The organism is Candidatus Sysuiplasma acidicola (assembly GCA_019721035.1).
GTDB classification, from domain to species: Archaea; Thermoplasmatota; Thermoplasmata; order Sysuiplasmatales; family Sysuiplasmataceae; genus Sysuiplasma; species Sysuiplasma acidicola.
Genome location: JAHEAA010000010.1, coordinates 21667 through 72742, shown reverse-complemented (window position 1 = coordinate 72742; position 51076 = coordinate 21667). Strand labels below are relative to the sequence as shown.

Genomic DNA, 51076 nt, shown 5'->3' with positions numbered 1-51076 from the left:
CGATGTCACACAGGAGAACGCCGTCCATCTGGCGCAGGTGTACTGGCGGCGGTTCGGTATAGAGTCTGAGTACAGAACGGAGAAGCATGCGTTCACAGGAAAGACAACATCGGGCAATCATTCCATAATGCTCTTCTTCCTTCTCCTTGCCGTCATACTCCGCAACCTGTGGCTTCTCTGGCAGTGGCTCATTGCAATGAGAAACGGATGGAAGAGGGCTGCCAGCATACCGGCCGCAGACTTCTGCGACATGTTCTGGCACGGGGCACTCTTCCAGATGCTCTACACGTAAAGCGGGGGCATTCCATCCAGGTGTAAAATGAAACTGTTCATGACAGTCCTGTGAAACAGATATGCCGCATCGCAATGCTCAACTACGCAGCGAAGCTGCCGGACATGCAGGCAATTGGTCATTTTTCTTTACACATCAAAACAGGAACAAAGTTGAGAAATGTCAATGTCACGCTCATGTACTGATACATGAAAACTGGGTGCTCAATCCTGCTGGTTCCATCGAGCACATAACGGCACTGTACAATTCACACTGGAAGGATGCCGGGTACAGGACATGGGCATCCACTGGATACATGCTCACGTTCCTTTTCAACCAGGGCCGTTACGAGGAGGTCGGCGCCTACTTCAGGAACATCGAGATGCTCAGGTATGAGGCAGACCCGGCATCATACCTCAAGGACTATCATCTGCACTCCAGGAAGGAGGGCAATCACGGTTACTGGAAGGAACACCTCGCTCTCCAGAAAAGGCTGCGTGTCAGGGGCATTGAGTCTGTGGACAGGTACCTGACGCGCAATCTCTGCACAATACTCGCTGTTGCACTCAACAGATTGCAGCACGGTGTCAGGGCGCACCTTGCTTCTGTTGCCTATCTGAAGTAGCAGTTCAGGTGTGGCACCCCCACACCCGAATATGGGGATGATGAGAACGCATATTTACCGGATGGAGGCAGAGGCAATGTAAAAGTTTGTTTCTAATGGAGAACAGCCGTCGTTAGAAAGACCCTTATTATACTCATTCCGCGTCGTTCGACACGATTAAATATCCACTTCAGGGTATCGGGGGTGTAAACTGGGGTACCGGGATGCCTGCGAGAAAATTCATAACCGAACTGAAGGGTAAAACTGTAATGACCGAGGACGGTCAGATACTCGGCCTTATAGATAATTTCATCATCGAGACAGCTACTGGCAGTATAGAGAACGTCCTTGTCATACCTGCCGAGGAAATCGAACCGCGTCTTTTCAGAACAGACGATCAGGGAAGACTTGTCCTGCCGTTCAGCGAGATGAGGGCAGTCAAGGACGTGGTCGTCATGAACATGAAATAAGGCTCATTTTGCGTATGCGGAAACGAGAGTCTGCTCTCCCCGGAAGCCGTTAATCTTTTTGAAATCGGAGAGAGGCAGCGAACTCCCCGACTCCGCCAGCGGATTGTTGAAATGAATGCTCTCATCGTCGATCCCTGTAACAACAATCCAGTGCGGCGCTTCGTCATCCCCGAGGGGCCCTGCATCTGACAGCAGCACAGGCAGACCGTCGGCTGAAAGTGTTTCAGAAATGTCACTGAGCTTGACTTCTTCCTTCCTGTTCTCGACAAGCCCCAGCGCGATTGCCCGCTCCATCCTCTCCCTGTAAAGCTCATGGAACGTCTTCATGCGATCTGCTCCAAGCCTTTTCTTTATCCTTTCAAGGAATTCGGGCCCTTCCACGTTTGTCGATATCTCGACACTGTATCCGCGTCTCAGCAACGGCAGTGAAAGTCCATAACGCCCAATTCCGAGGACTTCAACGCTTGTCGCCTCACGCCAGAGATCTATCTCCTCATCCCTGCTCATCCTGAAGGTGCGATCAAAAAACGACAGAGCCATCACAAGGCACGCTGCACCACACGTGAAGTCAAGTGTCTGCCTGTAAAACGGAACGTCAAGTCTCATAACGGTCCTCTATACCAACATGTGATTTAACAGTACGTCAAGAAGAAGACCAATCGCATTCTGTCGCTATGCGCATCCTGCCTGCAATCACCTGTAATAGCCGTATCCTGCCTTTTCACCCTTGCGCACGAGCGATGTCTTTAGATCGTGCCCGAACTTCTCGTAATAGCGCATCGTTTCCTCATTTGTCGAGGGAAACACGGTTGTCAGCGCCTTTTCAAAGTCCTGCATCCTGACCTCGGTGGCATCCATTGACCCGCGCAGTGCATTGAATGCAGCTTCCCTGCACAGTGATTCGATGTCCGCACCCACGAAACCTTCCGTCCGTTCCGCAATATCCTCGATGTCCACGCCTTTCAGCGGCATTGCAGCCATGTGCACTTTCAGTATTTCCAGCCTGGAGTCCCGGTCAGGCACCGGTATGAGCATAATTTTGTCGAACCTGCCCGGTCTGAGCAGAGCCTTGTCTACAATATCCGGCCTGTTGGTGGCAGCCACTACAGTAACGGAACCCAAAGATTCGAGACCGTCAAGTGAAGTGAGTATCTGATCGACCACCCTCTCGCTGGCTCCCGAGTCATAATTCAACCCGCGCTGCGGTGCAATTGCATCAAGTTCGTCAAGGAATATGATGCTCGGCGATACCTGCTTGGCTTTCTTGAATATCTGCCTTATAGCCTTCTCGCTTTCGCCCACCCATTTGCTCATGACTTCCGGCCCTTTCACGGCAATGAAATTCGCCTTTGTTTCGTTTGCGATTGCCTTGGCAATGAGCGTCTTACCCGTTCCAGGCGGGCCGTAGAGCAATATGCCTCTCGGCGGATTGACACCCAGGCGCTTCAGTGAGTCGGGCGACTTGAGAGGAAGTTCGATTGCCTCCCAGAGTTCTTTCTTTATCTGTTCCAGACCGCCGACGTCCTTCCATGTTACATTTGGTATCTCGACCTGGACTTCCCTCATTGCGCTCGGCTCGACCTCCTTCAGCGCGTTGTAGAAATCAGCCTCGCATACTTTCATCTTCTCCAGTATATCGGCCGGAATCGGTTTGTCCAGATCTATTTCTGGTATGTAGCGTACCAGTGTCTTCATGGCGGCTTCCCTTGCAAGCGCCGCCAGATCTGCTCCGACAAAGCCATACGTCAGGTCAATGAATTTTTCGAGATTGAAACCCTCTTCCAGCGGCATCCTTCTGGTGTGAATGAGCATGATTTCCCTTCTGCCGTCGCGTGTAGGAACGCCAATCTCTATTTCACGATCAAATCTCCCCGGCCTCCTCAGCGCCGGATCTATGGCATCTTCCCTGTTCGTCGCCCCTATGACTATGACATGCCCCCTCTTGCTCAGTCCGTCCATGAGCGTGAGCAGCTGCGCTACAACCCTGCGCTCAACCTCTCCCTGCACTTCCTCTCTCTTCGGAGCTATCGAATCCAATTCATCTATGAAGATTATACTCGGTCCGCTTTTTTCCGCTTCCTCGAATTTCTCTCTGAGCTTCTCCTCGCTCTGGCCATAATACTTGCTCATGATCTCCGGACCCTGTATTGAGTAAAAGCTAGCTCCGGCCTCATTGGCAACGGCTTTTGCAATGAGCGTCTTACCTGTTCCCGGCGGGCCGTAGAGCAGTACGCCCTTTGGCGGATCTATTCCAAGCCGTTCAAAGAGTTCCGGGTGTTTGAGCGGAAGCTCGATCATCTCTCTAACCCGCTGCAGCTCGTTTTCGAGGCCGCCGACATCGTCGTAGGTGATCATCGGCGCGGCAACCTCGCTAATTTCGACAGCCTCATTCTTTACCATCAGTTCAGTAGTCTCGGCAACCGTGACCACTGCCGACGGCACCGTGGATATGACAACGAAAGGAAGAAAGTCCCCTATCAGTGCAATGTTTGGTATTATTATTTCGTCCCCTTTGACCAGAGGTCTGTTCATAAGGCCTTTTTTGAAAAGATCCTCAACTCCCTGGCCAAATTTGACTTTCTTCCCCTGCGGTATCTTCGGCGCGACAACCACCTTAGAGGCCCTCTGCGCCTCCGCCTTTTTCGCTACTATTTTCTCCCCTATGCTCACGCCGGCATTCCCACGTATCATTCCGTCAATGCGTATGATACCCTTGTTCTCGTCTTCGTGAGATGCCCTGAATACCTTTGCTGCAGTTTTTCTCTTTCCTATGATCTCAATAATGTCCCCTACTTCCACCTGCAGTTCAGTTCTCGTGGCTGTGTCTACCCTCGCCCTTCCCAGTCCAACTTCAGACTGGTGATGTGCACGGGCAACCTTGAGTGTTATTCCTTCGTTCATTTTGCAATCCTGCTTCCGGCCAGTAAGTTATCTAAAAGCTCTTACTTTAAGGTTTTTTGTTTTTGTGTTGCAGAATAGGACATTTTTGCCATTATCAATGCCTCAGGCTGGCATGTTCGCTGCTGACGGCTTTCTCTTCGTCACGTCAGTTATGGGTACCGCCGGAAAGGCGCTCCTGACATTAGTGACCGCTAATCTTTCAGGACCAACGGGTTTTCACACAACTTACAATGGTAAATCTGTCGGCCCTCTGAGTTTCCAGCAGGCATGCGACATCATATTACGCCTGTTTTCCGCAGAATTTTAATAAAATAAATACACACGCTGTAATTTGTAATTTTTATTTAATAATATTATACTTATGTTATAACATAAATTAAAATATAATCATTGCCAATGTGGACGCAGTTGCCCGTCAGCTGAATTCCAGTGATCGTCATACGAGCGTCAGACATTATTTATACTTGAAACGCATTGTATGTGCTGGAATTGGGAATCGACAGATTTCTGTATCCGCCTAAAAGGCAGAAATAGAAAGGATGGGAGAAAATGTTCGAAAGGTTGAAGAGTGTGTTTGGTCGGAGAACGAAAAACAGCGTTGCTGATGCAACAGTCGCCGATGCTGCAGTGCCTGTAGCGTCTACCCCGGAGCAGATACTTGCCGCCGAGGAAGAAATAGTGAGGGAACTTGCAAGCGCCGCGTCACTGCCTTCAGAAAACATAGAGGCACAGACCGATGAAACACTGGAAAGGATTGCCTCGCTGCTGGCAAACGAACCACCTAAGCTGAAACGCGGCAGTCCCGGCGGACAGGAGTATGTAGTGAAGCTGACATACAACCAGAAGGAGTGGATAGAGCACACGTATCCAAATTACGTGAAGTCAAACTCGCTTGCTCCGTTCCAGAGGGTTCTCCAGGCATTTGTTGAGAAGTATATCCAGTCGGTGGACAGTGTCGTGAACTCTGTCGCGACCGAGATAGAGACGGGATTCCAGGAATCCACAGGCCAGGAAGCATAAACACCATGCCCGGGCGGGCCGCATTCTTTTTTCTTCTGATGCGGCTTGCCTGAAATCTAAACGTGCACGGCTGACCGTTCTGTCGTTGCGCCAAAGCCAGCGGCGTGAGGTTTTGCCGCGATCGTTGTCAAAAATCACTTGTGTTTTTTACTTCTGGAGGTTGACATCGTCGTCTCCTTCTTCACAGGCCTGCTGCATATGGCGTACTCGTCGCCGTCAAAGAAGACGTCAAGATCAGGGTTTGCAGTCTGAATCTCTTTGATCTTTCTCAGTACGTCCTTGAGGGTCAACTTGCTGCCCCTGTCGATCTTTAAGTGTACCCTCTTTTCTCCTTTATTCAAAATTGCACCAGCCTGTGCCTGCTCCTCATCACAATAAACAGCGTGTGGCATTATTATCTTTTCCCGTGTCTTGAACAGTGTGCTGTCTGATGGTCCGGGCAGCTAACGCGTGGGCGGATCGTGCTCAAATCTAATGAATGCGCGCAATAAGCGTCACGGATTGTCCTCCTGCTGAAGCCGCCGGACACCGGCTCAATAAAGTGATGCCTCCACAATGCCTGACAGAATGTGTCCTATGAGTATGTGGCATTCCTGTATTCTCTGCGTGCTCTTTGACGGAACTTTGATACACAGTTCCGCAATGCCAGCCGGAAAACCCGATTCACCAGTCAATCCCACTGCTCTGCATCCGACAATTTTCGCTCTCTTCAATGCTTCAATCACATTCCTGGATCTGCCACTTGTGGATAAGCCAATCACGACATCTCCAGGGCGGCATATGGCTTCAACCTGTCTGGCAAATACTTCATCGAACGAATAGTCGTTCCCGATTGCAGTCAATATCGATGTATTCGTTGAAAGGGCAGTCGCATCAATCGCCTTTCGTTCCTTCTTGAATCTGCCGACAAGTTCTCCGGCAATGTGCTGCGCATCCGCCGCGCTTCCGCCGTTGCCGAATATCACCATCTTTCCCCCATGTTTGTATGCTTCTGCGAGCAAATTGCCTGCAGCTGCTATTTCATCGATTATCGAAAGAAGCAACTTGTGAACGCTTATGGCTTCTTCTATTTCTGTCTTAATATCCTTCACAATCTGCGCAGACATTGACTCACCAGTGCCCCGTAATCGCGGGCGCGACTATAAAAAGCACGATCTGTCGGTCACGGTGGTTCTGTTAGGGCTAACGCCTTCTATGGAGGTACAGACTCTTCCATCTGTCCTATATGTAGGGTTTTCGGACCCTTCCATCATTGAATTGCGATGTAATGAACTCAATCTGCTATGTGAATGCGTGCATATTTGAATTAGAAAGATTTATTACTCCTACTAATTTGTCAGCAACTATTCCGGTCTGGTGTTTATTATGGGCAGCACGGTGATATTTGGAGCGGACGGCTATATTGGATGGCCTTTGGCAATACATCTGGGAAATACAAGGAACGACAGGATCGTTCTCGTGGATAACCTCTGCACAAGACGGCTGGTCAAATCAGTGAAATCAGACACTCTTGTGCCTATAAAGTCTATGAAGGAACGACTCGCCGCATACGGCAAGGTCACAGGGAAAAGCAACCTCACATTCATTGAAGCCGATGCCCGTGATCCAAAGTCAGTGGACAAGGTAATTGCAAAATACAAACCAGAAACGGTTGTGCACCTGGCTCAGCAGAGATCTGCTCCTTTCAGCATGGTTGACCAGGAACACGTGCTTTACACGGAATTGAACAACATAGCGACAAACCTGAACATACTGTTTTCCATGGTCAGGCATGTGCCTGATGCGCACCTTCTGAAAATGGGCAGCATGGGGGAATACGGGACACCGGGCATAGAGATTGCCGAGGGAGATCTTGAAATTGAGCGAAAAGGCAAAAAGACCAGCGTCATGTTTCCGAGGACTGGCCAGAGCTGGTACCACCTGAGCAAGATTTTCGATACGTACAACGTCGCATTTGCAAACCGAATATATGACATGCGGGCCACGGATGTGATGCAGGGGGTCGTCTACGGAACAAGAATTGATGAAATCACAAACCCTGCACTGGCCACAAGATTTGACTTTGATTCTATATGGGGCACTGTCATCAACAAGTATGTCGTCCAGGCCGTCCTGCTAAACAAACTGCTCATTTACGGGAAAGGAAAACAGACACGCGGATTCCTTTCGCTGTATGACAGCATAAACTGTCTGACGTTGCTTCACGACAATCCTCCAGACAAGGGTGCCAATCGCGTTGTTAACCAGATTGACGAGATATTTGATACACTCCAGCTCGCAGAGAAAGTGCAGACAATTGGAAAGGAATTCGGGATAGATGCAGAGTTCGAGTATGTCGAAAACCCTAGAGTCGAGAGGGAGGAACACATATACGAGGTTGAGCACCGTGTATTGCCATCGCTCGGTTTCAGAAGGGAAAAGAGGATTGAAGATGTTATACGTGAGATATTCCAGGCAGTAATCGAGAACAAGAAGCGCGCGGCAACAATGAAGAGGCTCGTTTACCCGACTGTTTACTGGAGAACTGCAACGCAGTTGGCCGTCAAAGAATACTCACTGCCGAAAGATATAGTAAATCTGAAGACGAAGTAATGGCTCGAATGCTGCCATCATTGAAATTTTGCCGGCAACGGTTATATACGAACACAGCAAGTATAAAACCGTCGGGGCAACCGCTTGAATGGCGACGACAGGACGACGCAGCAGATGAAGTGCAGGCTCTGCGGAGGCAATCTTGACGATGAGGATAGATGTGTTATCTGTGGCCAGCTTTCGATGAATGACAGCAATTCCAATGGGGATGACGGCTCAGCATCGATGGACAACCCTGACGATATGGATTTTGATGTTACGGAGCAGTTCGGGCCACAGGAGGAAAGCAATCCAGAACTCAACTCGATAGTGAAATGGCTGTCCAATAATGATGACGAATTCACGAGCCCGTTCATTGAAACCGTCGAGGACGAGATACAGGAGGAAGCAGCCAGCGAAGGAGAGAGCAGACAACAGGCCACCGAACCAGGACCTCGGGAGCCCAGCGCGACAGAGGAGGAGCTTCGCAGGAAACTCGCCGAAGCCGAGGCAAAAATAAGCAGGCTCACCAGCGAGGTCAAAGCCATAGAGTCTGTGACAGTAATGGGCGCCGGCGAAGCGGAAAGGAAGGTAACGGAACTCGTCAAGTTGCAGGTCGAACTGGAAGCGAAGCTGAAGGAAAGGGAAAAGGCAATAGATGACTATCGTAACGAACTCAGATTCAAAGACGAAAGGATGAAGGAGTTCGAAGCAAAGCTGAAGTTCAAAGAAGAGGAGTTCAACAAGCATGAAGTGGATCTTCAGCACAGAGAGGAGATCATCAAGGAGGAGCTCAGGCAGATTGAGATGAAGAAGCAGCAGCTCGGCTCTGTCAAGGAGATCGAGCTCAAGAAGTCACTGGAGTCTCTGCAGGAACAGATAGCCCAGAAGGAAGAAAAACTGAGGGCTGCGGAGAAATATCTTGCCCAGAAAGAGAGTGACATGAAGCAGCGGGAGAATGCGCTCATCGGGAAGGAAATTGTGGCATTCGAGGAAATGGCAGTCGCCGAACTCAAACAGGATAAGGTGAAGACCGGCACGTCGAGACTGGACGATCTGCTGCTAGGAGGCATACCCGCGGGCTCGCAGGTTATCATTTACGGACCGTCGTTCGTGGGCAAGGAAGTTGCAATGAATGCATTTGCGGCGGAAGGACTTAAGAAAGGCGTCCCTCTCATCTGGGTTACTACAGACAAAACCATCCCCGAGATACGAGAGGAGATGAAGAATGTTCTCAACGGCTACGAAGAATATGAAAAACTCGGTCTTGTCTTCTACGTTGACGCGTATTCCAGGGGCATCGGCGATACAACTACGCTTGAAAATACTGCATATCTGGAGAACAGCTCGGACCTCGAGACAATAAACACGCTGGTCGAACAGAGGGTGCAATCTCTTCATGATATAGTGGAAAAGAAGAGTTACAGGCTGGTATTCAGATCGATTTCAAGTCTGAGTGCGAGCTACGACATAAGGAGCATATTCAGACTCCTCAGACCGTTCGTTGCAAAGAGGAAAAGGGACAAATGCGTCGCGATGTACAGCATCGAAAAGGGTATCATCGGTGATCAGGACGCCCAGATCATAAGTTCGGTCATGGACGGCGTAATGGAATTCATGACAGACGGCCAGAGCAATTTCCTGTCGATACAGGGCATATGCGAAACACAGACCAGGGACAAGATCAAGTATACGGCGAGCAAGCGTTCCCTGGTGATAGGATCCTTCACACTTGGTCATATAAAGTGAATGGATGCACAGTCACGCGACTTCCATTCCTTTTGCCGACTGATTTGGCGCGGGCTTCTGTTGCGTCACGTCAACGTGCGGCAGCGGGACTGGCGGGGGCAGTTGAAGATCGCGCGATACGAGCAGTGCAGTGGGAATACAGTTTGACATTACTGCATTGTGGACCATGTTTGCAAATTCCGGCGGCATGTTGCCTGTCTTCTTCCATTCTTTCACAATTACATCGGGCACAGAGGCATCGTCAGCAACAATGATTCTGCCGTCTATTTTTATGAATCCCAGTCCAGTGTAGTTTGCCGTGAACCGGAAGTCTATTGCTATGTCGCCAAGCGCTACAACTGCCATCGATGTCACGGTACTGTTGTGATCTATGCGTATGTTGGCAATCTTTTCCCCTACCTGGGAAAAGCGTTTGGCTTCCAGTGTGTTGACCTCCCATCCCTTTATCATTATCATAGTTCAGTGCACTTCCTGACATTGCAGCTTCTACAGTCCGTCCGGCCCGGCGGCTAATGGCAGCTGTTAAGACTGTTTGCAGTCTTTCAATAACAACTGTTGTACTTAAGCGTGGTGCAGAAGACAGAGCTTATCACCATGAGCAGGCACAGGGACAACGGGCGGCTGCACACTACATGCTGAGAGATTATTCCGCTTTAGAGCCACATCACAATTCAAATTAAATATCTGCAGCGATTACTTGAGCGGCGCGCCGCAGTAACTCAGACTGGGAGAGTGTGAGACTGAAGTGTTCCACACGGATATCTCAAAGTCGCCGGTTCAAATCCGGTCTGCGGCATATTCACTCCTGGGTGAATACTCTTTCACCGCAGTAACCGGCGGCCGATGCACCTCTTTCAAGGAGGTAATAGCTTCTGCCATCGGCGCCGGTAAACGATGTCACGGCATATCCTCTCATGAACATTGTTCTGAAGATTTGCCTTGTTTTTTCCCTCCATTCCGCAGCAAGCTCCAGACTGTGTTTCTTGACAGCTATGAAGTCCGCCGGTATTTCCACAACGACGCTGTTTTCATCCGGAAAACTGATTGACGTTATGCGCCTCATGCCCGAAGCAATTTCGACGGTCTCGTCGGCTCGTGCATATTGCTCGGGCTCAAACGCCGAAGGAACCCTGTTTCTGTGAATCCACCATTCCGCGACGAATCTGTCGGTCTCGACGCCGGTGTTGAGTCTGTCAGTCATGGTTCCGTAAAAATTGACGAGGTAAGTCCTGCCTATGGCACCGAGTTTCCTGATATTGAAATTGCCGTTCAGCGACATCAGCGGATCGAATGTCCACACCACTATGCTGTACCCTTTCTGCATGGCCCACTCCTTCTGTGCTGTCTTGAGCATGAAGCCGGTGCCTGCATACTTCTTCTCCTCAAGAACGCCGGTCATATGGGAATAGAGATAGAAGGTGCTGTTTTTCCTGCCTATAAAGCTGAACTGGAAGCCTATCAGCCGCTCACCGTCATATGCGCCTAGAACCAGCCCGCCATGAAATCGCATGGCATTCAGAACATCGCTTATTAAAGACTCCGGTTTTTCCATGCCCCAGGCGCTGCTGGCCACCGGAAATATTTTTTTCATCTCTTCCGGTTCCGATATTTCCTTTATGTCAGTCATGTCAGTTCACAGTTGTTGAATTTCACACTCGAGTTCTGTCAATCCTGTTTCATCGCGCCTTCTGCGATCGCTGTTTCAAGCATGATTCCATAATAAATCGCCTCCTCGTCAAGCCTGAATGCAGAGCTGTGCTTTGAGGCCCTCGTGCCCTCATCTTTCCCTGTGCCAAGGAATGCAAAGGCCCCCTTCACCTTCTGAAGGTAAAATGCGAAATCTTCGCTTCCCATAGTCCTGCTGCACTCGACGTTCTTCATGAATGATGATGCTATTGTTCTGCAGCCGGAGGCAAACGAGGCGTCATTGACGACCGGCGGGCTGCTGGACCGCCAGTCTATGGTCACGTTGACACCGAACAGTCCGGCCGTCCTGTCACACACTCGCCGGAGCCCGTCCATGAGCCTGTCACGAACCTCCCCGGAAAAAGTTCTAATTGTTCCGCTCATTGTTACATCAGAGGGTATGACATTTGCCGCTTTTCCTCCCTGTATGCTTCCGAATGAAAGAACCGCGCTCTGGACAGGATCAATAATTCTGGAAACGAGCCAGTTTGCGCTTGTCACAATCGACGAAGCTGCAAGAATCGTATCCTTTGCCAGGTGCGGATATGCACCGTGCCCCCCTCCGCCGGATATTTTTATTGAAAACTCATCGAATGCTGCCATTGCTGGGCCGTCGAGTATCGCTACGGTTCCGGTGTCCAGAGAGGGCCAGACATGGAGGCCAAATATCAGTTTTATGCCGTTCAGGACATTGGATCCAATCATCATGCTTGCCCCCTTTCCTATCTCTTCCGCGGGCTGAAAAATCAGTCTTGCCCTCGTCCTCCCTCTCTTCCTGATCAGGACGCCGGCACCTGTGAGTATTGCCGAATGCGCGTCGTGTCCGCACGCATGCATCACTCCCTCATTCCTGCTTGAAAACACCTCTCCTGAATTCTCTTTAACGGGCAGCGCGTCCATGTCTGCCCTGAGTGCAATCACAGGTTCCGGACCTGTGTCGCAAATAACGGACGGAAAGTCTGCGCTGACGGGAGAAAGGCCGTGCCTTTTCAGGAAGGCGGTAAGCGTCGCCACCGTCTCAGTTTCCGACAGCGACAGTTCAGGATGCATATGCAATGTCCTCCTGAGTTCAATGCACTCAGGCAGCAGCGCCCTCACCTGTTCGCCGAGCTCGCTGAAATAATCCACACTGTCATCCATGGCCCACGGCTAATGGGTGTTCTCTATTTATTCCCAGTGACATGGGCACATGCGGGTTCGGTGCTGTTTTTCAATCCCGTACGGGCCTGATCAGATACCTGCACATGTGCTGTCCGTCAGCCATCCAGTGCGTGCGCTCAACCTTCTCACCGAGCAGTGCCCTGAACAGCTCCAGCTCTACAGTGCATGCGGCGTTGTAACGCGTGGCAACCTGCATCAGAGGGCAATTGTGCTCTGCGAGAACTTCGGTGCCGTCAGAGAGCCTGTCGGATTCGGCAAGAAATCCCTCTTCCTCCCTGATTTTGGCTAGTTCCGTGACCTTGTCCTCAAGTGACAGTCCGGTGAGTCTCGACGAGTAACGCTCAATCAGCTCTCCCTTCCTGCGTTCGAAGAACTCGGATATGCCGATCTTCCCGACTTTCTCTTCAATGAAGGAGAGCGCAGACAACGCCATATATGGATAGGACGTGGGGAAGAGATAATGCGCATTTGGCGTCAGTGAATACCTGTATTCCGGCCTACCGACGCCGGATCTCACAACCTTCTTCTGAACCAGTCTGTCCCGCTCAAGATTTGAGAGATGTTTGCTCACAGCCATCTTGCTTATGCCAAGTGACGTGGCGATGCTCTTCATGTTTGTCTCCCCATTCTGCTTTACCAGTGCCACGATTGCGTTCCGCGTGGAGTGATTGGCCTTATCCATAATGTCTGTGCTGACAAGTTCATTCTCCGGATTGTAGTGCTTTCTTCCCGTCATGTTTTATTTCTTCCCTGTCCCTGATATGAGAGGTTATGTTTTAATAAGCTTAATAGTTTAACTATTTTCATTATCTCGAGAATCGTAGTTCGTTTCGCAGTTGTTAGAGTATGTAACCCACAAGGAAACTGATTGCCGGGGCAAGTATCCATCCGCCTACTATGACGGCGAACGGTTTGACTGAGATATAACGCTGTCTATAAGAAAGGCCGGAGCCGAAGACACCCGCGGACAGTGTCTGTGTGTTGGACAGCGGTATACCGAACAGCGTTGCCATTTCAACAAGAATTACTGAGTTTGCGAGCGTCACAAGTGCGTTTGAATATCTGAGCGAAAAGAGATCGTGCCCTACCCTCTTGAGTTCCCTGGAACTGAGCAGAGAACAACCTGCTATGACTGCAATTATTGCAACACCGATGTCAATCGTGTTGAATCCGGCAACAGCAACCATCAGTGCAACGGTGTTGGCTCCCAGGACATAAGCCGCGAGGAACGACATCACCAGCAGGAGTATTTTGAACACGGAAACGCGTCTCCAGATGTCTGCAGTGTCAGACCTGCTGAGGATCTTTGTGAGTGCGTATGATGATACAATGGCCAGAACGGGTGCTATGACCCACATCACGGCAACTTCGCTGAAATAAGCGCTGTCGACCGTCAGATGATGAGCCACTGAAATGCCTGTTATAAGGCCTACGAGCGACATAGTCAGCGACAGCGGCGCCTTCATCAGATGACCTATTATGAATATGGCAACGGTAACGGAAAGCGCTTCCGTCACGAGTAGCGCGGAGGGGGATGGAAGCAGCTTGTGCACGGCATAAATCATGGAACTCCCCTGAAGCAGCAGTCCGGCTATGTATCCAGCAATGCCGAGTGCAATGCCGGCCCTCCTGCTCAGTATCCCGGCGCCGATAGCGGTGCCCACACACGCACTCAGGTTATTTCCTGCAACAAGCGCAACAGCAGCCAGCAGAGCCGCTGCCAGTATTATTTCGAGCGTCTGCATCACTTCGATATGGATGTGGCAACAGCCAGCACCAGATCCGACACATCTTCACAGCCGTCGAGTATGTCATCCATTTTATGGACCATGTCGCTGACATGGTTGAACTGAAGGTAATGCATGTCAGCAGCCAGGCCGTAAAGCATGTCGAATGCAGTATCCTTTATGTTGTCTCCCTGCTCTTCCAGTTCTTCGATTCTTTTCCTCATATTCTTCATCTCAGAGAGGTTCCCGCTCATCAACATGCTAATGAGCGCTTCCATTGCGTTGTCTGCAAGCTTCAACATAGACAGAATCATGCTGTTGAACGGTCTGAGCCAATCACTCCCCTTGCTGCCGAATTTCGTCGAACGCAATCGGTTCATTTCCCTGCTTATGTAGTAAAAGTCATCCATTATGCTGTCTGCCATTTCAACACATTCGAGCAGATTGTCGATTATATTCGAACTGATTGCACCATTTGTAACTTCAGCTTTTATGCTGAAACTGAGATCGTCAGACTTCTTCTCAAGGAGCCTGATGTCCTCATTCTCGGATTGCCTGTCTTTGCCGTTGCCCTCTGTCAGCATGGAGGTCATTATCGCATCTGCCTTTCTGGATATGCTGATAATTTCGGCAATCTCGCCGAATACCTTCTTTTCGCCGATGACCATCAGTCCCTTGATATCACGCAGATTCATTTACTAGCCTCTGTTTGAGTGAAGCCCTTCGGCACCATACACAACAACACGCAATTAAACTAATCTGAACGGTTTGACCGTGTGCTTCGTGCTCACCAGGACTATCATGCCGTCACATTTACGACTTTCGTATAAGTCTCCACATGAGACCATGGCGTTGCGGTCCAGTCAATAATATCAAATCGTGACACTCACGTCGTGAGGTTTTATTATACGCTTGCAGGGTAGCTCTCATATTCCCGGGTAATGTTCATGATCAGCAACAGGCATAAGGCATCATTCAGGAAGCATAAGGATTCCGGTGTGTCTGAGATCATAGGCGACATACTGATACTAGCCATGACCGTTACCTTGTTTTCAACTGTTTTTGTCTTCGTGAATGCATTCCCGACTCCGAACGCCCAGACGTTTGCAAATTTCAACGCGACATTGTCGAGTCCTTCAACCAACTTTTTCGGGACAAACTCGGCTCTGTTGAACATAACACATGAGGGGGGGCAACAGCTCACATCGTCGCTGACTTCGGTGATTGTCCAGATCAATCAGACTACCAGTGTATATGCGCTCTCTTCGGGCTATGTGTTTGTTAACTCGACTTTAGCAATCCCTTGGTCCAGTTCAAAATGGACTACGAGCCAAACATGGATAATGAATCTCACTGGCGTTACCCCTTCGAGTGTTGTTGGTGTTTCTATAATAGATAAGGCCAACAATTACATTGTCTGGAGCACGGTGCTGAAAGGAAAATCTGGTAACGTTCAGCCCGTAGTACAGAGTGTATTTGCAAATCCGAATCCTGTTACTCCCGGAAATAACATCACCGTTTTTGCAAGCATCTATGGCCACAAAAACATAAACGTGAGTGCTAATGTCAGCTTGGTTTCATCAGTTCAAACAATTTATCTGACATATAATTCTTCGGCAGGCCTATACCAGAGCGGAAAAGTTCAGACAGAGGTATTTTTGGCAGTTGGTGCATCCTATCCAATCACAGTTGAAGTCAAAGGTCCGGGTAGTTTCTCAACGAATCAGACATTCAATCTATATGTTGAGAACACAGGACCAAGAATCGTTGTCTCCAGCATTAATCCTAATCCGGGCACGCCAGGAACAAATTTCAACATAACTGCATATGTTGTGGACAACAACCAGACGTCGTTCAATCCTCCCAATGCTGGGGCAATAACCGTCACTCCTCTCGCTCCGATCATAACTAATATAACGGCACAAGTTTCAATGAAGCCGAGTTCCTATCCAGGAATATTCACTTTGACTGGCCATATTAATGGCACAACACTAGGAAGCTTTGAGCCATTCATAGTCACCGCTACAGATATTAACGGGAACAAAGCCATTTACACCGTCGAGCTAGTTGTCGTTGACAGTTTAAACCCAAATCAGAACCAGTCGTTCCCATCAAAATATCTTGGACCTACAAGTATGAGTTTTTCAAATTTCAAGTGGGACCCAGCCAATAGCGTAAACACTTATTATCCCGGCAACAGTGTTTCCACATCAATAACTAACACCTATGGCATTTATTTTAATGTCGTTCTTCAGAACCACAACACTTCGCAAGACCTCTACCTCGACGATTTGAGTAACATATACCTCTTCTTTGGAGCACAAAAAGGCTTCGCTCAGGCACTTTCATTCATCGTGATAAACTCTACATCGGGATCTCAGCTTTGGAACGTTTCTACAAGTGGAGGTTACCAGCCGCTGAGTAAAGTTCCTACTGGTTATCCATCACTCGGTTGGAGTAGTTCTAGTAACTCACCATCTGGATCTCCTTGGAATACAGCATACGTTCTTCTGCCTGCTGCAATAGGTGGTGTAGCGGTTGATTCCCACGTAGTCTTTGGCTCAGCTGTGGCGAGCACAGGGAACGCCTACAGTGTTCCATCCACTAGCGGTGGCCCTTTCGGACCGTTTTCCGGCAGCAGTAAGTCGAGTCCAGGCACTATTTCAGCCGATTTCCTCGAGCTGTTCGGGTACACGCTGCCAGCTGGAACCTATCCGTGGCTTAAATCACCCCAGACCTACGGTGTCCCCTATGGCCAGACGCTTCCGTTCACCGCCATATTCTGGTATTGAACAGTCATGCACCGATTGTTAAATCAGGCTCTCTATGAGATAACTCCGATCGTATGGAAAGGTAAGAAAAGATACGGTCAGCTTCCATCTTTATCCACATAAGCAAATAGATTCTTGTCACCACTATTAATGAACTGCATTTAGTGCCTGGAAGGCGGCTTAACCTCAAGATTGTGACACGAATGCAGAAACTTGATTGCGATAGTGCATAATTGCATTATTCCTGCTGAATGGCTGTGGAATGCTTGCTGCTGGACTGCTTTAAGCTTTAGTATGTCTCAGGCAGGAGAGATGTTCCCTTGAATGATCCAAAATCCTTGGATTGGATCAACTTTTCAAACTATGATGTAACGTTTGGCTGATCAACACTGTTATAAAGCGACGTCTAAACCAATTCACCACTTCATCTATTTTTCCTCTATCACGCCGTCAAACGCAGCGTCATTCTCGCGTTACTTGCAGGTTATTGCATCGTATTGTGTGCCAACAGCCAGCATTCTGTCATAGTTAAACCGACGAAGAACCTGTAGCTCGATATTCCTACTACTGTCTACACTATGTTGTATATCTTATGTGATGGCCTTCCCGCCAGCATATCAGATCCGCCTGCCTTGGCGCCGCTGAACTCCCTCGACTTGATAAACGCTTCAAAGGATTCTCTGTCTCTCCACTCTGAATAAATGAGATAACTGTCTGGTTTGTCCACTCGTTTATACAGCAGCGCAGAGACGAAACCGTCCTTCTTCTTTATTTCAGCAGCGACGAGGTTGAAGTACTCTTCAAAATCCTTCTCCTTCCCTGGAACAACGTCATAGTACAGACCGACGGTAAGCATATTCTCTCACGCCAGTGTTATATGCATCAGCTATTTTAGCAATACTGGTGTCTATGCCTTCTGCTGCACCACCGGCTGTGGAGCGGCACTCGTTTCCATCACGCCAAGTTCCTTCTCCACAGCCGCCGTGCTCTTCTCCGGGTCCCTGTAATAGGCGGATATGAGTCCCGCCACTTTCTGATAGTTGTTGAAGTTCTTCTTGCGCATATACTCGAGTATGATTACCCTGCGGCGCATTTCGTTCTCCATCTGCCGCGGCGTCCATCCTTTTGAGAGCCTGATTTTCTCGAATATGTAGCTGTGGCCGGAGAAATGGAAGCGGTCGTCAGCGGGGTTCCATGTGAATACCGAGTTGTATATGATCTCGTTGGTCTCGGGGTCAAGGCCCACTATTTCTGTGAGCGACTTTACCCTCCTGGTCATCTTTGTGCCCACCTTGACCTGCCCCTGCAGCAGCATTATGTTCAATGCAGTCATGAGCGATCTCGGCAGGTTGATTGGCTCGCTTTCCATCCTGTGTATCATGGAGCCAAGGTCGTCCGCGTGAAATGTGGAATATGCTATCGTGCCTGTGGCCATTGCCTGGAACACCACGTAGGCCTCCTTGCCTCTGACTTCACCTACCATCAGGTACTGCGGCCTCTGCCTCATTGCCGCTGTGAGCAGGTCGAACATGTCTACGGCCCCGGCCATCTGTCCGGATGACTTTCCGCTGAAACCCTCCCTTGTCACGGACGCTATCCAGTTTTCGTGAGGCAGGTTGAGCTCACGTGTGTCTTCAATACTTATGATCTTCATCTGTGGCGGAATGAACAGGAGTACTGCGTTCAGCGTGGTTGTTTTTCCGCTTGCCGTGCCGCCGCAGACCATCATGGAACTGCCGTATTCGATGCACAGCCACAGATAGGCCATCATGTCTATGCTCATTGTTTTGAATCGCACAAGGTCAATAGGTGTGAACGGATCATCCTTGAACCTTCTTATCGTAAAAGACGAACCCTTCTTCGTCACATGCTTTCCAAGTGTCGCATTGAGCCTAGAACCGTCAGGCAGCGTTGCGTCGAGCATCGGGTTTGCCACGGATATTGTTTTTCCGGAGCGCTGTGCGAGCCAGACGACAAAAGCATCCAGATCCGGCTCGCGCTCGAATCTTATGTTCGACCTTATGGAGCCGTACTTTCTGTGAAAGATAAAGATGGGTATGTTTACGCCGTCGCATGAGACATCCTCGACGTTGCTGTCAAGCATGACTCCCTCTATGTTACCCAGCCCGGTCAGATCTCTGCTGAGATAGTAGAAGACTCTGTCCATGGAAAGGGGATTGAGCGAAATGTCAAGTGCACGCATGATCTCCAGCGTTGCCTTCTTGAGCAACTTCTCTCTTTCCTCCTTCTCCTCAAGTCTGCTCATGTTGATCGATGTAATGAGCGCTTCCTTCAGCTTTGTAAGCACACCCCTTTCGTCAATCGAGAGCGGCGGCTCAATAAGCTCGTATATGTATTCGTTGAGTGCGGTGTCGTATTTTATCCTTGCAAAGGAGTAAGGATCCTTGAGCGGTGTGAGCTCAATCTCCTCCTGATGCTTCTCCGTTATCAGCGGTATAGGTGTAATCCTTGCGCTTTTGCCCTTGCTGTACTCCTCTTCAGGTATCCTGATCTTGACTGGTTTGCTCGCAATAGTGTTCATAAACTGAATATATCTTGATCTCAGCCCCTGCCTGCGCACTTTCTGCTCCTCGGACTTCGTGTCATCCTGCGCTACGGCCATGTGCTCAGGCCCCCAGGAAAAAGTGCATGAACACGAAACCTATGGCCAGCATGATCGCGCTATGCCTCATTCCGTTTGCAATCCTGCTGTCCTGAATAACGCCAGCCATTATGCCGTCTCCCGTTGCATGGACTATCACAGCAATATAGAAAGCAAGCGTTACCGGTCCGATTGCCAGCACATTGACTGTCGAAACGCCGCTGCCCGTGAGAACGCCGCCTGTATTCTGAAGCTGCGATCCTGCTTTCTTAATCTCCGGTATGAACGTCGCTTCAAGTATGAAGATCGTTGCAAGGAATACTGCGAACGAGATGTATATGACGACCATGTATGTGCTCATCGCTATCGTCCTTTCCTTCCTGTCCAGTATTCTCTCCCTGGAATCGTGTGCAATCATGGTCAGCACGTCGGACACAGCGCCGCCTGCGTCGCTGGCCTTTATGATTATGTTTGAAATCCTTGTTATCAGCACGCTGTTCATTCTTTCAGAAAACAGTCGTATCGATTCGGTTGCAGGCACTCCCCAGTCTATCTGTGCCGCCATCCTGCGTATCTCCGGCGTCAGCCTGCCGTATTTGCCCGCAGACGCAACCACGATGGCCTGCGCCAGTGTCATGCCGAACCTCCCGGCTTCCGCCACATCTCTCAGAAAGTCAGGCACCCTTTCTTCGATCTGTGTTATCTTTCTGACCTGTATGCTGGAATATATACCGTAAGGTCCCATGAATGCCGCGAGTCCGAGCACGAGCCAGTCGAGGAAAGCCATTCCGCCGTAGTTCGTGGCGTTGATTGCACCCACTATACCTATCAGTATGAACAGCATCATTGCCGCAACCGACGCGATCATGATTTGCTTTCCAAGGTCCTTCTTCACGTTCAGCAGCGGTTTCAAATCGACGTATGACGAGACATTTGCATTGGCGCTCATTGTGCAGCCTCCTTACCCATGTTCCAGACGAAGAATATGAATCCTGCCTGCGATGCAGGTATCATGAGCAGCACAACCACATACAGCAGCAGCACCGTCAGCGACAGAGGCTGTCCGAAGATTACGGCTGCTGCCTGTGAGCTTCCTCCTCCATTGACGATGGCCATGATGGCCATAATGACGACAAGGAAAAGGGGAAAAGCGACGACCACTGTGACGAATGTTTCGGCAAAGAGACCAAGCGTTTCCATATCTCTTTTCGTGTTGAGCTTGTCCTCCTTTTCGAACTGCTCGGCTTTTGCAAGGAAATAGGGTTTCAGGTGTCCTCCAGATGTCGCCGTCGTCACCACGCCCTGAAGGAAATCCTGGAATTTGTTGGACGGCGTCCTCGATGCTGCATTGCGTATTGCCGTCAGAATGTCCACGCCCAGCAGCGTCGTATCTCTGGTTATCCACTCGGCTTCTTTCTGTATTTCGCCGTATATGGGCTGCTTTGCGAGTTCGCCGAATATTACATCTATGTTCACGTCTGCGGACGCCAGGGCCGAAATGAAGCTCATTGCGCTTCCTATGTGCCTGTTTATGTTTCGCGCCCGTGTGTTGGTTCGCGAGGAAGGTATGGACTGGAGTACGAAGTATGTGACGATGGGCGGCACGATTGCAGCAAGCAGGATTGCAGAAACCCTGAGCGCGGCAATCTGGTGCAGGAGCGTTAGTATTATGCCCCCAAACACAACGCCTATGAACAGGCCGACGATGAAGACTATGATCGTCGTCATCCAGACAAACGCCATGTATTCCTCCGGCCGTATCTTCATGTGTGCCTTGATCAGATTGTCTTCGAGTACCTGGTTTTGCTTGAACCTTGCTTCAACAAAACGATGCATTGTTCTCCAGCAGAACTGCTGATACGGGGAGAGTTTGACATAGTCAGGAACAGTGCCCGCAGGCAGCCTGACGGGATGTGGGCCCTCAACCATGCGCTTCGATTTGACGGTCTTCGTTCCCAGGAAGCTCTTCTTCACGCTTTCGAATCTGCCGAACAGGTTGGCATCGTCCTGCTGACTTCCCTGACTAGACAACTATAACATCCTCCTCTCTTGAACTCTTATCCAGCACCGAGCGCACTTCTTTCATTGTTTCTTCCTGATCCCTGTAATATCTGTTGATGAGTGACCATATGTCCATGTGATTGTTAATGTCCTTCTTCACCATGTATCTGATTATGGCTATTCTCCGGTTGAATTCGTCGCTCAGTTCCTCGTGCGTCCAGTTCTTCAGTTCCATCAGTTTGTCAAACAGAGCACTGTGCCCCTTGAAGGTGAATGCGTCTCTGGCCTGATCCCATTCAAAAACCACGTTAGTTATGATTTCATTTGTTCCGGGCTCAAAACCGATGAGTTCGACGACAGTCTTCACTCTCCTTGCATTCTCCTTTCCCACCCTCACCTGCTGCTGCACAATAACAGTCCTCAGTGCCGTTAGCAGTATTCGCGGTATGTTGATGGGCGGATTCTCCAGCCTGTTGATCATGAGCTTGACGCTGTCCGCGTGCATTGTGGCATACGTCGTATGCCCTGTGGCCATTGCCTGGAACATGGTGTATGCTTCCTTGCCACGAACTTCACCGACGATTATGTAGTTGGGCCTCTGCCTCAGAGCCGCACGCACGAGATCAAACATGTCAATCTCACCGGGCGCTTTTCCATCCGCATTACGCTCTCCCACCCCTGTTCTGGTGCTTCCCGGAATCCAGTTTTCATGAGGAAGATTGATTTCTCTCGTATCTTCCATCGTAACTATCTTTGCGCTCGGAGGTATGAAGAGCGATATCGCGTTGAGTGTGGAAGTCTTACCGTTGCCTGTTCCTCCGACAATCATCGCCGACTCGCCTGCCTCCACACTCATCCAGAAATATGCTATCATTTCAGCCGACGCCGTGCCGTATTTGATCATGTCTACCGGTGTGAACGGTTTTTCCTTGAACAGTCTGACTGTGAAGGATGAGCCGCGGCTTGTCACCTCCCTCGCGTAGGTTGCCTGAAGCCTGTGCCCCTCGGGTGTCGTCCCGTCTAGTATGGGACTAGAAACGCTGATCTGTTTGCCACACTTCTGACCCAGGAACACGACAAAAGAGTTCAGCTTCTCTTCGTCGTTGAATACGACGTTTGTCTTGACACTCTCATATTTCTTGTGGAAGACGAATATCGGAACGCCAACGCCGTCACAGCTCACATCTTCGCTGTTGAGATCGTGCATGAACACATCCACAGGTCCATATCCCATGAAATCTCTGATTATGTAGTAGGCGAGTTTGTCCTTAGTGATAGGCGTGATATTCAGCCCTCTCGTGCTGAGAAAACTTTCAATGCTCCTGCGCAGGTACTCTCTTCTGTCCATCTGTGACAACTGCTTGTATTCGTAGTCAAGCGTTCTCTGGAGAGAGTCCTTGAGCAGCGCAAGCAGTTTTGTTTCAGCCTCAGTCAGTTGAGGCTCAATCGCCTCCAGCAGGTATCCGCTCGTTTCATTGTCGTACGTGACTCTTATGAACGAGTAGAGCTGTCTCACAGGATATATTTCGACAACCTCCATGGTCGGCGAGAGCAGCGGCGGTATTGTGGTGTAGGGCGAACCCTTTCCCTCGGCCCATTCCATCTTTCTGGTAACCTCGTCCTTGGGCATCTTGATCTTTACGCGCCTGTTACCTCTCTTTGAAAGGAAGCGCTTGTATCCTTCGCCTATCAGAGAATGAATGCTTCTTCTCTGTTTCTCCTCTTCTGTTTCTGCCGAAGATGCCATGTTCACTCCACCGTTGAAATGCTTATTATTGACGTAGAAAGCGTTACCTGCTTGACCACCAACGTCAGTATTAATTTGTAATTTTGGAAACTAATCTCATGCGGCGGTTTAATGCTAAAGGTCCCTGTATGAAGGCCCGCTTGAGAAAAGGTTGAATTGAAGAAATTAGACCAGGCTGCTGGGAACGGTGTAACTATTGTGATGGTCATGTTCTCAAGGGCTGGCGGTGTGCTGTATGTGTGCTGTGTAAATGCAAGAAGCTGCGAACTCAGGCCCACAGTGTTGCTTCCTGAATACGTGACGTTCGACGAAGTCGGTGTCACGACAGACAACTGGAGCACGCTGACGGTTGTGCCTGCGCTTGACGCGCTGATAGTGAATCCCGGACTTGCAAGCATGACCTGTCCGCTGCTCTGTCCGAGTATGACGGCGTCATTCTGATAGAGCACTGATTGCGGTATGTAATATCGATTGGGTATGTTCACGACAACACCGCCACCAGATGTGGAATTGATGTTGTAGTTGTGCCCATTCTGGATGTAGGTGAAATTAACAGAAAAGGAGGGATCCTGCAGGCCGTTCACCGGTATCACGCCGAGCTGCCCGTTTGTCCCGGTTGCGAACATGGGTACACCGGCTGAGCCGAGCGTCACAGGATCGTATGAAGATAGTGTGTTGGACTGTGAGTTGATGTAGTAAAGCATCATGCTGTCTATGCTCTGTTTCAGATTGGATATTTGTGTCATCACCTGGCTGTCATGCTCGTGTTCGTTTCCTGCCATCATCGAAGGAACATAGTGGTTTGTGAATATTCCGAGTAGAGAAAGGAAGACAAGCAGTGCGAGAATCGTTCCTACAACTGAGGCCACTCCTTCAGTATCCTTCATCTTCCTCGATGGCCGTATGACTGATTTAGCTGCTATCGTACGTGGCATCAGTTGCACTGGTCCGTGCTTCAAAACGCATCGGTGAGTTATTTAATTGTGATGCTCTGGTTATCATACGGTATTTTCCCTCTGTTGTCGCTCTGTAGTCGTCATGAATCATGTGCCAGCATGGATGGCACCACTCATTCCATTCTGAGAACAGCTTATTTACATCCTTTGAATTACTCTCCAGCATGCCTTCCAGATATGTATTCAGCGGCAAGTCCGTAATAGTGACCGGCGGGACATCCGGTATAGGGCTTGCCACCGCCGATATGTTTGCCAGAAGCGGCGCAAATGTGATACTCACAGGCAAGAATAGGGAAAAGGGACTGAAGGCATTGAAGCAGATTAAGGGGAAAGGCAGCGTCGAGTTTTTCAAAGGCAATGTATCCATCGATGCCGATGCTGAAAAACTCATTTCTCTCGCGGAAAAGAAGCACGGAGGTCTAGACGTGCTTGTCAATAACGCTGGCGTGTATCTCGCCAAAAAAATAGACGAGACAAGCGAAGAGGAATGGGACTGGATCATGAACACCAACCTCAAGGGTGTTTATGTTGTCAGCAAACACTCAATAAAGCCGCTGAGGAAAAGCCGCGGCTGCATCGTCAATGTGGCTTCAGTGAGCGGCCTTGTCGGCGTAAGGAACGAGGCTGCCTATTGTGCATCGAAAGGAGGTGTTATCCAGCTTACCAAGGCAATGGCCCTTGATTATGCCGGCGACGGCATACGCGTCAACGCCGTCTGCCCTGGCGATGTGGAAACTCCAATGATGTGGGAAGCGCTGAACAGGGTCGAGGACAAGAATATGGCAGTGGAAAAGGACAAGGCGCTTCATCCGCTCGGAAGGTTCGGCAAGGCCGACGAAGTGGCCAAGCTCATACTCTACCTGGCTTCCGAAGATGCAGCCTTTGTGACGGGTTCCGCCGTCAGCATCGACGGCGGCTGGAGCGCCTACTGATTCTGGTTTCCATCCGCATTGCTTGCGGCATTGTTCTGGGAGCCGCTCTGATCAGTCTGACCGCCTGTACCCTGCGGCCTCTCTTCCACCTTGCGTATGATCCTCTTCGGAACCACTATTCGGCGTGGTTCCTGTGTCACAGGCTTTCCCTGCGGGATCTGGGGCGGCTGCTGCTTGGGCGGTTCATCCTTGCGCTCGTTATCCACTTCTTCTTTGAGCGGTGTACCGCACTTCATGCAGTCAGTCAGGTTTGCCGGATTCATCTCGCCGCATGACGGGCATTTGACCATCTTTGCCTTCTTCAGTTCCTGCTGTCTCGCCAGCCAGTCTTCGAAGGTGAGATATGTGGGCTGTTTCTTCCACCAGTTGAGGAACGCCCTGTCCGTGTACTTGTTACCCATGTCCACCCTCGCCTGTGCTTTGAACTTTTCCGTGAACTCCATGTACTGTCTGCGCATTTCGGCGTTGGCATCGTCTTCCTTGTCCCCTTCACCTTCGTCTGCAAATTTAACGCCACAAACAGGGCATTCTTTCGAATTGGACGGTATCCATGAGTTACAGTTGCTGCACTTCGCCGTGCCTGTTTCGAATTCGACGCCACAGTATGTGCACTTCTTCGCCGTCTCGGGTATGAATACGCCACAGTTGCCGCATTCTACGACCCGTGCAAGCCCGTATCTGTAGAGATAGAGCGAAACACCGACGAAGCCTGCAATTATGACTATGCCAATCAGCAGCCAGTAAAGTATGGGTATGCCTGTCGTCGGCTGGGACGAGAGAACATTAAACGATCTCGATGAACTGACAAACTGACCGTTGGAATAGACTTCGAAGTGATATGCACCCTGCGGCTGATTCGTCGGAAGCACTATTCTGGCGACAAACACTCCGTTCGTATTCGTCAGACCGTTGACTGTAGACGAGGTTTGTTCCAGCCCTCTTATATTGAACAGCTCTACGCTCACCGGGAAGTTTGCCATGGGTTTGTGAGTGACCTGTGATGTCATCGATACAGTGACTATTATGACGGAACCTGACTTTAACGAGTTGCTGGAAACTATAACGACTGCATTTACCTTCGCAAGGGTTATGTTGTACGCGACGGGCTGTGCGAGTGTGTCCTGGGTGTAGCTGCTTTCCTTAATCGTTCTGTTCTGGTTTACAACAGCACTGAAGAGGAGTGTTTCCTGTTTGACGCCTGTCGGCAGGAGCGGGGCTGTCCATGTCAGTGAAGCTGAAGCGGAAGACAGACCGGCAACCACAGGTATCGTAGCGTTGGCAATGGGTGTCGTGATATTTCCAGCGGAAGGACCCTCGAACAGTGTAAGCGGAACATTATAGGCAGATATCTGGCCGGAGTTATGTACCACTACGTTGAAAGTCATGTTCGTCTCCTCCTGGAACGAACCTGAGGCATTCATGCTCACTGGAGACAGCTTCGGGAGTGAGAATACATACACAACTGCGCTTGCAAAGTTGTTGGTGTAGCTTATTTCTGCAACGCTGTGCTGGCCAGTCGAGTTAGCTGGGTTGACGTCAACGCTGACAGTCATATTCCCTGTCAGCATGGGCACATTCCAGATCGTTGTAAGTGGCAGAGGGACAGACTGGCTCACACTGAACGGCTGCGTCAGAGCGGTTGTGGCAGTCAGCGACTGACTGTATGCTCCGGCCGATATGTTGAATACGACGGTGAAGTTCTGTGTTACGGAAGCGTAGCCTATGTTGTACACAAGCACAGAGATGTTGACTGCGCTCCCTTCAATGACCTGGGACGGGCTGAAGAATACGTTGGAATCTGATATTGTAAGGTCAGGCAGTTTGATGAATAGTACGGCGTTAATCGCCGAATTCGTCTGTATGAGCGGAATAGTGTAGTGCGCAAGCGAAACTGTTTCGTTCGGAGCATACCACGTGCCTGCATCGACATAGCTTGTGTTGACGACGTAGTTGCCTTCATACACATCAGCGCCTGCTTTAATTATGTCGGAGAGGCCAGCAAATGTCGCTACGCCTGTTGCATTGCTTGCACTCCGAGCGTAGAATGAACCGTGAGGATTCGTCAGGTTGGCAAAAGTGTCAAGCGTGACAACGGCTCCGCTCAGCGTCGTGCCTGACTGTCCGTATGTCGTAACATACAGCCATCTGTAAATGTAGGCGATACCCGAAGACTGGGCCGTGACAGACGGTGCTGAGACATTGTAGAGTCTTGCCACCTCATTGTAGCCAAATGACAGGCTGTTTGAGAAGGACGAGTTGAATGAACGTATTGACGATGACGAAAATGCTGCAGTCAGTACGCTTCCCATTACCGTACTGCCGTTTATCCATATCCTGGAACTGCCGCCCGTGATCAGGTTTATATTCGGTCCTATGGTGGAGTTTATGAGAAAGAGCTGCGCGCCTCCGAACACGTACATGTTAACCAGGCCGTTTGAACTTATGACTGAATTCTCTATAACTGTCTTTCCAGTCTGGTTGATCAGGAATGAATACTGGCCGTTGTAGGCTTCAATGAAGTTGACTCCTCCGTTTGAAATGCGCAGATATCCGCTCTGTGTCACAACTATGTTGGAGGAGATATTTATCGCAGAGACTATCTCAAAGGGCACTGCCGGTGCGGAGTTGCTGTTGTTTATGACAATATCCTGCGGTCCGACTGACAGATATATTGTGAGCACACTGTAGTTCAGGTTGCCCGCGGTGCTGTACTGCGCAATCGTGTGCAACGGGTCAAGGTAGACATAAATGGGCGCGCTTCCGATGGTTGTGGGTATCCAGCTTATGGATGTGCTGTTAGCTCCCCCTGCAGACACGTTAACTACGCTAGTGCCGATGAGCGTGCCTCCATTGAGCGGGTTACCGTAGTAGAAGCCGACTGTCAGGTTTGAGACCCCTGCCCTTCCCAGGAAATTCTGAACCGAAGCAGTTATGACAACACTCTTTCCGCTGAATGCCGGACTGGGGTTGAATGTTATGCCCGATGATGAGATAACCAGCTCAGGCAGATTAGGCTGTACAAAGAACAACGTGGAGTTGTAGTCTCCGGAATAGCTGGATTCGGGAACCGTTCTGTTAGGATTGGCATTAACTGCAATAGTGTTGTTGCCGGCCGCCGCAAATAACCAGTTCACGTTCAATGTCAGCGTCTGCGACGGTCCTATGGACACGTTCATGTTCAGACTCGAAATCGGTTTCCCGTTTGCGCCGTCTGAAATGTTTATCGGCAGGGCGTTTACTCCGGTCTGACCGCTGTCTGTAATGTTAAAGGTGATCACGCCGGTCTGGTTCTGGTACAGGAATGAAGGCGTGACATAAGGTTTTCCGACAGCGATGAGCGGCAGCGGCACCGTAACAGGAATCGTGATATTCACGTTTACCTCTTGGGATGCAGCAGTTATGTTCGGATAAGGAGAGAATGAAATGGAATTGCCGTACTGGCTCGAGTTATACGACACGGTTAATGTGTAATTACCGACGAAAAGCGAGTTCGGGTATGTGGTGTAGCTGATAACATCTGTGAGGAGCGGCACGTTGGCATTTCCAAAAGCATTTGTCACGTTGTAGTTGGAGGCTGTTCTGCCCAGGTAAGACAGCACGGATGCTGGAGGAATTGTCTGGTATGTGTTGGATGGTCCCACAAAGTATCCTGCCGGCGAACCCGGAGAGACGTTTGTCGGAGTGCTTCCGCTGTACTTGAATTCAAGCTGGCTGTTTATGACAGGAAGATTCTGGCTGCTGGAAACGGTAACATTGGCAAACCTGTACAGGTACATCTGCGGCAGAATGTTAGCCTGAACACTGACATCTTTTATGCCTACAGCGCCTCCACCAGTATTGTCAATATATATGACCAGGTTTCTCAACTGTGACAGGCTGGTGAAGCTCAGTGCGTAGAGATTCGCAGTGTAGGTTGTTGAACCTGCACCTGCAGGTATGCTTATTCCAGATTGAATATAGCTGGACACAGGCTGGTCTATTTGTCCTATCAGTATAGGAATCGAAGAAGAAGCAACTGAATATACATTCACACTCAGCGTAGCTGACTTCAGTTGCGAGTTGAGAGTGACATCGCCGGAAACATTCAGGCCGTACGTCTGCATGATCGAGCCTGAAGTGATATTATAGAAATTTGCAGTGTTCGAATCAAGTAAACTGAGCTGTGTTGGCGCAACCGGGGAGTTGAGCGGTCCGAATGTAAGCGGCTTTGCGTTCATTGATGTGAGGTGACCTACAAATGCCGGCGCATATGGACCAGTGTAGCCTGATGTAGCCTGCTGATTTATTGTAACATCGTAGAAATAAGCATGAGCCGTGTCACCGACAAATACTGCATCATGCTTCGCTCCGTTTGATAGGAAATTGGCCCCTATGTAACTGTGAATCGCCGTGAAGCTGGACGATCCGGCAATGGTCAGATTCTTGTAAGCAGGTGCCTTGAAAGCCATGCCGAACCACAGTTTGTTGACATAGAGTGTTCCGGACGTCACGTTTGCCCATACCTGGACTCTGCTCAGGTCATTTTCAGTAAGACTGGATGGAAGTGTTATCGTCGTCGTATAGTAGTTGTTCTTCCCTGGATAGTAGAACGACTGTGTATTCGTAAGAGATGACTGCTGAACGTGCTGCGTTGTGTTTCCGTAGGCCCAGTCCAGTGTGCCCGCGAACGAAGCGCTCGTTTCATATTCGGCATTGAGAGTGATTGCAGAAAGCGGTTCGTTTATTCCGCCGGTGGTGAAGTTGGTCACAGACATTGTCTGGCCTGCCTGGACGGTGTAATTTGACTGATCAAATGCCGTGAGATTGAAAATGTTCTGGTTTGTTGTTGTGTCTTTAAGCGGGGACTGCCTGAATACCGACGTTGGTATGGCCTCAAGGCTGTACAATACGTTGTTTTTGTTCGCTGAATTGTCTGAAGCGAACGGATAATGTTCCACATAGACTGTGGTCTTATTGTATGCGCCGTTCAGGCTGTACATGTTCATTTTTGAATTCTGGAGCAGTACATTTGACGAATAGAATGAGACGACCGGCGGGTTCGCAAAGACGCTTGTGGGGAAGACGCTGGCATTCACGTAATTTGTGTTGAACTGTGAAGCCTGGAACCCGCTTATCGTTGAATCGATCATCGTGAAATTGGACATGTATGAAACGAACTGACCGGGGAAGATGAACGATGAATGGTCCTTCATTATGATTGAAGCCCCATTGCTTTCAAACACGCCAAGCACCGGTATGTCGTTTATCAACTGCAGATTGGTCGTTACGACGGAATTGCTCATAATCAGCTTTCCTCCGTCAACGACTGAAACGTGATATACAGTCGCAGAAGCATAGTTGCCGCTGGCAGAGAACTCGTCAAAAAGCAGTGTCTCGTTGGTAAGGGTCACGACTCCGCCTGCCCTTATCGTCAGGTTTCCCTGCATTACCTGCGTTCCGCCGCTCAGGTTCCAGCTGGTGAGGCTGTATCCCGTGCCCACGGTGACATTTCCGCCCTGCTGTGACGGCATCGCCGATGCGGCGCTGGCCGCCGACGATATGAGGTTAATTCCGCCGAAGAACGCCGAAACAACAAACAGCGCAGCCACAACCACTCCAGCCAGCTTGCCCATTTTCAATCGAGATATATGCATAATTTTGCACGCTCTGCGTCGCTATCAATGATTTAAAAATTCGAGCTATCGTGCGATATAAAAATGCTTTTCCGTAATTATCAAAGCAGTTTGCAATCGAAAAACGGACGGTGCCGCATGTGCAGAACAAAAATAAAATCAGAATTAAGGCGTTTGTATCCCGTGTGATTCAGGCTACCCTTTTCTTTATGACCTTTTTCATCTGGTCATCGTTGGCCGAGGGAGTTTCGACACGCTGACCGCACGAATAGCATATGACTGCGTCCCTGCTTATGATCGCGTTGCAGTTGCTGCAGTACATCTCGTCCTCCGCAAGCTCCGGCTGTTCATTCTGTGTTTCACCGGTTTTCGCACCGCACGAATAGCATATGACTGCGTCCCTGCTTATGATCGCGTTGCAGTTGCTGCAGTACATCTCATCGTCGGCCGGTTTCTTTACGACATCGTGGGCAGGCTGCGGCTGCTGCATTCTGGGTTGCTCTTTTGGCGGTTCGGGCATTTTGGCGTCGGCGGGCCTCATGGTCTGCAGCTCCTTGCGCAGCGTCTCCTCCAGCATGACGATTGACTGTCTTCTGGCTACAACCAGTTCTATAATCTGCTTGAGTTCCTGCTCCTGTTTCAGGAGTTCCTCTTCCTTTGTCTTCAGATTCTCCTGCTTTTCCCTGACATCCTTTTCGAGTGTGTTCAACTCGGCAGCCTTGGTCTCCAGATTCTGCTCGCGGAAATCTACGAGCTTCTGCTTCCCGTTCAGCTCTATTTCCCTGTTCTGCACTTCCGCAATCTTGTTGTTCAGCGCAGACTCTGCGGCATGAATGTCATTCTCCTTGTGCGTGATCTTGTTCTCCCTGTCGGTCAGCACTGTCTGCAGTTCGTTCAGACTGCCTTCCTTGGCGTTCAGCGTTCTTTCCTTCTCCTCGATCAGGCTCTGTCTGGACGACAGTTCCTGCTCTTTCCTGTCCAGGCTGCCCTGCCTGTTGTTCATATCTTCGTGCTGCTTCTTGAGCTTGTTTGCCGTCTCTTCAATTACCTGCCATATTGGCGTTTCACCAGAAGTCATTCCATCTCCTCCATAAATGAACAGCAGTGTTCAGATCCCGACGCTACCACGCGAGTCCACAGGCACTTGCTCTTATTCATTTCTTTTCATAACTCGGAATCACAATATTAAGCACTTTTCATCCGCTTATCGTTTGTACTAACTATCAACCTGACTGTATGTGATGCTAAATGACCGCCGGGCAGGAGCAGGTGCTTGCGCTCCGTTATGTCAGTGCGCCTGTGTGTTTCCCGCATCTTCTGCGTGCACTCACATGTTGCCGAGCATCGGGCCGAGGATCTGCAGTCCGCCGCGGCCGACTTCGAGCGCATGCCTCTCCATGCTGTGGTCGCACGCGCGCATCTTTCCTATCTGCACGAATCTGGTGATCTTCCCTCTGTTGTTGTCCATGCCCAGATAAATGACGCCGTCGCTCAGGAATGCTTCAGTGCCAGCATAAAATTTCCCGTCCGATATGCTTCCTTCCATGATGAGCATTGTGAAGAGTCCCATCTCCCTCATGTTCTTGAAGAAATGATACATGCTCTTCCTGAGCGAGACGCTGTCATCCATGAGCGAGTAAAGCGCACCGAGCGAATCTATGGTGAGCATCGTGAATGCCTTTCCGTGTTTCTGCTTGAAATTCCTTACCAGCCGTTCGATGAGTGCTATATAATCAGTCGATGCATCTTCCCCGACCATTTCCAGCTCCCTTATGTCAGTGAAGTCGGAAATGACGAGATTCCTGTCTGTGTCGATGCCCAGGCTCTTCATGTTCTTGCCGTGACTCTCCGACGTCTCCTCCAGCGTGAGATACATGCCTATCTCGCCGGAATCCGCCAGATGCCTGGACATGACTGAAAAACAGAACGATGTCTTCATGGACCCGGGCGGGCCTATGACGAGCACCACTTTCGGCGCATCAACATCATTTCTGAATATCTTTTCCAGTCCCGACAATGTGTTTCTTAGCAATCGGCACACACCGGGTTAACGATTTTCCCGCATTCGATATAAAGATTACAGTGTGAATTGCATGAATACTAATTAACAACTCACTCTTGACCCTGTCAATTTTCGCTTGAAAACATTGACTTGAAGGCTTCCGCTCAGCATCTTTGTACTGCTGCATTGCCTCATCAGCCTCCCGCTCCTGCCCGGGTCACGGGCAGACACACTGGGTTCGACCGTGACCATATGTTCATGGCTGCGTTGAAGTCACGGTCATGTGTGGCACCGCACAGGCATCGCCACACCTACACTGCACCGAGTCTGTGATTTACACTTCTTTGAAGCCCGGTGATGTGTTGCCCGCATGCATCAATCCAGTCATGCAGACTATTTAAACGGCGACAGGGGGAGGTCGCCGAAACATGTTATTTCCGCATAACATTGACTGTTTCGCTGCTGTAACCATGTCGCTGTCTGCAACTGACGGCTACATGATTGACTGCAGCGGGGAGCATTCATAGAAGTCATTAAGCTGCTGGAATATCAATGAATATTTGACAAGATCTCACTCTTCCTCGTCTTCCCCTTCCTTCGGCTCTATCAGCTTGTTGTCGCTCACCCTTTTATCCTGCAGCGTCTCTTCACCGGCGGGCTCTGTTTTAGACGCGAGTCTCTTCATCTCCTCCTCGCCCTCCTGGACCAGCCGCTCTTCCTCCTCGGAACCGACGAGTCGAATCATTGCCGTCACACGATCCTGCTGCTCCAGACGCATGATTCTGACACCTTGAGTGTTTCGGCCCATGACTCTTATGTCGTCAATCGGTATCCTTATCACCATGCCTGTCTGAGATGTCAGCAGTACTTCGTCTCCGGGGCTGAAAGCGCTGACGGCCACGACTTTGCCGTTTCTCTCCGTCGTCTGTATTGTTATGACGCCCTTTCCTCCGCGCCGTGTTTTCCTGTATTCGCCTACCCATGACGGCTTGCCGAAACCGTTTTCGGTGACTGTGAGGAGCAAATTCCCCTCGCTGAATGAGCATTCCATGCTCACAACTTCGTCCCCGTACCTCAGTCTTATTCCCCTGACGCCTCCGGCCTGCCTCCCCATGGGGCGCACATATCCCTCGCTGAACCTTATCACATAGCCGTTCCTGGTAGCGAGAAGCACATCCTGCATGCCGTCAGTGAGCACCGTGTCTATTACCTCGTCCCCTTCATCCAGTCCGATTGCGATAATGCCCAGGGACCGTACGTGCGAGTAAGCCATGACGGATGTCTTCTTCACTCTGCCTTTCCTGGTGGCGAAAAGCAGGTAGTGCCCTTCATCGAAGGACTTGAGCGGTATGTTGTCTATTACTTTCTCCCCATCCTCCAGTTTCGGAAGGAGATTCACAATTGGCCTGCCAGGGCTGTGTCTGGAACCGGTAGGTATGAGATATGTTTTCAGCCAGTACGCCCTTCCCCTGTTTGTGATGAACAGGATGTAATTGTGCGTGGATGCAACAAACATGTCCACCACGTAATCTTCCTCGTGCGTTTCCACTCCGGTGAGCCCTTTGCCTCCCCTGTGCTGTATCTCGTATGTTGCAAGAGGCATGCGCTTGACATACCCCCTGCTCGTTACAGTCACGATGACCTCCTCATCCGGTATGAGGTCTTCGATGGTCATCTCCAGCCCCTCCGAATTTATCTCGGTCTTGCGGTCATCGCCGTACTTCTCCCTTATTTCGCTGAGTTCGGATTTTATTATTGACAGTATTTTGCTTTCGTCGCTCAATGTCCTAGTGTAGTCTGCTATGCGCAACGTCAGCTCTCCGTGCTCTGTCCTCACGCCGTCCATTTCGAGTCCGGTCAGCTTCTGGAGCCTCATGTCCAGTATGGCTTTTGCCTGCTCTTCGGACAGGTGGAAAGCGCCCTTGCCGTCAGGCGGTGAAACAGTTGCAGTCGCGATGCTCCAGTCATCCACCGACATGAGTTTCTGTCTCGCCTCTTCGGCGGACGGTGAAGAGCGTATGAGCTCAATCATGCGATCGATGTTGTCGATTGCCACCATGAGTCCTTCGACAATGTGCATCCTGGCCGTTGCCTGTTTCAGCTCAAACTCTGTCCTCTTCCTTACCATTTCCCTGCGGAAGTCGATGAAATTCCGCATCAGTTCCTTCAGCGAAAGTACTTTGGGCTCGTTGTTCACCAGCGCTATGTTGATGATGCCGAAGGTAACTTCCATCTGGCTGTGCTTGAAGAGCTGGTTGAGCACCACTTCCTCCAGCGCATCCCTCTTGAGTTCTATGACAATCCTCATGCCGCTTCTGTCCGACTCGTCCCGCAGATCACTTATACCGTCGATCTTTTTTTCCTTGACGAGCCTGGCAATGTCCTCGAGCATGGCGCTCTTGTTGACCTGGTAAGGTATCTCATCAACTATGATCCTCTTTCTTCCGTTTTCCTCTTCTGTTGTGGTTTTCGCCCTTACCGTTATTCTTCCTCTTCCGCCGGTGTAGGCTTCCACAATGCCGCGCAGTCCGTAGACAATGCCGCCGGTCGGGAAATCCGGACCCTTGATGAAATTCATCAGCTGAGAAAGATCTGCATCAGGATTGTCTATCAGAAAGTTCATACCGTCGACAACTTCCCTCAGATTGTGAGGTGGCATGTTGGTAGCCATGCCCACCGCAATGCCGCTTGTCCCGTTCACAATGAGATTCGGGAATTTCGACGGCAGCACTTCCGGCTCCTTGAGTGTGGCATCGAAATTATCCACCATTCTTACCGTTTCCCTGTCCAGATCCTGCAGTATCTCTTCGGAAATCCTGGAAAGGCGGCATTCAGTGTATCTCATGGCGGCAGCCGCATCGCCGTCGATGCTGCCGAAATTTCCCTGCCCGTCGATGAGCGGATAGCGCATCGAGAAATCCTGCGCCATTCTGACAAGAGCATCGTAAATCGCTATATCGCCGTGCGGATGGTATTTACCGAGAACCTCTCCTACAATCCTGGCGCTCTTCTTGTGTCCCCTGCCTGCAGACGCTCCCAGCTCGCTCATTCCAAAGAGTATTTTTCTGTGAACAGGTTTCAGGCCGTCGCGCACGTCGGGCAGCGCACGTCCGACGATTACGCTCATTGCGTAGTCGATGTACGACTTGCGCATTTCTATTTCGATGGGGCGGCTGATGATCTGCTGTACGGCGGGTTCCCGTGCTTCGCCTTCTTCGGCCATTCAGGACACCTCAGACATCCAGATTCTCCACTTCTGCGGCATGCTGCTGGATGAACAGTCTCCTGGGCTCTACAGCGTCGCCCATGAGCGTCGTGAAGAGCATCTCCGCCTCGACGGCATCGTTGACGGTCACCTGCTTCAGCACCCTTGTCGCTGGATTCATCGTCGTGATCCAGAGCTGCTCCGGATTCATTTCACCAAGTCCCTTGTACCGTTGTATTGCAGCGCCAGGCATCTCCTTCATCTTCTGCTCCAGTTCCCTGTCTGAGTATACGTATACTTCGCTGTTCCCTTTCTTCAGCCTGTAGAGAGGAGGCTGCGCTATGTAGATGTAACCGGCCTCTATCAGCGGCGCCATATGTCTGTAGAAGAAAGTGAGAAGCAGCGTCCTTATGTGCGAACCATCCACGTCCGCATCGGTCATCAGTATTATCTTCTGGTACCGCGTCCTTGTCAGGTCGAATTCGTCGCTTATGCCGGCGCCTATGGCGGTGATGAGCGTTCTGACAGCCTGATTCTTCAGCATCTTGTCGAGTCTTGATTTTTCCACGTTCAGTATTTTACCCCAGAGTGGAAGTATGGCCTGAGTATTCCTGTCCCGCCCCTGTTTTGCGCTTCCTCCGGCGGAGTCGCCTTCGACGACAAAAATTTCGCATTTCGCCGGATCCTTCTCGCTGCAGTCTGCAAGTTTTCCTGGCAGGTTTGCGCCCTCAAGCAGTCCCTTTCTACGCGTGAGCTCCCTTGCCTTCCTTGCAGCTTCGCGCGCCTGTGAAGCAAGGACGGCCTTGCTGATGATGGCAGACGCAGTCTTCGGATTCTCCTCAAGATAGATGCTCAATTTCTCGTAGAGTGCAGATTCCACGACGCCTCTGATCTCACTGTTGCCCAGCTTGGTTTTGGTCTGCCCCTCAAACTGCGGTTCGGGCACCCTGAGGCTGACGATGGCAGTCAGCCCTTCGCGGGCATCCTCGCCGGCAAGCGGTTCCTCCCCTTCCTTGATCATGCCGGACTTCCTGGCGTAGTCATTAATCGTCCTTGTAAGACCACCTCTGAAACCAATCAGGTGCGTGCCGCCCTCGGCTGTGCTTATGTTGTTGACAAACGTGTGTATGCTCTCGTTATATGAATCGGTGTACTGCATGGCAATCTCCATCTGAATGCCGTCAGAAACAGCCGACAGATATACGGGCTCGGGATGAAGAGGTGTCTTCACAGCATTGAGGTACTTCACGAAGTCGACGATGCCGCCGTCATAATGAAATGAGTTGGATTTTGAATTTCTTTCATCCCTGAAGTTTATCGTCAGCCCCCTGTTCAGGTAGGCAAGTTCCCGCAGAAGCGTCTCTATCGTATCATAGTCGAAACTGAACTCCGTGAAGATGCTCTGATCCGGCTTGAAGTGGATCATGGTCCCCCTCCTCGGCGCTCCACTGACGTCAACGTTGCCCGGGGAAGGCTCACGCGTTATCATGGGTCCGGTCATTCTGCCCTGTTCAAAGTGCAGGTAGTGCTCCATTCCGTCGCGCCAGACTATGGCATCCAGCCATTCAGACAGCGCATTGACGACGGATAAACCGACACCGTGAAGACCCCCGGAAACCTGATAACTCTTCTTGTCGAACTTTCCACCTGCGTGAAGTGTCGACATGACTATTTCCATCGCCGGTCTGCCGTACTTCGGATGCATGTCTGTGGGTATTCCCCTTCCGTCATCCCGTACGGATGCAGAACCGTCGCCGTATATCGTCACGTCAATGTTCTTACAGAAGCCAGCCATCGCTTCGTCAATGCTGTTGTCGAGTATCTCGTAGACAAGATGGTGGAGACCCCTGTGGTCGGTGCTACCGATATACATGCTCGGTCTTTTTCGTACTGCCTGGAGACCCTCCAGAACCTGTATACTGTCGGCATTGTAACTGTTATCTTCCAAGTTGATCACGTCTCATTGTCAGGTGCTGATTCCCTTCCCATCCCGGTTTAGAAAAACCGTCTGGACACTTGCCGATTTGCATTATGGATTGTCCGTATAAATAACCTCTTTTTGGCCACCGTGTCCGGCGCCGATTCCGTTATTCGTAGTATATAAAGGGCTGCAGTCCTCCGGAATATCACGGGAGGCCGCAGTGTCCGTCATTTTCGGGATGCGCGGACGTCATTGCATTAGCGCCATGGAATCGGGATATTTTTCGTTGATCTCCTGCAGATAACACGACGGATCCTTTCCCCAGAGATTGCCGGTAAATGCAAGCGCCCGTCCCCTGAGGTTTCCGTTGCATGCATCGAGATACGGGCAGTTCTTGCACTCGAGAAGTTTCTTTCTCTCCTTCAGTTTGGCCACCGTGGCATCAGGCTCCTCCCATATGTGCCGCAGCTCTTCTATCCTGCCTATCGGCAGTTGAGTGAACTGATCGGGGTACACGGTGCCGTCAGGACTTATGTCTGCTATCCTCTCTCCTGATCTGTTTCCGCCGTTCTTTCTGAGAAGGTCCAGCACCCTCTTCTCTCCAGTCATGGCAAATATGTGTATGCCGTCCACAGCGTTGTCTGCAGTCAGTATGTCCGTGCCCTCTACGGTCTGCCTGAAGATACTTTCCGTCACCTCAAGGCGCGTTCTGTTGTCGATGTCCATTTCTGCGCCGCCTCTTCCTGCGTATGCAAGATGGTAGAAGCATATTCTTCCTATTCCAAGTGAATGCGCCAGCCCGAAAATGTCACCGACATAGGGTGCGTTCATACGGGTAATGGTGCATCTGAGTCCGACCTTTATTCCGGCCTTCGCGGCGTTTGCTATGCCTTTCAGGGACGCCCTGTATGCGCCGTCGACACCCCTGAATTCATCGTGCACACGTTGAGGTCCGTCTATGCTTATGCCTGCATAGTCAACGAGGCCTGCAAGCCGTCCGGCCATCTGTTCGGTTATGGCAGTGCCGTTTGTGGAAAGTCCGACCTTCATGCCACAGTCATTCATAACACGTATGAGCTCGACTGCGTCCTTCCTGACCAGCGGCTCACCTCCAGAAACGAGCACGTTGCTCACACCCATGTCGGCGGCAGTTTCAATGGCTTTCTTCCACACTTCAAACGGCAAGTCCGTGAATCGGTGTCCTCCGCCGGATGAGGAATAACAGTGCACGCACCGGAGGTTGCAGTTTCTCGTTATGTTCATCACGAGGACAGCGGGAAAACGATCATCTCTGCCGCTGTACCTGATGTGGTCGCCGGTCTGAGGTGTATTGTGCAGCAGTTTTGAAACACTGATCATGTTACGCACCAGTCCTGGGAACGGTATAGTCGCACAGGGGGTCTTCAGCCATCCAGTCGCGGCTGTTTGCATATGCCCTCGCCCTGCATCCACCGCATACTGTCCTGAAATTGCAGATGCCGCACTTGCCGCCGAGCAGCGAGCTGTTTCTCAATCCGGAAAACAGTGTGCCGCCGTAGATTTCCGCAAAACTGCTTTCCCTGATGCTTCCCGCCCTCAGGGGGAGGAAACCGCACGGATATACGGTTCCGTTGTATGAAATGAATGAATAGCCGTTTCCTGCCATGCAGCCGCGTGCCCCGTTCAGGCTCTTTCTTCCCTTCTCATCCGGTTTCTGTGGTTTCGCGCCGCGGTCGCTCATGATGCGTATGAGGTACGGTGCGCAGGTCATGCGCACCTGAATCCCTTCGGCCCGCCAGGCCGCTGCGACCTTCATTGCCGTGTTGGCCTGCTCCTGTGTAAGAGACATGGCCGCCGTGGCCCTTCCGGTGGGAACAATCATGAAAAGATCCCAGTAGGCCGGCTCCAGTGCGAGCACGGTTTCTTTCAACTCGGAGAGGACATTTATGTTGTACACACTTAGCGTGGAATTTATCTGAACAGGCACGCCTGCCCCATGGAGCGAAGCAACGGCTTTTGTTGCGATGGAAAATGCACCGTTCACACCCCTGAATTCATCATGTACAGGCTGGGGTCCGTCCACGCTTATGGACACAACCGCTGCACCTGCCTTCCTGATGCTTTCCGCGACGGTGCTGTCTATCCTGCTGCCGCTCGGAGAGAGCGCAGTGCGCAATCTCGACGAGCCATACTCAATCAGTTCGAAGATATCGTCACGCTTGAGAGCATCCCCGCCGCTTATCACGAAGAGTTTCACGTCCATTCCTGCCAGCTGATCTATCATGCCCCTGACCTCTTCTGTTGAGAGCTCTCCGGGAAGGCGGTGCGGTATGGCATCCGCCCGGCAGTGCCTGCATGCAAAGTCGCATGCTTTGGTGCTTTCCCATACAACCACATGAGGTGATAATGCCATGACCATGGGCCCTCACGATGCCTGTTCTTCACGCATCGTATTTCGGAGCTTCATGCTGAACTTAACATCATAACCTTATATGTCAGGCATTTGGAGGTACTGCGTTTTCCGCATTCTCCGCTTTTTCAACAGACACATCTGCGACGGTTTTTCTGATATAATAGGTTCCGATACGCAGCTCCCTGAAACCAAGAGATGAATACAGCGTCAGTGCTGGTTTGTTGTCCTCCGAAACCCAGAGTGTCATCCTCTTTTTTCTGGCAGCCACTGCTTCCTTCATGGCGTTCGTCAGCAGATACTTTCCCAGTCCTTTCTTCCTGTATTCGGGCAGGACCGCAATATCTGCAAGAAACGCTCCGTCTCCGATGTCGGTAACAGCTATCATGGCAACAGGTTTTCCCTCGATTGTTACACATCTGGATGCATTCGTTATTACTGGCCCGTATTCTCCGGAAAGCAGTGAACTGAACATTTTCCTGTTGTCCTCGGCACTGTTTGCAAACATGCCTTCGTCGACTGTTCCGGAATAGCTGTCCCAGTCCAGTTTCGAAAGCGTTTCCTCGCTCTGTTCTGTAATGGAAACAGTAGTGAAACTCCCTTCCGGAGCAGACGATTCAGGAAGACTCGAGAGATCCGCAGCCATCTCGAGTCTGCGCTTTCTCACGAAACCGAACGTCGATGAAGCCATCTCCATAAGCTCTTCCGGTACGTTAGGGTGTATGCCGCTGATCCTGAGCCACGTATCGCGCGGCATCTTCTCAACATACTTTCTGATTAGCAGATTTATGGCCTCAGCTGTTGGAGGCGTGTCCCCCCATGAAACAAATGCAGATCCCCTTCCCTCCTGCAGGTTGTACTGGATTATGCCCAGAATCCTGTCATCCTCAACTGCTGCAGAACAGAATTCCTCCCCCTTCCTGACGGACTCCAGTCGTTCATCGGCCCAGTTCGGCGGCAGTGCTTCACCGAATTGCCTTACACCGTTGCCAAAGCCAGCTATGAACGGCTTTATGTCTGCCTGTTCGGGGATAGCTTCCAGGACGCTGATCATGCCGATTGGATAGCTGTCATCGATAAAAAACTATTAGTGTCAATAAGAAGCATTGCGCTGTCGGTAACAGGATGAAAGCCATGGCGCTTGCCACCGATCGTCCTGGCGAGTGGCTGGAATTGACAGATATGCCGGCTGAAGAGCCTGGTGACGGTGAGGTGCTGATCAGAGTCGATGTGTGCGGTGTATGCAGGACGGACCTGCATATTGTCGAGGGCGATATCGGCAACGTCCGTCCCGGACTCGTACCTGGGCATGAAGCAGTCGGTAAGATTGTGAGGACCGGCGAGGGTGTCACCTCATTGAGCACAGGCGATGTGGTCGGCGTTCCGTGGCTCCACGGCACCTGCGGAGTATGCGAGTTTTGCGTTACCGGCAGGGAAAACCTGTGCCGTCGCAAAACGCTCACCGGTTACACCGTGAACGGCGGATATGCGGAATACATGCTCGCACTGGAAGCATTCACCATACCAATAGCAAGCGGTGTGATTCCAGCGCAGGCAGCACCCCTGCTGTGTTCAGGCATCATAGGATACAGAGCATTCAAACTTGTGAAGCCCGGACCGGGCGGCGTGCTTGGCATATTTGGTTTCGGCGGCTCGGCTCACATAACGTTGCAAATCGCGTCCGCTCTTGGATACGACGTTCGTGTCGTGTCCCGGAATGAACAACATCTGAAGCTTGCGATGCAGCTCGGAGCAACAGGGGCCATCGAACTGCATGGAAACGACTCCTCACCGCTGCGCGGAACGCTCGACGCCGCCATTGTCTTCGCACCATCGGGAAATGTCGTCAGACTCGCGCTGGAGTCTGTCAGGGCTGGCGGAAGCGTCGCGGTGCCCGCCATACATATGGATGACATCCCGCTGACTGATTATGAATCGCAGCTTTTCCATGAGAAGAAACTATTCAGCGTGGAGGCAAACACAAGGGCAGACGCCCTGGAGTTCATGAGCTTAGCCGGGAGAACGGGCATCAGGAGTGTCGTAAAGGAATACAGACTCGAGGATGCAAACGCAGCGCTGTCAGAACTTAAAGCAGGGAAAATAAACGGCAGCGCTGTTCTGCGCATTATTTGACTATCATAACCGAGACAGGGGAATCTGCGGCGACTCTCTGTGAAACTGATCCGAAGAATATTCCTCTCCTGAATCCTCTCCCTCTGTTGCCAAGTACAATGATATCCGGTTTCACCGCATCGGCTGTCTGTATTATCGCCCTGACAGGGTCTGCCTCTTTGACTATTCCCTCTACATTCAGAATGCCATTTGCCTTTGCATGCGCGACTGCATGGCTCACAAGCCGCCGTGCCAGTTTGACTTCCTCTTCCTGTTTCTCTATGACCATTATGCCTGTCTGCGGGGCATCCCCGCTGACGCGGAGGAGCACCGGATTCACAACATTTATGATGTAAAGTTTACCTTCACGGTTGTTGGCCAGAAGCCGGAAAGAAAACTCAAGCGCTTTCACTGACTTCTTGGAGGAGTCTATCGCGACCAGCACCGATCTTATCTTCAGCGGGTTCGGCGCATCTGCTTTTTCCATGCCTGACGACCATATTCTTGTCGGTGTAAAAAAAGCTATTGTGGTAATTTGCGACGAAGTGACAATATGTCGCAAAAGCGTCGATTGCTGCTTTGTCCTGCTTCCGGTGGCTGTGTCTGGAAAGGAACGTCAGGATTGATTCCGCATCACGCTTCATTCAGGAGCCACTGGAGGGAGTCGAACCCCCGACCTACGGTTTACGAAACCGTCGCTCTGGCCAGCTGAGCTACAGTGGCGCGGTGTCTCTGCTAAACAATTTTGGTATTTCTAAACTGTGTCAACAGTGCGAGTGTTACAGCTGCCAAATCTGCAGCACAGCAATTGATATTACCCGTGTCAATAGTCTACACCTGCAATGAGCTACGGCCGCTACTCGGATGTTCTCCGTGACGGTAATTTTCGAAGATTCTGGTTTTCGACACTTCCTGCAGACTTGGGTTACAGCATGTTTGAGCTCGCAATGACATGGCTCGCCATATCACTGAGCCATTCTGCAGCCATTACAGGCGTGGTTCTCTTCGTTGAATTTTCAACGTACTCCCTGACTGCCGTAATCGGTCCAGTCATTGATGCTCATCCGGACAAGCGGATGTTCATCATTCGCATCTTTCCGGTTCAGGCCGCCATCGCAGTCATTGTGACAGTGCTGATAGTCGTAAGAGCTATGACTGTGCCTCTCGTGATATTCGTGGCATTCTTAATGGCAGTACTCTGGGACTTCCCATGGCTCGCCCAGACAGCCATTCTTCCGCTGATCATGAAACGTGAGAAACTGCTGCAGGCCAACTCGCTGATGCAGGCATTTGGAGGAGGATCCACCATCTTTATCAATGCCCTCGCAGGCTTAATTATCGCTGCAGTGGGCGTTCAGGGCGTTTCTGCAATCTATGCGTTCGCATTCATGGCATCCGCTGCCGTCATGACTACGGTGAAGGTTCCACCTACATCAAAGCCTTCTGGAGGTGATATTCGCCTCTTCTCCGGTCTCAGGGAAGGGTGGCTGTATGTCCTTAAGGGAAGGAGAAAAGACCTCAGCGAACTCTTCTTTGTGTCCGGCCTGCAGGGCTTCTTTTCCGTCGCGCCGATTCTGCTCATGGCTGTCATATCTTTCATCAGCCTGAAAGGCAATGTTACAGAATACGGTCTGCTCAACGGCATATTCCTTGCCGGAGGTTTTACAGGTAATTTTGTTCTAGGCAAGATCAATCCAACACAGAGTTTGGGAAAAGCCATGCTTGCCGCCACATTCGCAGAAGGCTTTCTCATAGCGCTCAGTGTTTTTGTTGCCCGCAATATTGCAGCGCTCGATTTGCTCTGGTTTGCAATCGGATGCTGCGATCCGGTCTTCTACAACAGTCAGAGTTCGTACCTGCAGGCAACGGTGGACTCTGACCACATGGCGAGAGTAAAGGGCAATGCTTATCTGTTCCGTGGCCTCGGAAGGGGATCGGGCAATCTTGTCCTGGGTGTAATAATCCTGTATTTCGGTATAGCATCCGGGGCTCTTGCTTTCGGCTTCTCTCTGATAATTCTCGCAGCCTTGCTCTTTGGTGCAAATTCGCAGATGCGCAAGCTAGGCTATTCCTGATTATCAGCATTCAAAATCAAATGAATGAAACTTTTAATAGTTGGCAGAATGAGATTTCGAGCATTGATGCAATCAGACAGCGACCGTGCCAGACACAGCGCCATTATGACGATTCAGGGTGGTGCCGACACAATGAAAAAGCTATCGAAGGAGATCAAGGACGGCAAGTCGTCCGCGGTAGTCATACTTGAGAGATCCGCGGGCGCGGAAAAGGTGCATGGTTACATTTCCTATAAATCTGGAGCTATTGTCGAAGCGCTCTTCAAAGTTTCAGGTCCGGACGGCACGCTCGATTCGAAACAGGGCAGAGATGCGCTGAAAAAAGTCTGGCACGAAGCGCTTGACCCAAAGAGCAGGTTGAGGGTATATCGCATATCACCAAAAGATTCTGCAGCAGGTGGAGTTGAAGGAACAGAAATGAATCAGACATCATCCAGGAAGTTCAAGAAGGTCAGGGCAGCACAAGTTCCTGCGCCCGGTACAGCATCCGTGAAGGACAGCAGTAATGCCGTGAAGGAAGAGCTGAAGGATTCAGCTGACGATGGCAGCGCTGTCGGACAAGCGGGAAGTGAAGACGCTGCGATGAAAGTCACCGACGCCGCGGAGCACGATTCCGTCATCGAGACTTCTGTTATCGCCCCCGAGTTTTCCGGTACCCGCGCACCGGAACATGTGAGTGATGCCGATGGCGAAAAGCCCGAAGCACCGGAAAGCATGGAGCCGCAGTTCAGCAGCAGGACACAGCAGAAGGAACGAGCCAGAGGCGGTAATCAGAACGATGCAAAACAGCATGCAGGTCAGTCGGTAAGCGATTATGACGAAGTTTATGGTCTGATATTCGGATGGCAGAAGGGCCAGGAAATGCCGTGCCCTGACTGCGGCTCAAAGATGACAGGCCGGACATGCGACGCCTGCGGACACACTTTGACGGGACCCGATGTCAGATCAATTGGATTGAATCCGTCAATGCTTTTCAGCAACTACGTTGTTGGTCCGGGCAACAAATTTTCGTATGCGGCATCAGTGTCAATATCAGAGCAGCGTGACGACAACTACAATCCTCTGTACATTTTTGCCCCTGCGGGTTTCGGCAAGACTCATTTACTCAATGCGATAGGCAACATGTTCATTTCCCAGCGGCCGGAAGCCAGAGTTATGTACGTCGGCGCAGAGCGGTTCTGCGAGGAAGTGCATGAATCATCGACGGCCGGCAGGAGGGAGGCACTGCTGCGCAGGTTCAGGGGTCTGGACTTATTGCTGTTTGACGATGCTCAGTTCCTTTCCGGCAAGGATGACGCACAGGAGGAGTTCTTCAGCATTATCAATGCAATGCTGAAGAAGAACATGCGTGTGGTCTGCGCTGGAGACAGGACGCCGAAGGAAATCGGAAGTCTTGACAGCCAGATATCGACAAGACTGGAATCGGGATTGATGGTTGATATCAGGCCGCCGGATCTCGAGACACGGGTAAAGATACTGGATATGAAAATCAGGGAAGAGAATTATGTCATACCGCGGGATGTAGTGCGCTTCATTGCGGAAACATTCGAAGATAATGTGAGGGAGCTCACCGGTGCTCTGAACAGGGTCGTCGCTTACAGCGCACTAATGAAGCTGCAGCCCACTGTCGATATGGTGAAGCGTATGCTCCGCGGTACAGGACAGGAACAGAAAAAGGAGGGCGAACAGCGCTTCGAGCTGAAACCCGGTCACGGTTATCTCATAGAGGAAGACAGGCCGGACTTGTGCCACCTCCTGCTCCAGGAAAAGATCGCCGAAAAGTGGGCTGCGCTGGACATAACGCGTGTCAATCCTTCAAGGCTGCGCGGCAAGTATCCCGGACTCGAGAAGGCAAGGGTTATCTGGCTTACCGACAGGATCAGCGAGAAGGAGGCGACGCTTGAACCTTCGCTGGAAAAGATTGAATATGAAATAAAGGGCTTTATCGACAATAACTGCAGGGGCGGGGGAAGGGTCGTTGTGAACATAGACGATCTGCAGTATGTCATAAGCAATACCAATTTTGAGGGAACTGTGAGGCTGCTTAGGAGAATGCTGGATGAAATGTCGGAGCGCAATTCTCTTCTGATTGTTTCAGTCGGAAAGGACACACTTGGAAAACAGGAAATAGCCATACTGGAAAGGGAAATGGAACTGTTATAGAGGCGCCGTTGGACGGATTTGAACCGTCGACCTTATGGTAGCTGCGTTTTCTTAACAGCCACACGCTCTGCCAACTGAGCTACAACGGCAACGCCGCACGTTCCAGACGCACGGCAATATTAATCATTTATCCAGACAGCCTGCACTCAGTCTCCTATGACAGTCTTCAGCTCGTTAACGGTCTGACTCATTTCCATCAAAACGCCCTTCAGGTGTTCAAGAAACGGCCTTATTTCCGCCGTTGTAACAGCACCGTTGGGTGAAGGAATGATGAGCCCCTCCTGTTCCAGAATCCGCAGAGAATAACGGACTTTGTGCTGCGGATAATTGAGCTGTTCAGACAACTTCAGTATGCCAATCGGCTGATGGCCTATGATCGCCTTCAGAACGGCCACATGCCTCTTCAGCAGATCAATTTCAACTTCCATCTTGCTTGTCAGAGAATTCTTTTCTGGATTCGTGAGTATCTCCTCCGTTTGACGTGCAAAATAGTATCGTATGTCACTTATTAAACCTAGGTTTGGTAGATTCCACCAGCTGGTCGCTGGTTTTCTTTTGGTACCGTAATTGATTGCCGCGGTCACCTTCATCGCCGGCAATCGGGCACAGAACAGATATTCACAGTCGAACCCCGTACATCTCCCGGCAGCGAGCAGCATGTAGCAGATTGACTATGAATGAAAATATACGTGAGAGAGACTTCATTTCATTTCAACGAAAAGTCGATCAGAGCCTACGTCCGCAACGGAGCAGCATTCCCTCTGCCTGCCGGTTCATGTCCTGGAGCCTTGCCCTCAAATACAAGTTCAAGCGCGCCGAGATCCACTACGCCAGTGGGCCTGGCAGAGATGTGGAGCTCCGCCTGCTCATTTGGTCCCTTCGCTATATCCTTCCTCATGTAATGCTCCACCTTCTTTCTCAGATACTCTCCCTCATTGGCCATTCCGCCGCCTATGATCACGGAGGAAACACTGAGAAGCATCACGGCATTGGACAGCGCCAGGCCGAGATATCTGCATGCATTATCAACGATTTCCATGGAAAGCAGGTCCCCTTTCCTTGCCTCTTCGAAGACAGTCTTTGCGTCAACCTTCCCGCCTCTTTCTGCAGCTCTCTTTTTCAGAGACGTCTCCTCCCTTCCGAGTCTGTCGTTAGCAATCTTCTCGACTGCAAGTCCTGAGGAGATGGTCTCCAGACATCCGTTTTTGCCGCAGTTGCACTTCGGGCCGTCCATTATTACTGTGGTGTGACCAAGTTCACCGGCTACATGGCAGGCACCCTCGTACGGCCTGCCATTGATTATGATACCTGCGCCTATGCCTGTGCTCAGCGTGACGTAAAGGAAATCCCTTCCGTCCGCGATCCCGCCATATCTGAACTCTCCCAGCGCGCCCACATTCGCGTCATTATCAATCATCACAGGCACGCCAAGCTTCCCGGCAAGCAGGTCACCGAGTGGCGTGTCGCTCCATCCTTCGAGATTGGGCGATGCGACTATGACACCTTCCCTGCTCCTGACAAAACCACAAATGGCAACGCCGAGGCCGATACAGCCGGAAATGTTCAGCCCGTTCCTCTCCAGCAGTTTGTCAATATTTGCGCACACTTCCATAACAAGATCTGACGGTTTCCTCATTCTGTGGGTCGTGTCCACAATCCTGTCGTCGATAACTCCCGGCCTGCCTGCGACAGTAACGGATACCTTTGTAGCACCGACATCACAACCAAGTGCAAATTTTCTTTCGGTCAATCAATCAACTCTGAGGCATTGTCGCACTTATTCCAGTTCCAACAGATGGAATTGCGGCATAAACTTTAACGCATATAACAGCTATGCTGTGCTCACCGGGTGTGTAAGTATTGAAGCTGGGTGCAATAGAAGTTGATATACTCTCAATAGCAGAGAAGAAGGGAAAGGCTGGCATTGACAAAGAAGAGCTCCTTTTTGAACTGGCCAGAGTAATGAAGGGCATCGCTTATCCCGACCTTATGAAGAGAATAGAAAGACTGAGGGAAGGTAGTCTAATCACCTTTGAAGAGAACGGGCCGGACGACTTCACTGTTTTCATAACGGCACAGGGCACCGCCGCCCTTAAGTCCTGACTGAGCAATAGATTGGGCAGTTGGCTTTACGGACTCGTGCAAGTTGAGAACATAGCCTCATTGTATCCGGTGCTTCGAAGTGGTGCTTGGAAACAGGTCATGCAATTCTATTGCGGGGCCGTCGACCTTCTCCTTATCTTTAATACTTCTGGCAATCACATCATAAACAGCATTCTCAATCCCCAGGATGTTTTTCATCCTGTCTATGAGTTTGTTTGCTTCGTCCGAATCCAGATTCTTCCATTTGATCTCGAGCGCTATAAGCCTCTCAGCAGCGACACATACAACATCGATTTCAACTTCGTCTTTCCAGTATCTACCAACTTTGCCGGAGAAGGGAACGAGTTTCTTCCTGTATAGTTGAGGAATGGACTCCCTTGCGATAAGTTCGAACGTTTCATAGAGATACTGGTTGAATAGAGATCGAACATCGTCTAATGAGAAATTGCCGATTTCAATATTTTCCCTGTTAGGTAAAACAAATTTCGACCAAAACCTGACATAATTGCCCGCGACAATGTACACGGGCATGGCATTCCCAATCGCGGGCGATTCCCTTTTCAATATACCCCTTTCAGTCAGCACTTTCAGATACTTTCCCAGGTTAGTGATGGATACTTTTGACCTGTCAGCTATTTCTGAATAGATAGTGGCGCCGCTTTCTATGGTTGCGATTATGTTGATATATATCAGAGGCTCCCTCACTTCTGCACTCAGAAGCCACTCGGCTTCTTCGTACAGTATACCGGCCTTGTTGAATACGATGGTGTCAATGTTCTTCTCGGGAGAGATCGTGCTGTCGAAAGTCGAAAGGTAAAACGGAATGCCTCCACACAGAATGATGGTTGAAGCACTTCATACAATTTGACTGTAATTATAGGTGCACCGGCATCGAGGTTCGAATTTCCGCAGGATGACTGGAACCGCAGTTCATTTCAGGTTCGAAACTGATGCCAAAACAGTCTATGTGCGGGTGCCTGGAGATGAATATTATGGTTCGAACTTGGCATACATTGACCGATCAAACAGGTGTGATCATCGGTCAATCTGATGTCCAGGGGGCAATCCGTTTGCATCTTTCACTCAAAGTGAAGGTCCGAACCGATTTGAACCAGTCCGAGCTTCTTGGCCACGGATTGAGACTTGAAATTGTTCCAGCTTGTGCTGTAGAGGGCAACCATTCCTTTCATTTGTAGACATTCGGCCCAAGCCAGTACAACTTGAGGACCAAATCCCCTGCCTCTGAATGCCTCGACAGTGTGTACACCAGCTTCAGCTGCGTCTTGAAATGTTCTGGCGCTGTGACAGACTTAAACTGCCGCACCATCTGCCACTACTGCAAAAACCGGTTCCTTTAATTCCAGTTCGTTGAATAGGAAGGGGAAGTGTTTCCTCAATAAGGCTCTATTGGAACGTGATATCCGAATCGCAATATCGCTATCTCTCTTTACCTTCGGAAACATGAAGGCAGGACCAAGCCAGATTCTCCTTATCCGTTCCACAGTGTTAAGCGCCTCAACGATTTCAGTCAGACGATTTCCCGGATCAGTTCCGATGGCAGAACCAAGCTTGCTAATGGTAGTTTCATTGATGTCCTCCCTATAGCGTATTAAGTGTCCCTCCCCGGTCAGACCGATATACAGCATTGGAGCAGGCTCGTATGGTGGCTCATTGACAGTTGTAATCAGTCCCTTTTCGTTATGATTGAATAGGACATTTACATGAATTTCCATCATTTTCTTGATCGAATTCATAACATCTGGATCCCGAAGATTTCTTCCTGCATATTCAATAGGCATATGAAAGTCAATATTAGAAACTCACCGAATACAAGCCAGAATTGTGTACAGCTGCAGGAGATATGCTTTAATGTTCGAATCCATTGCGATCTTGTGAATGAGTTAGGATTACCTTTCGTAACCCGCAAAATAGATGGCCATTCTATGACAGACGATACCAGGGTTTGCCAATTCAATGAATCATGTCTCTCTAGCAGATCCGTTGTATCTGTTTGATTTTGTCAAAGTCACCGTCAAATGATACTATCTGCCTGATTCCATCCCTGGTCATTAACGCGACAGAAACCGAATCTGCCACGGAAAGGATCCCGTCGAACCTGAGGTGAACCGCCATAGCTAAATCCAGCAATTGCCTATCCACAGTCTCCACTGAACAACTGTCGATGAAATAATCATAGAGTGTCCTTGCCGCCTTTCCTCCCGCTCGGTAACCTATCGCGGTAACTGCTTCAGAAATAGTCAGAGTTGAAATCTTGAACCCCTGCGGGATCCTGCCTTTGACCGCCAATGCCTGGCGGTGCCATTG

Annotated in this window: 42 protein-coding genes, 3 tRNA genes and 1 pseudogene; 13 read left to right on the top strand and 33 right to left on the bottom strand. The window is 50.5% G+C overall.

All coding sequences use genetic code 11. From position 1 onward, the window contains the following. The 3 genes from KIS30_06170 to KIS30_06160 form a co-directional block, all read left to right on the top strand. Positions 1 to 292 (top strand): hypothetical protein (locus KIS30_06170; GenBank protein MBX8646322.1); only part of this gene is annotated, 292 nt, incomplete at its 5' end. A 199-nt stretch (positions 293 to 491) separates the two neighbouring features. Continuing rightward, positions 492 to 896, top strand: coding sequence for a hypothetical protein (locus KIS30_06165; protein MBX8646321.1), 405 nt, complete (start codon positions 492 to 494; stop codon positions 894 to 896). Positions 897 to 1099: 203 nt separating this feature from the next. Continuing rightward, positions 1100 to 1345: a PRC-barrel domain-containing protein gene (locus KIS30_06160; GenBank protein ID MBX8646320.1), complete on the top strand. Its 246-nt coding sequence runs from the start codon at positions 1100 to 1102 to the stop codon at positions 1343 to 1345. Positions 1346 to 1348: 3 nt separating this feature from the next. On the opposite strand, the gene KIS30_06155 is transcribed toward KIS30_06160, so the two are convergent. Continuing rightward, entirely contained in the window at positions 1349 to 1951 is a 603-nt protein-coding gene (locus tag KIS30_06155; GenBank protein MBX8646319.1) for a peptidase C39 family protein, read from the bottom strand. An 87-nt stretch (positions 1952 to 2038) separates the two neighbouring features. Then, on the bottom strand, positions 2039 to 4246 hold the full coding sequence (locus KIS30_06150; protein MBX8646318.1) for a CDC48 family AAA ATPase: 2208 nt from the start codon (positions 4244 to 4246) through the stop codon (positions 2039 to 2041). A gap of 549 nt (positions 4247 to 4795) precedes the next feature. Here KIS30_06150 and KIS30_06145 point away from each other — a divergent pair. Next, positions 4796 to 5266 (top strand): hypothetical protein, encoded by a 471-nt coding sequence (locus tag KIS30_06145; GenBank protein ID MBX8646317.1) that lies wholly within the window; start codon positions 4796 to 4798, stop codon positions 5264 to 5266. Positions 5267 to 5400: 134 nt separating this feature from the next. Here KIS30_06145 and KIS30_06140 read toward each other — a convergent pair whose 3' ends face one another. Both KIS30_06140 and KIS30_06135 read right to left on the bottom strand, forming a co-directional pair. After that, positions 5401 to 5607 carry a hypothetical protein gene (locus KIS30_06140; GenBank protein MBX8646316.1) on the bottom strand — a complete coding sequence of 69 codons (207 nt, stop codon included), beginning with the start codon at positions 5605 to 5607 and terminating at the stop codon, positions 5401 to 5403. Between the two features lie 192 nt (positions 5608 to 5799). Further along, the gene (locus tag KIS30_06135) at positions 5800 to 6372 is read right to left on the bottom strand and encodes an SIS domain-containing protein (protein ID MBX8646315.1); all 573 of its coding nucleotides are present in this window, start codon (positions 6370 to 6372) and stop codon (positions 5800 to 5802) included. Between the two features lie 256 nt (positions 6373 to 6628). Here KIS30_06135 and KIS30_06130 point away from each other — a divergent pair, with 256 nt between their 5' ends. Together KIS30_06130 and KIS30_06125 are read left to right on the top strand one after the other, a co-directional pair. Beyond that, the gene (locus KIS30_06130; protein MBX8646314.1) at positions 6629 to 7858 is read left to right on the top strand and encodes an NAD-dependent epimerase/dehydratase family protein; all 1230 of its coding nucleotides are present in this window, start codon (positions 6629 to 6631) and stop codon (positions 7856 to 7858) included. A gap of 84 nt (positions 7859 to 7942) precedes the next feature. Beyond that, positions 7943 to 9586 carry a recombinase RecA gene (locus KIS30_06125; protein MBX8646313.1) on the top strand — a complete coding sequence of 548 codons (1644 nt, stop codon included), beginning with the start codon at positions 7943 to 7945 and terminating at the stop codon, positions 9584 to 9586. A 12-nt stretch (positions 9587 to 9598) separates the two neighbouring features. Here KIS30_06125 and KIS30_06120 read toward each other — a convergent pair whose 3' ends face one another. Next, on the bottom strand, positions 9599 to 10042 hold the full coding sequence (locus KIS30_06120) for a hypothetical protein (protein ID MBX8646312.1): 444 nt from the start codon (positions 10040 to 10042) through the stop codon (positions 9599 to 9601). Positions 10043 to 10294: 252 nt separating this feature from the next. Between KIS30_06120 and KIS30_06115 the strand changes: the two genes are divergently transcribed. Continuing rightward, positions 10295 to 10382 (top strand) — tRNA-Phe (locus KIS30_06115). A gap of 3 nt (positions 10383 to 10385) precedes the next feature. Here KIS30_06115 and KIS30_06110 read toward each other — a convergent pair. The 5 genes from KIS30_06110 to KIS30_06090 form a co-directional block, all read right to left on the bottom strand. Further along, positions 10386 to 11213 (bottom strand): hypothetical protein, encoded by an 828-nt coding sequence (locus KIS30_06110; protein MBX8646311.1) that lies wholly within the window; start codon positions 11211 to 11213, stop codon positions 10386 to 10388. A gap of 38 nt (positions 11214 to 11251) precedes the next feature. Further along, positions 11252 to 12412 carry an amidohydrolase gene (locus KIS30_06105; protein MBX8646310.1) on the bottom strand — a complete coding sequence of 387 codons (1161 nt, stop codon included), beginning with the start codon at positions 12410 to 12412 and terminating at the stop codon, positions 11252 to 11254. A 70-nt stretch (positions 12413 to 12482) separates the two neighbouring features. Next, the gene (locus tag KIS30_06100) at positions 12483 to 13169 is read right to left on the bottom strand and encodes a transcriptional regulator (protein MBX8646309.1); all 687 of its coding nucleotides are present in this window, start codon (positions 13167 to 13169) and stop codon (positions 12483 to 12485) included. Positions 13170 to 13272: 103 nt separating this feature from the next. Next, complete coding sequence (locus KIS30_06095) at positions 13273 to 14178, bottom strand: inorganic phosphate transporter (GenBank protein MBX8646308.1); 906 nt, start codon at positions 14176 to 14178, stop codon at positions 13273 to 13275. Then, positions 14178 to 14855, bottom strand: a complete 678-nt coding sequence (locus KIS30_06090; GenBank protein MBX8646307.1) for a DUF47 family protein — start codon at positions 14853 to 14855, stop codon at positions 14178 to 14180. Before KIS30_06090 ends, KIS30_06095 begins: the two co-directional genes overlap by 1 nt. Positions 14856 to 15107: 252 nt before the next feature. Here KIS30_06090 and KIS30_06085 point away from each other — a divergent pair, with 252 nt between their 5' ends. Next, complete coding sequence (locus KIS30_06085; protein MBX8646306.1) at positions 15108 to 16952, top strand: type IV pilin; 1845 nt, start codon at positions 15108 to 15110, stop codon at positions 16950 to 16952. A gap of 550 nt (positions 16953 to 17502) precedes the next feature. Here KIS30_06085 and KIS30_06080 read toward each other — a convergent pair. The 6 genes from KIS30_06080 to KIS30_06055 all read right to left on the bottom strand — a co-directional run bounded on the left by KIS30_06080 (position 17503) and on the right by KIS30_06055 (position 24216). Next, on the bottom strand, positions 17503 to 17787 hold the full coding sequence (locus KIS30_06080; GenBank protein MBX8646305.1) for an antibiotic biosynthesis monooxygenase: 285 nt from the start codon (positions 17785 to 17787) through the stop codon (positions 17503 to 17505). 51 nt (positions 17788 to 17838) lie between these two features. Continuing rightward, positions 17839 to 19554 (bottom strand): type II/IV secretion system ATPase subunit, encoded by a 1716-nt coding sequence (locus KIS30_06075; protein ID MBX8646304.1) that lies wholly within the window; start codon positions 19552 to 19554, stop codon positions 17839 to 17841. Between the two features lie 4 nt (positions 19555 to 19558). Next, positions 19559 to 20482, bottom strand: a complete 924-nt coding sequence (locus KIS30_06070; GenBank protein ID MBX8646303.1) for a type II secretion system F family protein — start codon at positions 20480 to 20482, stop codon at positions 19559 to 19561. Next, positions 20479 to 21462 carry a type II secretion system F family protein gene (locus KIS30_06065; GenBank protein MBX8646302.1) on the bottom strand — a complete coding sequence of 328 codons (984 nt, stop codon included), beginning with the start codon at positions 21460 to 21462 and terminating at the stop codon, positions 20479 to 20481. The genes KIS30_06070 and KIS30_06065 overlap by 4 nt, the downstream gene beginning before the upstream one ends. Positions 21463 to 21556: 94 nt before the next feature. Next, positions 21557 to 23281, bottom strand: a complete 1725-nt coding sequence (locus tag KIS30_06060; GenBank protein ID MBX8646301.1) for a type II/IV secretion system ATPase subunit — start codon at positions 23279 to 23281, stop codon at positions 21557 to 21559. Positions 23282 to 23283: 2 nt separating this feature from the next. Then, a complete protein-coding gene (locus tag KIS30_06055) occupies positions 23284 to 24216 on the bottom strand; it encodes a hypothetical protein (GenBank protein ID MBX8646300.1) in 933 nt (310 codons plus the stop codon). A 185-nt stretch (positions 24217 to 24401) separates the two neighbouring features. Here KIS30_06055 and KIS30_06050 point away from each other — a divergent pair, with 185 nt between their 5' ends. Beyond that, positions 24402 to 25169 carry an SDR family oxidoreductase gene (locus KIS30_06050; GenBank protein MBX8646299.1) on the top strand — a complete coding sequence of 256 codons (768 nt, stop codon included), beginning with the start codon at positions 24402 to 24404 and terminating at the stop codon, positions 25167 to 25169. Here the strand turns inward: KIS30_06050 and KIS30_06045 are convergent. The 8 genes from KIS30_06045 to KIS30_06010 form a co-directional block, all read right to left on the bottom strand. After that, positions 25163 to 30802 (bottom strand): hypothetical protein, encoded by a 5640-nt coding sequence (locus KIS30_06045; GenBank protein MBX8646298.1) that lies wholly within the window; start codon positions 30800 to 30802, stop codon positions 25163 to 25165. The two genes, KIS30_06050 and KIS30_06045, sit on opposite strands and share 7 nt — an antisense overlap. 169 nt (positions 30803 to 30971) lie before the next feature. Continuing rightward, positions 30972 to 31859, bottom strand: a complete 888-nt coding sequence (locus KIS30_06040) for a zinc ribbon domain-containing protein (protein ID MBX8646297.1) — start codon at positions 31857 to 31859, stop codon at positions 30972 to 30974. A 249-nt stretch (positions 31860 to 32108) separates the two neighbouring features. Continuing rightward, positions 32109 to 32813 (bottom strand): RAD55 family ATPase, encoded by a 705-nt coding sequence (locus KIS30_06035; protein ID MBX8646296.1) that lies wholly within the window; start codon positions 32811 to 32813, stop codon positions 32109 to 32111. Between the two features lie 541 nt (positions 32814 to 33354). Beyond that, positions 33355 to 36006 carry a DNA gyrase subunit A gene (gene gyrA / locus KIS30_06030; protein ID MBX8646295.1) on the bottom strand — a complete coding sequence of 884 codons (2652 nt, stop codon included), beginning with the start codon at positions 36004 to 36006 and terminating at the stop codon, positions 33355 to 33357. A gap of 10 nt (positions 36007 to 36016) precedes the next feature. After that, positions 36017 to 37942, bottom strand: coding sequence for a DNA topoisomerase (ATP-hydrolyzing) subunit B (gene gyrB / locus KIS30_06025; protein MBX8646294.1), 1926 nt, complete (start codon positions 37940 to 37942; stop codon positions 36017 to 36019). 216 nt (positions 37943 to 38158) lie between these two features. Beyond that, positions 38159 to 39268, bottom strand: coding sequence for a radical SAM protein (locus tag KIS30_06020; GenBank protein MBX8646293.1), 1110 nt, complete (start codon positions 39266 to 39268; stop codon positions 38159 to 38161). Between the two features lies 1 nt (position 39269). After that, the gene (locus tag KIS30_06015) at positions 39270 to 40301 is read right to left on the bottom strand and encodes a radical SAM protein (GenBank protein ID MBX8646292.1); all 1032 of its coding nucleotides are present in this window, start codon (positions 40299 to 40301) and stop codon (positions 39270 to 39272) included. A gap of 82 nt (positions 40302 to 40383) precedes the next feature. Beyond that, positions 40384 to 41352: a GNAT family N-acetyltransferase gene (locus tag KIS30_06010; protein MBX8646291.1), complete on the bottom strand. Its 969-nt coding sequence runs from the start codon at positions 41350 to 41352 to the stop codon at positions 40384 to 40386. Between the two features lie 71 nt (positions 41353 to 41423). Between KIS30_06010 and KIS30_06005 the strand changes: the two genes are divergently transcribed. Further along, positions 41424 to 42431 (top strand): zinc-dependent alcohol dehydrogenase family protein, encoded by a 1008-nt coding sequence (locus tag KIS30_06005; GenBank protein MBX8646290.1) that lies wholly within the window; start codon positions 41424 to 41426, stop codon positions 42429 to 42431. On the opposite strand, the gene KIS30_06000 is transcribed toward KIS30_06005, so the two are convergent. Next, complete coding sequence (locus tag KIS30_06000) at positions 42424 to 42897, bottom strand: universal stress protein (GenBank protein ID MBX8646289.1); 474 nt, start codon at positions 42895 to 42897, stop codon at positions 42424 to 42426. The two genes, KIS30_06005 and KIS30_06000, sit on opposite strands and share 8 nt — an antisense overlap. Before the next feature lie 162 nt (positions 42898 to 43059). Beyond that, positions 43060 to 43133 (bottom strand) — tRNA-Thr (locus KIS30_05995). 119 nt (positions 43134 to 43252) lie between these two features. Here KIS30_05995 and KIS30_05990 point away from each other — a divergent pair. Next, complete coding sequence (locus KIS30_05990) at positions 43253 to 44485, top strand: MFS transporter (GenBank protein MBX8646288.1); 1233 nt, start codon at positions 43253 to 43255, stop codon at positions 44483 to 44485. A gap of 63 nt (positions 44486 to 44548) precedes the next feature. Further along, on the top strand, positions 44549 to 46648 hold the full coding sequence (locus KIS30_05985; GenBank protein ID MBX8646287.1) for a DUF835 domain-containing protein: 2100 nt from the start codon (positions 44549 to 44551) through the stop codon (positions 46646 to 46648). Between the two features lie 3 nt (positions 46649 to 46651). On the opposite strand, the gene KIS30_05980 is transcribed toward KIS30_05985, so the two are convergent. From KIS30_05980 to KIS30_05970, 3 genes are all read right to left on the bottom strand, one after another. Beyond that, positions 46652 to 46737: transfer RNA gene (locus KIS30_05980), tRNA-Asn, on the bottom strand. Between the two features lie 57 nt (positions 46738 to 46794). Next, on the bottom strand, positions 46795 to 47076 hold the full coding sequence (locus KIS30_05975) for a hypothetical protein (GenBank protein ID MBX8646286.1): 282 nt from the start codon (positions 47074 to 47076) through the stop codon (positions 46795 to 46797). Between the two features lie 305 nt (positions 47077 to 47381). Further along, entirely contained in the window at positions 47382 to 48398 is a 1017-nt protein-coding gene (locus KIS30_05970; protein MBX8646285.1) for an ROK family protein, read from the bottom strand. Positions 48399 to 48508: 110 nt separating this feature from the next. On the opposite strand from KIS30_05970, the gene KIS30_05965 reads away from it, so the two are divergent. Continuing rightward, positions 48509 to 48751 (top strand): hypothetical protein, encoded by a 243-nt coding sequence (locus tag KIS30_05965; GenBank protein MBX8646284.1) that lies wholly within the window; start codon positions 48509 to 48511, stop codon positions 48749 to 48751. Positions 48752 to 48808: 57 nt separating this feature from the next. On the opposite strand, the gene KIS30_05960 is transcribed toward KIS30_05965, so the two are convergent. From KIS30_05960 to KIS30_05945, 4 genes and pseudogenes are all read right to left on the bottom strand, one after another. Further along, the gene (locus tag KIS30_05960) at positions 48809 to 49456 is read right to left on the bottom strand and encodes an ATP-binding protein (protein ID MBX8646283.1); all 648 of its coding nucleotides are present in this window, start codon (positions 49454 to 49456) and stop codon (positions 48809 to 48811) included. Between the two features lie 374 nt (positions 49457 to 49830). Continuing rightward, positions 49831 to 50019, bottom strand: a pseudogene (locus KIS30_05955) (GNAT family N-acetyltransferase). A 42-nt stretch (positions 50020 to 50061) separates the two neighbouring features. Beyond that, the gene (locus tag KIS30_05950) at positions 50062 to 50550 is read right to left on the bottom strand and encodes a hypothetical protein (GenBank protein MBX8646282.1); all 489 of its coding nucleotides are present in this window, start codon (positions 50548 to 50550) and stop codon (positions 50062 to 50064) included. Between the two features lie 190 nt (positions 50551 to 50740). Further along, positions 50741 to 51040: a PIN domain-containing protein gene (locus tag KIS30_05945; protein ID MBX8646281.1), complete on the bottom strand. Its 300-nt coding sequence runs from the start codon at positions 51038 to 51040 to the stop codon at positions 50741 to 50743. Positions 51041 to 51076: the final 36 nt, after the last annotated feature.

Coding starts and splice junctions, on each gene's coding strand:
- KIS30_05990 (MBX8646288.1), top strand. CDS start 43,253: ATGAGCTACGGCCGCTACTCGGATGTTCTCCGTGACGGTAATTTTCGA.
- KIS30_06015 (MBX8646292.1), bottom strand. CDS start 40,301: ATGGCATTATCACCTCATGTGGTTGTATGGGAAAGCACCAAAGCATGC.
- KIS30_06000 (MBX8646289.1), bottom strand. CDS start 42,897: ATGGAAAAAGCAGATGCGCCGAACCCGCTGAAGATAAGATCGGTGCTG.
- KIS30_06010 (MBX8646291.1), bottom strand. CDS start 41,352: ATGATCAGCGTCCTGGAAGCTATCCCCGAACAGGCAGACATAAAGCCG.
- KIS30_06135 (MBX8646315.1), bottom strand. CDS start 6,372: ATGTCTGCGCAGATTGTGAAGGATATTAAGACAGAAATAGAAGAAGCC.
- KIS30_06090 (MBX8646307.1), bottom strand. CDS start 14,855: ATGAATCTGCGTGATATCAAGGGACTGATGGTCATCGGCGAAAAGAAG.
- KIS30_05975 (MBX8646286.1), bottom strand. CDS start 47,076: ATGGAAGTTGAAATTGATCTGCTGAAGAGGCATGTGGCCGTTCTGAAG.
- KIS30_06040 (MBX8646297.1), bottom strand. CDS start 31,859: ATGACTTCTGGTGAAACGCCAATATGGCAGGTAATTGAAGAGACGGCA.
- KIS30_06055 (MBX8646300.1), bottom strand. CDS start 24,216: ATGCCACGTACGATAGCAGCTAAATCAGTCATACGGCCATCGAGGAAG.
- KIS30_06005 (MBX8646290.1), top strand. CDS start 41,424: ATGAAAGCCATGGCGCTTGCCACCGATCGTCCTGGCGAGTGGCTGGAA.
- KIS30_06145 (MBX8646317.1), top strand. CDS start 4,796: ATGTTCGAAAGGTTGAAGAGTGTGTTTGGTCGGAGAACGAAAAACAGC.
- KIS30_06150 (MBX8646318.1), bottom strand. CDS start 4,246: ATGAACGAAGGAATAACACTCAAGGTTGCCCGTGCACATCACCAGTCT.
- gyrA (MBX8646295.1), bottom strand. CDS start 36,006: ATGGCCGAAGAAGGCGAAGCACGGGAACCCGCCGTACAGCAGATCATC.
- KIS30_06105 (MBX8646310.1), bottom strand. CDS start 12,412: ATGGATGACAGTGTGGATTATTTCAGCGAGCTCGGCGAACAGGTGAGG.
- KIS30_06060 (MBX8646301.1), bottom strand. CDS start 23,281: ATGGCATCTTCGGCAGAAACAGAAGAGGAGAAACAGAGAAGAAGCATT.
- KIS30_06095 (MBX8646308.1), bottom strand. CDS start 14,178: ATGCAGACGCTCGAAATAATACTGGCAGCGGCTCTGCTGGCTGCTGTT.
- KIS30_06100 (MBX8646309.1), bottom strand. CDS start 13,169: ATGACGGGAAGAAAGCACTACAATCCGGAGAATGAACTTGTCAGCACA.
- KIS30_05950 (MBX8646282.1), bottom strand. CDS start 50,550: ATGCCTATTGAATATGCAGGAAGAAATCTTCGGGATCCAGATGTTATG.
- KIS30_06085 (MBX8646306.1), top strand. CDS start 15,108: ATGATCAGCAACAGGCATAAGGCATCATTCAGGAAGCATAAGGATTCC.
- KIS30_06070 (MBX8646303.1), bottom strand. CDS start 20,482: ATGAGCGCCAATGCAAATGTCTCGTCATACGTCGATTTGAAACCGCTG.
- KIS30_06155 (MBX8646319.1), bottom strand. CDS start 1,951: ATGAGACTTGACGTTCCGTTTTACAGGCAGACACTTGACTTCACGTGT.
- KIS30_06065 (MBX8646302.1), bottom strand. CDS start 21,462: ATGGTTGAGGGCCCACATCCCGTCAGGCTGCCTGCGGGCACTGTTCCT.
- KIS30_06110 (MBX8646311.1), bottom strand. CDS start 11,213: ATGACTGACATAAAGGAAATATCGGAACCGGAAGAGATGAAAAAAATA.
- KIS30_06160 (MBX8646320.1), top strand. CDS start 1,100: ATGCCTGCGAGAAAATTCATAACCGAACTGAAGGGTAAAACTGTAATG.
- KIS30_06050 (MBX8646299.1), top strand. CDS start 24,402: ATGCCTTCCAGATATGTATTCAGCGGCAAGTCCGTAATAGTGACCGGC.
- KIS30_06075 (MBX8646304.1), bottom strand. CDS start 19,554: ATGGCCGTAGCGCAGGATGACACGAAGTCCGAGGAGCAGAAAGTGCGC.
- KIS30_06045 (MBX8646298.1), bottom strand. CDS start 30,802: ATGCATATATCTCGATTGAAAATGGGCAAGCTGGCTGGAGTGGTTGTG.
- KIS30_06080 (MBX8646305.1), bottom strand. CDS start 17,787: ATGCTTACCGTCGGTCTGTACTATGACGTTGTTCCAGGGAAGGAGAAG.
- KIS30_06020 (MBX8646293.1), bottom strand. CDS start 39,268: ATGATCAGTGTTTCAAAACTGCTGCACAATACACCTCAGACCGGCGAC.
- KIS30_06120 (MBX8646312.1), bottom strand. CDS start 10,042: ATGATAATGATAAAGGGATGGGAGGTCAACACACTGGAAGCCAAACGC.